The sequence below is a fragment of the Pseudomonas sp. yb_9 genome, from assembly GCF_043103635.1.
Lineage (GTDB): Bacteria > Pseudomonadota > Gammaproteobacteria > Pseudomonadales > Pseudomonadaceae > Aquipseudomonas > Aquipseudomonas monteilii.
The window spans coordinates 1-56,263 of sequence record NZ_JBICKA010000026.1 but is presented as its reverse complement, the minus strand read 5'-3'; the positions used below and the strand labels follow the sequence as shown (position 1 = coordinate 56,263).

Below are 56,263 nucleotides of genomic sequence, written 5' to 3'. Positions count from 1 at the left end.
ATCTGGGCGGCCATTGTGCGGGCAACAACAGGATAAATCCGACAGAACAGCCTCTATTTACGCCATTATGGCTGGCAACTGACGATTCAGCGCCAGCTTCTCCATCACGGCTTTCCCGGTTAGGGCGTAGCCCAGCAAGTTGCCGTCTGCGCCGTGGCAGAGCACCTTGAGGTCACTGCCCTGACCGTCCACCTGCCAAGTACCTTCGTGGCCCATGGGCGGCGGCGAAACCACCAGCGGGCAGGCCGGGGTTTTTACCGTGATCGGCATCGGCCCATAGGCGACCGCCGTCGGCTTGCCGGCAAGGGTTTGCGCCAGCGCCCGGGCACAGCTCATCAGTGGCATCACGTAGAGCAGGTTGATGCCATCGACCTCGGCACAGTCGCCGAGGGCGAAGATGTTGGCGTGGGATGTACGTAATTCGCGGTCTACGCTGACGCCACGGTTGGTCTGCAAGCCGGCTGCGGCAGCCAGGTCGGTGCGCGGGCGAAGGCCGATGGCCGAAACCACCAGGTCGCAGGCGATCACGCTGCCATCCGACAGGTGCGCCTCCAGGCCTTGGGCCACCTGCTGCAAGCGGGTCAGCACCGGGCCCAGGTGGAAGCGCACGCCCAAGCCTTCCAGCCCGGTTTGCACGGCCGCCGCTGCGGCCGGGTGCAACAGGGTTGGCATCACTTGCTCACATGGCGCCACGACCTCCACCTGGAAGCCACCCAGGCTCATGTCGTTGGCAAACTCGCAGCCGATCAGGCCGGCACCGAGAATCAGCACGCGCTGCTTGCCGACAGCGGCAGCACGGAAGCGCGCGTAGTCTTCGAGGTCGTTGATCGGGAACACCAGATGGCTGCCGTCGCCTTCGATCGGCACCTGCACGGTCTGCGCGCCCCAGGCCAGCACCAGATCGCGGTACTCCACGGCCTCTTCGCCGATCCACAGGCGCTTGTGGCCTGGGTCGATGCCGCTGATACGGGTATGGGTGCGGATCTCGGCATTCAGCTGTTCGGCCATTGCGCCTGGCTCGGCCATGACCAGGCCGTCGGCCTCTTTCTGCTTGGCAAAGCCCATGGAGAGCATGGGCTTGGAGTAGGAACGACCATCGTCGGCGGTGATCAGCAGCAACGGCGTCTGCGTATCGAGCTTGCGAAATTCACGCGCCAGGTTGTAACCCGCAAGGCCGGTACCGATGATTACCACAGGGGACGTCATGTCGTGCTTTCCTCGATTAGCCGATGGAGATCATTTCAAAGTCGCTTTTGCCAACCCCGCAGTCAGGGCACAGCCAGTCTTCAGGCACATCTTCCCAACGGGTGCCGGGGGCGATGCCGTCGTCGGGCCAGCCTTCGGCTTCGTCGTAGATCAGGCCACAGACAATACATTGCCACTTTTTCATCAGGTCTTTTCCTTGGTGGAACTCAGGCTTTATCGGGCCGGTCTTTGGCCCTGCTTCCATGCATTATGCAAGCAGTCAGGGCAATCATGCTAAGCTCGCCGCCTCTCTGGTTGTAACAAGCAGACCGACGTGTCGTACGAATCCCCGCAAGCAGCCGCTGTCGCGTGGCTGCCGTATTCACAGCTGGCGACCGGCATCGACCAGCCCACCCTTGACTGGCTGTTCGACGAGGGCTCACTGACTCGCCGCCTGACCCGCCTCTCCGACGATCACTTCTCCGTCACCCCGCTGTTCGAGGGCTGGCAGCCACTGCGCGATGACGAATGCCAGGCGCTGGGCATTGCCGCTGGTGCCGAAGGCTGGGTGCGCGAGGTGTACCTGCGTGGCCATGGCCAACCTTGGGTGTTCGCCCGCAGCGTCGCCAGCCGCAGCGCCCTGGAGCGCGGCGGGCTGGACCTGGAAACCCTGGGCAGCCGCTCGCTGGGCGAATTGCTGTTCTGCGACCAGGCGTTCATCCGCCACCCGATTGAAGTGTGCAGTTATCCACAGGCCTGGCTGCCGACCGAAGCCACCCGCGCAGCACTGTGGGGCCGCCGCTCGCGCTTCGAACGGGGCGGACTGGACCTGCTGGTGGCAGAAGTGTTCCTGCCAGCATTGTGGCAAGCGGCCAAGGAGGAAAACCGCTGATGTACCTGCAACTGCTCAAGTCGCTGAACCGCCTGCACCCGCGAGCCTGGGACTTCGTCCAGCTCAGCCGCATGGACCGGCCGATCGGTATCTACCTGCTGCTGTGGCCAACCCTGTCGGCGGTGTGGATTGCCGGCAACGGTTCACCTACCGTGGCCAATGTGCTGATCTTCGGCCTCGGCGTGGTGCTGATGCGCGCTGCGGGCTGCTGCATCAACGATTTCGCCGACCGTAAGGTGGATGGCCACGTCAAGCGCACTGCCGACCGGCCTCTGGCCAGTGGCCGAGTAAGGCCACGCGAAGCGCTGGCGCTGTTCGCCATCCTGGTCGGGGTCAGCTTCCTGCTGGTGCTGTGCACCAACAGCCGCACGGTATGGCTGTCGTTCGGCGCGGTGGCGCTGGCGTTCTGCTACCCGTTCATGAAGCGCTACACCTATTACCCGCAGGTGGTGCTGGGGGCGGCGTACTCCTGGGGCATCCCCATGGCGTTCACGGCAGCGGGGGGCGAACTGCCGGCCAGCGCGTGGCTGCTGTATATCGCCAACCTGCTGTGGACGGTGGGTTATGACACCTACTACGCCATGGTGGACCGCGATGACGACCTGAAAATTGGCGTGAAGTCGACTGCGATCCTGTTTGGCGACGCCGATCGCACCATCATCCTGACCTTGCAGCTGCTGTCGCTGGGCTGCCTGTTGCTGGCGGGTAGCCGCTTCGACCTGGGGGGCTGGTTCCACCTGGGGCTGCTGGGGGCTGCTGCGTGCTTTGCGTGGGAGTACTGGTCGACGCGCAAGCTGGACCGGGAGTCGTGCTTCAAGGCGTTTCTGCACAACCACTGGGCGGGGTTGCTGGTGTTCATTGGCGTAGTGCTGGATTACACGTTGCGTTAAAGCTGATGGCCCAATCGCAGGCAAGCCAGCTCCCACAGGTCATGTGCAAGCCTCAAGGGCAGCGCTGTACCTGTGGGAGCTGGCTTGCCTGCGATGGGCCGCGCAGCGGCCCCGGCAATCTCAAGGCTTGGCGACGTGCCAGACGTCCTTCACGCCATCACCGGTCATGTCACCAGCTTTCTTGTCCTTGATGAAGGTATACAGCGGCTTGCCGTCGTAGGCCCACTGCATCGAACCGTCGTCACGGGTTACATGGGTCCATTTGTCCTTGGGCGCTTCGTCTTCTTTCTTGACCATCAACGGCGGCCAGTTGGTGGCGCACTCACCATTGCACATCGACTTACCACCCGCATCCTTGTCAAAGGTGTACAGGGTCATGCCGGCATGATCGACCCACATGCCGTCCTTCTCCATGGCATGGTGGGCCGACGCCACCCCCGGGAGCGCCAGCGCAGCGAAAAGGGCCATCCAGCTCAGCGTTTGTCGTGTCATTGGATTCACCATTGTTTCGGGGGGAGGTAAGTTCGGGTAACCGCCACAGCGGCCCTTTGAAGCCTAGTCCAGTCACGGAATGTCGCCATAACGGCCAACACCCTGTCACACAGCTGCAATAATTCCGTTATCTAATGCGGGCCAAGACACCGAATCCAGGAGAGGTTTTGAGCATGGTTGGCAGGAACATTCTGATCGTCGACGACGAAGCGCCCATTCGCGAGATGATCGCCGTTGCCCTGGAAATGGCCGGCTATGACTGCCTGGAAGCGGAAAACTCCCAACAGGCCCACGCGATCATCGTCGACCGCAAACCGGACCTGATCCTGCTCGACTGGATGCTGCCGGGCACCTCCGGCATCGAGTTGGCCCGCCGCCTCAAGCGCGACGAGCTGACCGGCGACATCCCGATCATCATGCTTACCGCCAAGGGTGAAGAGGACAACAAGATCCAGGGCCTGGAAGTGGGTGCCGACGATTACATCACCAAGCCGTTCTCGCCGCGTGAGCTGGTGGCCCGCCTGAAAGCCGTGTTGCGCCGTACCGGCCCGAGCGACGGCGAGGCGCCGATCGAAGTTGGCGGCCTGCTGCTTGACCCGATCAGCCACCGCGTCACCATCGACGGCAAGCCGGCCGAGATGGGCCCGACCGAATACCGCCTGCTGCAGTTCTTCATGACCCACCAGGAGCGTGCCTACACCCGTGGCCAACTGCTGGACCAGGTATGGGGCGGCAACGTCTATGTCGAGGAACGCACGGTCGACGTGCACATCCGTCGCCTGCGCAAGGCGCTGGGTGAAGCCTATGAAAATCTGGTACAAACCGTCCGGGGCACTGGCTACCGCTTCTCGACCAAGAGCTGATCGGGTTCAAAAGCGCCACGCTGCACGTTGTTGTACAAGGACCGTCAATTGAACCAGAACTGGCACGCGACCCTGATTCGTCATCTGCTGTTGCTGATTACCGTCTGCCTGATCGGCGGGCTGGTCAGCGGCTACTATGGCTGGAGCCTGGCCATTGGCCTGGCACTCTACCTGGGCTGGACCCTCAAGCAACTGCTGCGCCTGCACGACTGGCTGCGCAACCACCAACCCGATGAGGCACCGCCCGATGGCTACGGCCTTTGGGGCGAGGTGTTCGACAGCATCTACCACCTGCAACGCCGCGACCAGCGTGTGCGTGGCCGCCTGCAGGCCGTGATCGACCGGGTGCAGGAGTCCACCGCCGCGCTACGTGACGCCGTGATCATGCTCGACAGCGACGGTAACCTGGAGTGGTGGAACCGCGCCGCCGAGACCCTGCTGGGCTTCAAAACCCCACAGGACGGCGGCCAGCAGGTCACCAACCTGGTGCGTCACCCGCGCTTCAAGGAATACTTCGAAGCGGAGAATTACCTCGAACCGCTGGAAATCCCCTCGCCCATCAACGACCGCATGCGCGTGCAACTGCACATCACCCGCTACGGCAACAACGAACACCTGATGCTGGTACGCGATGTCACCCGCATTCACCAGCTGGAACAGATGCGCAAGGACTTCGTCGCCAACGTGTCGCACGAGCTGCGCACGCCGCTGACGGTTATCACCGGCTACCTGGAAACCTTGCTGGACAACGTCGAGGACGTGAACCCGCGCTGGAGCCGCGCCCTGCAGCAGATGAGCCAGCAAGGCTCACGCATGCAATCGCTGCTCAACGACCTGCTGCTGCTGGCCAAGCTGGAAGCCACCGATTACCCGTCGGACAACCAGCCAGTGGCCGTCGATGCCCTGCTCGCCGCCATCAAGAATGATGCCCAGGCCCTGTCCGGGCCACGCAACCAGCGCATCAGCCTGGAAGCTGCGCCCGGCGTGAAGCTGAAGGGCAGCGAGTCGGAGCTGCGCAGCGCCTTTTCCAACCTGGTGTTCAACGCCGTCAAGTACACCCAGGACGAAGGCAACATCCGCATCCGCTGGTGGGTCGATGCCCAAGGTGCGCATTTGTCGGTGCAAGACTCGGGGGTGGGCATTGACGCGAAGCACTTGCCCCGCCTGACCGAACGCTTCTATCGGGTGGACTCCAGCCGCGCGTCGAATACCGGCGGCACCGGGCTGGGGCTGGCGATTGTGAAGCATGTGCTGATGCGCCATCGCGGCAAGCTGGAAATCAGCAGTTTGCCGGGGCATGGCAGCACCTTTACCTGTCACTTTGCACCGGCACAATTGGCCAACGGCAAGGTTTGAGATTGGGGCTGCGGTGCAGCCCTTCGCGGGCGCGCCCGCTCCTACAGCGACCGCAATACATCAGCCACCCTTTGCTTTTACGGCTCCAGCCGCTACATTGGATCCCCTGTGCCAGCAAAAGCTGGCACTTTTTTTCTCTCTATCTCTAAGACGGACCCCGTAAAAACTCCATCATGGACCCTTCCCCTGGTATCAGCCTCACCTCGTTATTCGCCGATTTCGGCATGATCATCTTTGCCTTCCTGCTGGTGCTGCTCAACGGCTTCTTCGTTGCCGCCGAGTTCGCCATGGTCAAGCTGCGCGCCACCCGCGTCGAGGCCATCGCCGAGCAGCATGGCTGGCGCGGCAGTATCCTGCGCAAGGTTCACAATCAGCTCGACGCCTACCTGTCGGCCTGCCAGTTGGGCATTACCCTCGCCTCGCTGGGCCTGGGCTGGGTCGGTGAACCGGCGTTTGCCCACCTGCTTGAGCCGCTGCTGGCGTACTTCGGGGTCGACTCGCCCGAGCTGATCAAAGGCGTCTCGTTCTTCGTCGCCTTCTTCGTCATCTCGTACCTGCACATCGTGGTCGGCGAGCTGGCGCCCAAGTCCTGGGCTATCCGCAAGCCGGAGCTGCTGTCGCTGTGGACCGCCGTGCCGCTGTACCTGTTCTACTGGGCGATGTACCCGGCCATCTACCTGCTCAATGCCAGCGCCAACACCATTTTGCGTATTGCCGGCCAAGGCGAGCCTGGCCCGCACCACGAGCACCACTACAGCCGTGAAGAGCTGAAGCTGATTTTGCACTCCAGCCGTGGTCAGGACCCAAGCGACCAGGGTATGCGCGTACTGGCGTCGGCCGTGGAAATGGGCGAGCTGGAGGTGGTCGACTGGGCCAACTCGCGTGAGGACATGGTCAGCATCGACGCCCATGCGCCGTTGAAGCAGATCCTGGCCCTGGTACGCCGCCACAAGTTCAGCCGCTATCCGGTGTACGACGCCGAGCGCGAAGAGTTCACCGGCCTGCTGCACATCAAGGACCTGCTGCTGGAGCTGGCCGAGCTGGAGCACTTGCCCGAAACCATCGACCTGGAAGACCTTGCCCGCCCCCTGGAGCGCGTATCGCGGCACATGCCGCTGGCCCAGTTGCTGGAGCAGTTCCGCAAGGGCGGCGCGCACTTCGTGTTGGTGGAGGAAGCCGACGGCAAGGTTATCGGCTACCTGACCATGGAAGACGTGCTGGAAGTGCTGGTAGGCGATATCCAGGACGAGCACCGCAAGACCGAGCGCGGCATCCTCGCTTACCAGCCAGGCAAACTGCTGGTGCGCGGCGACACGCCGCTGTTCAAGGTCGAGCGCCTGCTGGGGGTCGACCTCGACCACATCGAGGCAGAGACCCTGGCCGGGCTGGTCTACGAAACGCTCAAGCGCGTGCCTGAAGAAGAGGAAGTGCTTGAGGTCGAGGGGCTGCGCATCATCATCAAGAAGATGAAAGGGCCCAAGATCGTGCTGGCCAAGGTGCTGAAGCTGGACTGATGGCTATATCGGTCAGGGGTTGCCGGCAGTGAAGTCCGGTAACCCGCTGATCGGCCTGTCGAACCGGTAAGGTATCGACTCCAGCGCCAGCCCCACATTGCGCTGCACCACGAAATGCAGGTGCGGCCCGGTGCTGTTGCCAGTATTCCCTGACTTGGCCAGCATCTGCCCCTGCCGTACCCGCTGCCCCTCCGCCACCACCACCGAACCGCGCATCAGGTGCAAGTACACGCCCATGGTGCCGTCCGGGTGCAGGATCCTGACGAAATTCCCTGAAGGGTTGGTCCCCCGCCCGCTCTGGGTGTTTTCCGTCTTCACCACCACACCTTCGCGCGCCGCAATGATGGTGGTGCCTTCAGGCATGGCGATGTCCATGGCATAGCGCCCCTTTGGCCCAAAGTGGCTGACACGCCCGTTGGGTCCTTGAGTGACACGGAACGGCCCGCCAATCCAGGGGAATGCGTAACGGAAGCCCTGTGGCCGCATGCCCGGGTCACCCATGGCCTGCAGCAGGGTCGAGCGGTAGTTCAGCAGCAGCCCGGGACGCCCCCGGAGCACACTGAGCATTTGCGTGGTCTGCGGCGGCAGTAAGCGGCGCACGATGCGCGGAGCATCGCCACCTTGCGCGTTCACCAGATTGTCCAGTCGCAACTCGACCTCCACGGGTACATGCAGCTCGTTGCGCGCCGAAAAGCTCACGCCACCGTCGAAGGTCCTGGCGTTCAACAGCACCTGGCCCTCCAGCGTCTCGACCATGGGCTCGCGCAGCACCAAGGGCTTGGCGCCCGGGCCTGGCCGGTCGGAATAGGAGACCACACCGGAATCGTCAGTGATCTTGTAGAGGGTCACACCCAGGCTCGACGCCGAGACCATGAGCAATGCACAGAACAGCAGCAGGCGCGTGGGCATGATAGTGGCTTTTTGACAGTTTTGATGTCTCGAAGCCTAGCAGCGGGTTTTGCGGCAGGTATTGCAGTTGGTCGGATGGCGCAGGAGCAGCACTGTGCTGCCCCTGCTTAGGCGTCAAGCACCAGGGGTGAAATGCTTCTGCGCTGTGCCGCGGGCAATCAAGCGCGACAGGTAATCGAGCTTCTGGGCATCCTGATCGACGAACTTGAAGGTCAACTGCAGCCAGTCGCTGTCGGGCTTGGGCTCCAATGCCGCGACAGCATGCAGGTAGCCGTTCAAACGCGCGACTTCGGCGCTCTCACCCTGCTCCAGGTCCAGCACCGCACCTTCCAGCACCTGCGGCAGCGCTTCGCTGCGGCGTACCACCAGCAAGGCCTCCTTCAAGCTCAGTGCCTTGATCACACAGGGCTGCATGCCGCTGGCCAGTCGCAACTGGCCCTGGCCACGCCCGGTCGGTGCAGGGGCGGGTGGCGTGGGGGCTGCTGCCAATGGCTTGGTGGCCGCCGGGGCCGGTGCGGGGGCCGCCACCTTGGCGGCTTCTGGTTTGCCCCCTGTCAGGGCACTCAGCGAGTCATTGGCAAACGCCGAATTCACCCGCGCCGGGCCGCTGGCCATCAGGCTGTCGAGCTTGCCGATCTTGGTCAGGGCCTTTTTTACCTTGGTCAGCAGTTGCTCGTTGGTGAACGGCTTGCCGACAAAATCGGAAACACCCGCCTGGATCGCCTGAATGACGTTTTCCTTGTCGCCACGGCTGGTCACCATGATGAACTGCAGGTTTTTCAGCGCAGGCTGCTGGCGGCACCAGGTAAGCAGTTCCAGGCCAGACATTTCCGGCATTTCCCAGTCGCACAGGACCAGGTCGAACGCTTCCTTGTCCAGCATGGCCATGGCCTTGCGACCGTTTACCGCGTCATCGATGGCCATGCCCGGGAAGGCACTGCGCAGGCATTTGCGGACCAGGTCACGGATAAACGGCGCGTCATCCACGACCAGCACATTCACTTTACTCATCGATACTCCTTCTGAACCCCGACTAGCCTACTGCCAAATAATGGCCATTTGCTACAACCTGGTCACGCCGGGACTTCTTCACATCGTTCGCGGGTGCCTGCAGGCGCTCGACCGCAAACGAAAACGCCCGGCCAAGGCCGGGCGTCGATGCTCGGGAGCAACCTTACTTATCGTCAGATTCGCCCGAAACATTAGCCTTTTCGCCATCAGCGACAGCGGTACCCTGCACTTCTGCTGTCATGCGCTTGAGGCCCATGTGACGTACGTCGGTGCCGCGCACCAGGTAGATCACCAGCTCGGAGATGTTGCGCGCATGGTCGCCAATACGCTCCAGCGAGCGCAGGACCCAGATCACGCTCAGCACCCGCGAAATAGAGCGCGGGTCTTCCATCATGTAGGTCACCAGCTCGCGCAGCGCAGTCTTGTATTCACGGTCGATGGTTTTGTCGTACTGGGCCACCGACAACGCCAGGTCGGCGTCGAAGCGGGCAAAGGCGTCCAGCGCATCACGGACCATGTTGCGCACCTGGTCACCGATGTGACGAACCTCAACGTAGCCACGCGGCGATTCACCTTCTTCGCACAGCTGGATGGCGCGACGGGCGATCTTGGTCGACTCGTCACCAATGCGCTCCAGGTCGATCACCGACTTGGAGATGCTGATGATCAGGCGCAGGTCGGAGGCGGCCGGCTGGCGGCGGGCGAGGATACGCAGGCACTCCTCGTCGATGTTGCGCTCCATCTGGTTGATCTGCTCGTCAACCTCGCGCACTTGCTGGGCCAGGCCCGAGTCGGCTTCGATCAGCGCGGTGACCGCGTCGTTGACCTGCTTTTCCACCAGCCCGCCCATGGCCAGCAGGTGGCTGCGCACCTCTTCGAGCTCGGCGTTGAACTGCTGGGAAATGTGATGGGTAAGGCTTTCTTTGTTGATCATCGTTCGCTCCGCGAAGAAGCTGCAAGCTTCAAGTAGTTCGTGTCATTCCCTGTGGGAGCGGGCGTGCCCGCGAACACCGGCGAAGCCGGTGCCACACACCGCGGCGCCTGCTTCGCGGGCACGCCCGCTCCCACAGGGGCCGCGTGGCTGCTAGCCGTAGCGACCGGTGATGTAGTCTTCGGTCTGCTTCTTCGCCGGGTTGGTGAACAGGGTGTCGGTATCCCCGAATTCAACCAGTTTGCCCATGTACATGAACGCGGTGTAGTCCGAAACACGGGCCGCCTGCTGCATGTTGTGGGTCACGATGACGATGGTGTACTTGGATTTCAATTCGTAGATCAGCTCTTCGACCTTCAGGGTCGAAATCGGGTCCAGCGCCGAGCACGGTTCGTCGAGCAGCAGCACTTCCGGCTCCACGGCGATGGTGCGGGCGATGACCAGACGCTGTTGCTGGCCACCGGACAGGCCCAGGGCCGACTCATGCAGGCGGTCCTTGACCTCGTCCCACAGGGCTGCGCCCTTCAGCGCCCACTCGACGGCTTCGTCGAGCACACGCTTCTTGTTGATGCCCTGGATACGCAGGCCGTAGACGACGTTCTCGTAGATGGTCTTGGGGAACGGGTTGGGCTTCTGGAACACCATGCCCACACGGCGGCGCAGCTCGGCCACGTCTTCGCCCTTGCGGTAGATGTTGTTGCCGTACAGGTTGATGGCGCCTTCCACGCGGCAGCCGTCTACCAAGTCGTTCATGCGGTTGAAGGTGCGCAGCAGGGTCGACTTGCCGCAGCCGGACGGGCCGATGAAGGCGGTCACGCGTTGCTTGGGGATGTTCATGCTGACGTCGAACAACGCCTGCTTGTCGCCGTAGAACAGGCTCAGGCCCGGCACTTCGATGGCCACGGTTTCTTCGGCCAGGCGCAGGCTCTGCTTGTTGCGGCCCAGGGCAGACATGTCGATGCCGTGGGTATGGGAATCTTGCTGCATGGTCTCACTCCGTTTGTAGCTGCGAGCTGCAAGCTGCAAGCTGCAAGTTAGGACAAAGCGGCAATCTGCTTGTAGCTTGCCGCTTGTGACTTAAAGCTTAATTAGCTGTCCAGCGCCTTGTACTTCTCGCGCAGGTGGTTACGGATCCACACGGCCGAGAGGTTGAGGGTCGCGATCACCAGCACCAGCAACAGCGCAGTGGCATACACCAACGGCCGGGCGGCCTCGACGTTCGGGCTCTGGAAGCCGACGTCATAGATGTGGAAGCCCAGGTGCATGATCTTCTGGTCCAGGTGCAGGTACGGGTAATTACCGTCCACCGGCAGCGACGGCGCCAGTTTCACCACACCCACCAGCATCAGCGGCGCGACTTCACCAGCGGCGCGGGCCACGGCAAGGATCATGCCGGTCATCATGGCCGGGCTGGCCATGGGCAGGACGATCTTCCACAGCGTTTCGGCCTTGGTCGCGCCCAGGGCCAGCGAGCCTTCGCGCACGGTACGCGGAATCCGCGCCAGGCCCTCTTCGGTGGCCACGATCACCACCGGCACGGCCAGCAGTGCCAGGGTCAGCGATGCCCACAGCAGGCCCGGGGTACCCAGGGTCGGTGCCGGCAGCGCTTCAGGGAAGAACAGGCGGTCGATCGAGCCACCCAGCACGTAGACGAAGAAGCCCAGGCCAAACACGCCGTAGACGATCGCCGGTACGCCGGCCAGGTTGTTCACGGCAATGCGGATCAGGCGCGTCACGGGGCCCTGCCTGGCGTACTCACGCAGGTAGACCGCCGCCAGCACGCCGAACGGGGTGACGATCACGGCCATGATCAGGGTCATCATCACGGTGCCGAAAATGGCTGGGAAGATACCGCCTTCGGTGTTGGCTTCACGCGGGTCGTCGCTGAGGAACTCCCAGACCTTGGCGAAGTAGGTACCCAGCTTGGTGAAGCCGGACATGCCGTTCGGCTGGATGGCATGCACCACCTTGCTCAGGTTGATTTCCACTTCACGGCCGTTGCCATCGCGGGCCACCAGGCTGTCGCGGGCGAAGGCCTGGTGCAGGCCGGTCAGGCGGTCTTCGATGGCCTTGTAGCGGCTGTTCAGCTCGGCGCGGTCGGCATCCATGTCGGCCTGGGCAGCGGCGTCCAGCTTGCCGTCCAGCTCCAGCTTGCGGGCCTGCAGGCGCAGGCGCTCGAGGTCATGGTTGATGGCGCCGATGTCCTTTTTCTCCAGCTGCTGCAACTCGCCGTTGAGCTGGTTGGCGCGCTTGAGGCGGGCCTGCAGTTCGTGCCAGGCGGCAGGGCCTTCGGCCACCACGCGGCCTTCTTCCTTGACGCTAACCAGGTAGCCGTAGAAGTTGCCCCACTCGCGGCGTTCCAGGGCGATCAGGTCGGCCGGGCGTTTTTCGTCAACCAGCCAGTCGCCGACCACCCAGGTAAAGTCGCTGCCGTTGAGGTCGCGGTTACCAATCTTGATCAGTTCACGGGTCATGAACTCCGGGCCCTGGTCCGGTACCGGCAGGCCGGCACCCTTCAGTCGGGCGCGTGGCACTTCTTCATTTTGCACCACTTCGCCGATGACGACGTGGTCAGCCTGGCCCGGTACCTTGTAGGTGGCCTGGACAAGATCGGCCGGCCAGAAGTGGCCCAGGCCGCGCACGGCAATCACCGCCAGCAGGCCGACGGTCATGATCACCGCCATGGCCACCGCGCCGCCGCTCATCCAGACGCCGGGGGCGCCGCTCTTGAACCAGCCTTTGAGGGAATCCTTTTTCACGGATCGCTACCTTTCTATCAAAGCGACGAGTATTTCTTGCGCAGACGCTGGCGAATCAGCTCGGCCAAGGTGTTCATCACGAACGTGAACATCAGCAGCACCAGAGCGGCCAGGAACAGGACGCGATAGTGGCTGCCGCCGACTTCCGATTCCGGCATTTCCACGGCCACGTTGGCGGCCAGGGTGCGCATGCCCTCGAACAGGTTCATCTCCATCACCGGGGTGTTGCCGGTGGCCATCAGCACGATCATGGTCTCGCCCACCGCACGGCCCATGCCGATCATCAGCGCCGAGAAGATGCCCGGGCTGGCGGTGAGGATGACCACACGGGTCAGGGTCTGCCAGGGCGTCGCGCCCAGGGCCAGCGAGCCCAGGGTCAGGCTGCGCGGCACGCTGAACACGGCGTCTTCGGCAATGGAGTAGATGTTCGGGATAACCGCGAAGCCCATGGCGATACCCACGACCAGGGCGTTGCGCTGGTCATAGGTGATGCCCAGATCGTTGGTGATCCACAGGCGCATGTCGCCGCCGAAGAACCAGCTTTCCAGATGCGGGCTCATGGTCAGCGCAAACCAGCCGGTGAACAGGATGACCGGGATCAGGATCGCCGCTTCCCAGCCATCCGGCACACGCAGGCGGATCGACTCTGGCAGGCGGGTCCAGGCAAAGCCGGCCAGCAGGATGCCAACCGGCATCAGCAGGAACAGGCTGAACACGCCCGGCAGGTGGCCTTCCAGGTAAGGGGCCAGGAACAGGCCGGCGAAGAAGCCGAGGATTACCGTGGGCATCGCTTCCATCAGTTCGATCACCGGCTTGACCTTGCGGCGCATGCCCGGGGCCATGAAGTAGGCGGTGTAGATGGCGGCGGCAATGGCCAGCGGGGCGGCCAGGATCATCGCGTAGAACGCGGCCTTCAAGGTGCCGAAGGTGAGCGGCGACAGGCTCAGCTTGGGCTCGAAGTCAGTGTTCGAGGCGGTCGACTGCCAGACGTATTTCGGCTCGTCGTAGTTCTCGTACCACACCTTGCCCCACAGCGCGCTGAAGGAAATTTCCGGGTGCGGGTTGCGCAGGCTCAAGGGCAGCAGTTTGCCGCCTTCTTCGATGATGATGCGGTTGGCGCGTGGCGACAGGGCCAGGATACCCGGGCCTTCGGCAGCCGGCTCTACCAGCAGGGTGCGGTGCGCGGTGCTGTGGAACACACCCAGCTTGCCGTCTGCGTCCAGCGCGATGAAGCCTTTGCGGCGCTCTTCGGCGTCGATCTGCACGATAGGCGCTTTGCCCATCTGGAAGATACGAATCTGCTTGAAGCGTGACTCGCCGTCCGGGTCGCGTGCCATGAACCACTGGGCCAGGCCGCCTTTGGAGTCACCGATGATCAGCGAGATGCCGCCAACCAGCTGGGCCGTGGCGGTGATTTCGGTATCGCCGCTTTCAGACAGCTTGTAACGGCCGTTGAGGCTCTTGTCGCGCAGGCTGAACACGTCGGCAGTGGCGCGGCCGTTGATCACGTACAACCACTGCTGGCGCGGGTCGATGAAGATGTTCTTTACCGCTTCGGTCATTTGCGGCAGTTCGATGCGGTTCTGCTCGGTGGTGACCTCTTCGGTCATCATGTTTTCCGTGCGGGTCAGCTCCAGCACCTGCAGATGCGCGCCGGTGGAACCGGCCAGCAGCAAGGTATCGCCATTGACGTTGACGCTGACGTGCTCCAGCGCACGGCCCTGTTCGTCGAGCACGAACGGCTGCTCGCCGTACGGGTAGTCGATGCCTGGGGTGATGGATTTCTTGTTGTCCGGGTAGGTGATCTTGTAGGTGTGGTGGAACACCAGCGCCTGGCCATTGGACAAGCCCAGCACCACCAGCGGGCTACCCGGCTGGTCGGCACTGATCGACGTAACCTGGGTGCCTGCCGGCACGGGCAGGTCGGCACGCTTGAGTTCGTTACCGGTCTTGGTATCGAAGAACAATGCCTGGCCTTTGTCCGAAACACGCATCCCCACCAGGTTTTGCTCTTCTAGCGCGATCATCAGCGGCTTGCCGGCATCCTGCTGCAGCCAGGCCGGCGCGAGGGCTTGCTTGCTGCTCAGATGGGCGCCCTGGAACAGTGGCAGCACCACATAGGCCAGGTAGAAGAAGATGAGGGTGATGGCCGCCAGAACGGCAAGCCCGCCCACCAGCACATACCAGCGGGTCAGGCGGTCCTTGAGCGCACGCATGCGGCGCTTGCGTTGCAACTCGGGCGTATTGAAATCAATGCGCACGGGCTGGGAGTTTTGGGTCATGTTGGAATTGGCCAGATCATTCATGCGCACACCCTAGCGGTCCCGTGTGACAAAAACATTACAAAGTGGTGACGCGCGAAAGCCCGCCGCACAGGGAGCCTGGCTTCGGACTGGAATTTCGTGGAAGAGGCCGGATATCAGCACCGGCCTCTTCTTCAGTTAGTTACTTCTTTGCAACGTTACCCGCGTGCGACAGGCCCAGGTCAGCCAGGGTCTTGTCGACGACTTTGGCCGGCAGTGGGATGTAGCCATCCTTCACCACGACCTGCTGGCCAGCTTGCGACAGCACCAGCTTGACGAACTCGGCTTCCAGCGGGGCCAGAGGCTTGTTCGGGGCCTTGTTGACGTACACGTACAGGAAGCGCGACAGCGGGTAGGTGCCGTTCAGGGCGTTGGTTTCGTTGTCTTCAACGAACTCGCCGCCTTCTTTCTTGGCCAGGGCTACGGTCTTGACGCTGGCGGTCTTGTAACCGATACCCGAGTAGCCAATGCCGTTCAGCGAAGAGCTGATCGACTGCACCACCGAGGCCGAGCCAGGCTGTTCGTTGACGTTAGGCTTGAAGTCGCCTTTGCACAGGGCTTCTTCCTTGAAGTAGCCGTAGGTGCCCGATACCGAGTTGCGGCCGAACAGCTGGATTGGCTTGTTGGCCAGGTCGCCGGTCACACCCACGTCGCCCCAGGTCTTGATTTCGGCTTTGCCACCGCACAGGCGAGTGGAAGAGAAGATGGCGTCGACCTGAGCCATGGTCAGGCCTTTGATCGGGTTGTCCTTGTGCACGAACACAGCCAGGGCGTCGACGGCAACCGGGATGGCGGTCGGCTTGTAGCCGTACTTCTGCTCGAAGGCCTGCAGCTCGACGTCCTTCATCTTGCGGCTCATCGGGCCGAGGTTGGCGGTGCCTTCGGTCAGCGCGGGTGGCGCGGTGGAGGAGCCGGCCGCCTGGATCTGGATGTTTACGTTCGGATATTCCTTCTTGTAGGCCTCGGCCCACAGCGTCATCAGGTTCGCCAGGGTGTCGGAACCAACGCTGGAGAGGTTGCCCGAAACACCGGTGGTCTTGGTGTAGGTCGGGATCGCAGGATCGACAGCGGCTACCGCGTTGGCGGTTGCAACGCCAGCGGCGGCAAAGGTGAGGGCCGCCATCAAACGCTTCAGTTTCATGCCTTGCTCCTAGCAGGAATATTGGGGTGTTGGATGGAACGGGCCCAAGTATCGGCAGGCCGCATGAACACGATATGACTTCATTGTGACAATTGGATGAAAGGCCATCACTGAAAGCAGGTATGGCCTCGAAGCAGATCAGCGCTTGTTGGCGAGCAGGTACAGGCCCACGGCCAGGCCCACGGCGCACAGCCCTGCCACATAATAAGCAGGCGCCATCGGGCTGACCTTGAGCAGCGCAGTCACCACCATCGGCGTCAACCCGCCAAAGATCGCGTAGGCCACGTTGTACGAGAACGACAGCCCACTGAAACGCACCGCCGCCGGGAACGCCTTGACCATCACATAGGGCACCGCGCCAATCACGCCCACGCACAGACCAGTCACCGCATACAGCGGGAACAACAGCTCAGGCCGGGTCGGCAGGCTGTGGTAGAAAGCCCAGGAACTGGCCAGCAGCAACAGGCTGCCAATCACGAACACGCGGCCCGCACCAAAGCGGTCGGCCAGGCTGCCGGCGCCGATGCAGCCAAGGCTGAGCAGCACGATCGCCAGGCTGTTGGCCTTGAGCGAGTCGGTCGGGCTGATGTGGTAGAAGCTCTGCAGCAGTGCCGGGGTCATCAGGATGACCACCACGATGCCGGCCGACAGCATCCAGGTCAGCAGCATCGACAGGATGATCGGGCCACGGTGGTCACGCAGCACGGCGCGCAACGGCAGCTCTTCGGCCAGCGCCTTGCGCTGCTGCATCTCGGCGAACACCGGGGTTTCGTGCAGCCAGCGGCGCAGGTACACCGAGAACAGGCCGAACACACCACCGAGCAGGAACGGAATCCGCCAGGCGTAATCGGCCACTTCTTCAGGGCTGTACACGCTGTTGATCAGGGTCGCCACCAGCGACCCCAGCAGAATGCCCGCCGTCAAGCCCGCAGTCAGGGTGCCGCAGGCGTAGCCGGTGTTGCGCGCCGGCACGTGCTCGGACACGAACACCCAGGCACCCGGCACCTCACCGCCGATCGCCGCGCCCTGGATCACGCGCATCAGCAGCAGCAGGATCGGCGCCCACATGCCTATTTGTGCATAGGTGGGCAGCAGGCCCATGATCAGGGTCGGCAGGGCCATCATGAAGATGCTCAGGGTGAACATCTTTTTGCGCCCGAGCAGGTCGCCAAAGTGCGCCATGATGATGCCGCCCAGCGGCCGCGCCAGGTAGCCGGCGGCGAAAATGCCGAAGGTTTGCATCAGGCGCAGCCACTCGGGCATGTCGGCCGGGAAGAACAGCTTGCCGACCACTGTGGCGAAGAACACGAAGATGATGAAGTCGTAGAACTCCAGCGCACCGCCCAGGGCAGACAGTGAAAGGGTCTTGTAGTCACTGCGGGTCAGCGGCCGCGAGGGCTGCTCGATACTGCTGGGCACGGAAGTCATCGCTCGTTGTTCTCTTTGTAGGGCATGCAGGCCGCTTGGTACGCGGCTTCTGGATTAGGTGACACGCGAAGATAGCAAATAGCCGAGCTGCGCTGAAAGCGATACAAAATCCCTACACATATTCATGAATGCGCGGTCGTCGCTGGCCGTTATGCTCTATATACTGGCAGTTCGTAGGAAAAGGTTGCCCCTAACGTGGGATGTTGTGCGAAAACGCCGGTCAGTATTGTCAGACGGTTTCGCAGAGTTTCCCTACGGCCGCCCAGTGAAACGAAATCGGCGTAGTATGTTTCAAGCTGAATCGTTTACCCGGCCTTTGCGCCACACCAACGAAAAGCGTCACGGGTCAGAGGCCCCATCGCATGATTGAGCTCGAACAAGAAGATCCAATCCCACAAGGCGACCTGGCCTTGCAGATCACCGCATTGCCGCGCGAGACCAACGGCTTCGGCGACATCTTCGGCGGCTGGCTGGTTGCCCAGATGGACCTGGCCGGCACCGCCATGGCCAGCCGCGTCGCCGGTGGCCGCGTGGCCACCGTGGCCATCGACCGCATGGCCTTCCTGGTACCGGTCGCGGTCGGCGCGCAGCTGTCGTTCTATACCCAGACCCTGGAGATCGGCCGCAGCTCGATCCGGATGATGGTCGAAGTGTGGAGCGACGACCCGCTGTCCAGCGAATGGCGCAAGGTTACTGAAGCGGTATTCGTCTTCGTCGCCATCGACGGCAGTGGCCGTACCCGGTCTGTGCCTCGTCGCTAAGCCTCGCCGGCGGTAAACTCATTGCATGTGCCCGGGTCCAAGGCCCACTGGCAACCAATGAGATGAATGCAATGGCTACCTACCAGGTCGTAACCGAGCAACATGGCGAACTGAACTGCTGGCGTATCAGCAGCGACCGCGCCGAACTCCTGATCGCCCAGCAAGGCGCACAGATCCTCAGCTACCAGCGGGTCGGCGAGCCGCCGCTGCTGTGGCTGAGCGACCAGGCCATCTTCCGCCAGGGCAAGTCGGTTCGCGCCGGGGTGCCGGTGTGCTGGCCGTGGTTTGGCAACTTGCAGCGCAACCCCCAGGCCGTGCAGGCCATGTACCACGGCGAGCAGGCACCTGCTCACGGGCTGGCGCGCTCACGTGACTGGCGGTTGCTGGGCATCGAGGAAACAGGCGACGGCCTGCGTATCGAGTTCGAGCTGCCTGAGGCGCAGGGCGACCTGCCCGGTTGGCCCCATGACGTCGAGCTGAAGCTGGTGGTGGAGCTGGGTGACGAGCTGAAGCTGAGCCTGACCAGCCGCAACATGGGCAACACCCCGGTTACCATCAGCCAGGCGTTGCACAGTTACTTTGCAGTTAGCGATGTGCGTCAGGCGCGGGTCGAGGGCGTCGAGGGGCTGGGCTATATCGAGACCCTGGCTGGCTGGGAACAGCGCCAGCAGCAAGGGGCGCTGGCGTTTGCCGGGGAGACGGACCGGATCTACCTCGATACCCCGCAGGCGCTGAGCATTGTCGACCCGCATTGGAGCCGGCGGATTACCCTGACCAGCAGTGGGTCGCGGTCGGCGGTGATCTGGAACCCGTGGACCGAGCGGGCTCGGGAGTTACCGGATATGGCGGATGATGGCTGGCAGCGGATGCTGTGCATCGAGACGGCGAATGTTTGGGATGACGTGGTGCAGCTGAGGCCTGGCGCGAGTCATTCGCTGGGCGTGCAGATCGGTTGTGAAATGATCTGAGTTTTGCAGTGGTTTTACGGGCCTCTTCGCGGGCAAGCCCGCACAGGGTCTCCATGAGCCTTGAATACTGTGGAGGACCTGTGGGAGCGGGCTTGCCCGCGAAGAGGCCGGTGCAGACAGTTAGAGGTCAGAGTCCTCCACCACCCTCACCTTCCCGGCATCCAGCGCATAGGCCGCATCGGCCAGGTCATTGCTGACCTTTTCCACCTTTAACGTGCCGCTGACCCACAGCGGTGTGTAGATGTCATCGATCTTCAGTCCTTTCGGGTAGCGCACCAGCACCAGCTGGTTCGGCGGCGGCGGCGGCACGTGGATGCACGCACCCGGGTACGGCACCAGGAAGAACAGTGTGCTGTTGCCCTTGGCATCGCTTTCCAGCGGCACGGGGTAGCCGCCCAGGCGGATGTCCTTGCCGTTCATGGCTGCAACGGTCTTGGTCGAGTACATCACCGCCGGCAGGCCTTTGCTCTGTTTCAGGCCGCCCTTGTCGGTAAAGGTGCCCATGGCTTCCGGTGAGTTGTGGTCGATTTCGGGCATTTGCTCGAGCGCCTTCTGGTCCGACTTGGGCATCAGCTCCAGCCAGTCGGTTTCAGGCAGTTCGGCATGGGCCAGGGCGCTGGCCAACAGCAAGGGGACAAGGAAAAAGGCACGCATGGAAATGCTCGGCAACTCGGATGAATTGCCGGGCATTCTAACCAGTATTCAGCGTTTCTTGATGAATCCGTAGATCACCAGAAGGACCACGGCACCGACCAGCGCGCCAAAGAAGCCCGCTGCCTGCCCGGCCTGGTAGATGCCCAGCGCCTGGCCGCCATAGGTGGCCAGCAGGGAGCCGGCAATACCCAGCAGGATGGTCATGATCCAGCCCATGCTGTCGTCGCCCGGTTTGATGAAGCGGGCCAGCAGGCCGACGATGAGGCCGATGAAGATGGTTCCAATGATGCCCATGGCAATCCCTCTGCAGTTCGAAGATGGAACAAGCCAAAGCCTAGACAGCGCTTTGGCTTGTTGCCATTTTCAGAGGGCAAGCCGGTGGTAGAAGTTCGATCAGTTGTTGATCAGGGCTTCTACTTCGGCAATCTTGCGCTCGAGGGTAGCCATGTCGTGGCAGCGCAGGGTGGCGTGGCCAACCTTGCGGCCGACCTTGAAGGCCTTGCCGTAGTGGTGCAGGTGGCAGTCACCGATGGCGACCACTTTATCTACAGCCGGCACTTCGCCAATGAAGTTGAGCATCGCACTCTCACCCACCTTGGCAGTCGAGCCCAGCGGCAGGCCGGCAACGGCGCGCAGGTGGTTCTCGAACTGGCTGCATTCGGCGCCTTCGATGGTCCAATGCCCGGAGTTGTGCACGCGCGGGGCGATTTCGTTGGCCTTGAGGCCACCGTCGACTTCGAAGAACTCGAAGGCCATCACACCTACATAGTCCAGTTTTTGCAGCACGCGGCCCACATAGTCTTCGGCAAGAGCCTGCAGCGGGTGCGCCTGGCTGGCCACCGAAAGGCGCAGGATGCCGCTTTCGTGGGTGTTGTGCACCAGCGGGTAGAAGCGGGTTTCGCCATCGCGGGCACGCACGGCCACCAGCGACACTTCGCCGGTGAACGGCACGAAGCCTTCCAGCAGGCACGGCACGCTGCCCAGCTCGGCGAAGGTGCCTACCACGTCTTCAGGCGTGCGCAGTACCTTCTGGCCCTTGCCGTCGTAACCTAGGGTGCGGGTTTTCAGCACGGCCGGCAGGCCGATGCTGGCCACTGCGGCGTCCAGGTCTGCCTGCGAGAGGATGTCGGCGAAGGCCGGGGTCGGGATACCCAGGTCGCGGAACATGCTTTTTTCGAACAGGCGGTCGCGGGCGATGCGCAGCGCTTCGGCGCTGGGGTAAACCGGCACGAACTGCGAGAGGAAGGCCACGGTCTCGACCGGGACGCTTTCGAACTCGAAGGTGACCAGGTCGACCTCATCGGCCAGCTTGCGCAGGTGATCCTGGTCGCCATAGTCGGCACGCAGGTGCTCGCCCAGGGGCGCGGCGCAAGCGTCCGGCGCCGGGTCGAGGAAGGCGAAGTTCATGCCCAGCGGGGTGCCCGCCAGGGCCAGCATGCGGCCCAGCTGGCCGCCACCGATTACACCGATCTTCATGGGTTGAGCCTCAAGCCTGGCGCGGGTCTGGGTTGTCCAGCACGGTGTCGGTCTGTTCCGTGCGGAACTGCTTCAACGCCGCGTGGAACTGCGGGTACTTGGCGCCCAGGATGCTGGCCGACAGCAGTGCAGCGTTGACGGCACCGGCACGGCCGATGGCCAGGGTGGCAACCGGTACGCCGGCTGGCATCTGCACGATCGACAGCAGCGAATCGACGCCCGACAGCATCGACGACTGGACGGGTACGCCCAGCACTGGCAGGTGGGTCTTGGCGGCGCACATGCCTGGCAGGTGGGCTGCGCCACCGGCACCGGCGATGATCACCTCGATGCCACGGCCTTCGGCCTCCTCGGCATACTGGAACAGCAGATCCGGGGTGCGGTGGGCGGAAACCACCTTCACTTCATAGGGAATGCCGAGTTTTTCCAGCATATCGGCGGTGTGGCTAAGGGTGGACCAATCGGACTTGGAGCCCATGATCACGCCAACCAGTGCACTCATCGTCGAGCCTCTTCGCTTGTGCGCCCTTGGGCGCGTCAAAAAACAACAAGCCACGCGGGACGACCGGCGTGGCTTGTTTGCTGATCAGGACCGGACGCATCCGGTCGAAAGGCCGCGCAGTATACCGTAAGGTGGTGCGTTTAAGGCACCCCGGCGACCAACTGTCGCCCCTTATTTTTCGGGGCTTTGGCTGACTTTTGGGTCAACCGCCGCCGCGCCTTCCAGCTTGCGCCACAACAGCCGTACATTGGCCTTGCGTACCAGGGCGCAGCGGTACAGGCGGATCTCCAGCGGCACATGCCACTGGCTGCCGCCACAGATCGCCAGCTCGCCCCGTTCCAGCTCGCCGCGCATCGACAGGCGCGGCACCCAGGCGATGCCCATGCCTTCCAGCGCCATGCTCTTGAGACTATCGGCCATGGCGGTTTCATAGACGGTGGTATAGCGCAGGTTACGCTGGCGCAGCAGCAAATTGACCGAACGCCCCAGGAACGCGCCTGCGGTATAGGCCAGCAGCGGCACGCTGCCCTCGCCCTCCAGGTCGAACAACGGCTTGCCTTCGGCGTCCACGGCGCACACCGGCAACATTTCGGTGGTGCCCATGTGCAGCGACGGGAAAATCTCGGCATCCATCTGCAAGGCCGCGTCCGGGTCATAGAACGCCAGCATCAGGTCGCAGCCACCTTCGCGTAATGCATGCACGGCATCCCCGACGTTAGTCGCAACCAGGCGGGTGGCGATGTTCAAACCGTCGTTGCGCAACTGGGCTACCCAGCGGGGGAAAAAGCCCGATGCAAGGGAGTGCGCCGCCGCCACCTGGACGACCTCGCCCTGCCCACCTTCAAGGTGATGCAAATGGCGGAGAATTTCGCTCAACTGGTCGACAACCGTACGCGCCGTGACAAGAAAAAGCTGACCTGCCTCAGTCAGTTCGATCGGTGTGCGGGAACGATTCACCAACTGCAGGCCCAATGCTGCCTCCAGGCTGCGAATGCGCCGGCTGAAGGCCGGTTGGGTCACAAAACGCCGCTCTGCAGCTTGGGAAAAACTGCGGGTGGCAGCCAGCGCGCTGAAATCTTCCAGCCATTTGCTTTCAAGGTTCACGAAGCACATCTCCCGGCATGCACCAAAATGGAACACGCTCGAATGTCAATTGGCGTCACATGAAACACTATGCCGTTTGTGCATAGGTTAGCGTGCAACAGCATTGGCCGCAAAATCACCTTCAGGCCTAGGATTGGCGCCATTCCGGCATGTGCCGGGTCAAAATCGAGATGATATACATCATGTCCTCTGCTGCATCGTTCCGCGTCGAAAAAGATCTGTTGGGTACCCTTGAAGTTCCTGCTGATGCCTACTACGGCATCCAGACCCTGCGCGCTGCCAACAACTTCCACCTCTCCGGCGTTCCGCTGTCGCACTACCCGAAACTGGTAGTCGGCCTGGCGATGGTCAAGCAGGCAGCTGCTGACGCCAACCGTGAGTTGGGGCACCTGAGCGATGCCAAGCACGCCGCGATCAGCGCAGCCTGCGCACGACTGATCAAGGGCGACTACCACGAGCAGTTCGTGGTGGACATGATTCAAGGCGGTGCTGGTACTTCCACCAACATGAACGCCAACGAAGTCATCGCCAACATCGCGCTGGAGGCCATGGGCCACCAAAAGGGTGAGTACCAGTACCTGCACCCGAACAACGATGTGAACATGGCGCAGTCGACCAACGACGCCTACCCGACCGCTATCCGTCTGGGCCTGCTGCTGGGTCACGACGCGCTGCTGGCCAGCCTCGACAGCCTGATCCAGGCCTTCGCTGCCAAGGGTAAAGAATTCGACCACGTACTGAAGATGGGCCGTACCCAGCTGCAGGACGCCGTGCCGATGACCCTGGGCCAGGAATTCCGCGCCTTCGCCACCACCATGACCGAAGACCTGCAGCGCCTGCGCTCGCTGGCTCCGGAACTGCTGACCGAAATCAACCTGGGTGGTACTGCCATCGGTACCGGCATCAACGCCGACCCTGGCTACCAGGCCCTGGCCGTGCAGCGCCTGGCAATCATCAGCGGCCAGCCGCTGGTGCCGGCTGCCGACCTGATCGAAGCCACTTCCGACATGGGCGCCTTCGTGCTGTTCTCCGGCATGCTCAAGCGTACCGCCGTCAAGCTGTCGAAGATCTGCAACGACCTGCGCCTGCTGTCCAGCGGCCCGCGCACCGGCATCAACGAGATCAACCTGCCAGCGCGTCAGCCAGGCAGCTCGATCATGCCAGGCAAGGTCAACCCGGTTATCCCGGAAGCCGTCAACCAGGTGGCCTTCGCCATCATGGGCAACGACCTGGCCCTGACCGTCGCCGCCGAAGGTGGCCAGCTGCAGCTGAACGTGATGGAACCGCTGATCGCCTACAAGATCTTCGACTCGATCCGCCTGCTGCAACGCGCCATGGACATGCTGCGCGAACACTGCATCGTCGGCATCACCGCCAACGAACAACGCTGCCGTGAGCTGGTCGAGCACTCGATCGGCCTGGTCACCGCCCTGAACCCATACATCGGCTACGAAAACGCCACCCGTATCGCCCGCGTTGCCCTGGAAACAGGCCGTGGCGTACTGGAACTGGTGCGCGAAGAGAAGCTGCTGGACGAAGCGATGCTCAACGACATCCTGCGTCCGGAAAACATGATCGCTCCCCGTCTGGTTCCGCTGAAGGCGTAACCCGGCTGCTGCAAACAGTCTCACCAGGTTAAGGGACTAGACACCTCTCAACCTTTCAAGGCCCGAGCCTATGCTTCGGGCCTTTTTTTTGCCCGCAAAACAGGCGGCGCGCAGACCGCTTGCCGATATCGGCACACTACTTGCTCGATAATGCGTCCCAGCCCAACGGGATTACCCAGCATGCTGCACAGCCACCTCACCACCCTCAACGCGGTTTCGCTGATCCTCAACGTCTTCCAGGCAGACGGTTGCGAGGCATCAGCGCTGCTGGCCGGCAGCGGCATTGGCCCGTCAGACCTGGGGCATGCCGATGCGCGCATCACCACCCAGCAGGAACTGCAGGTGTGCGCCAACGCGGTGGCCCGGCGCGAGGACATCGGCCTTGAACTGGGCCGGCGCATGCATGTGTCGTGCTACGGCATGCTCGGTTACGCCTTGCTCTCCAGTGCCACTTTGGGTGACGCCTTGCGCCTGGCGCTGGCATATCCGGCACTGCTGGGAACAGTGTTCAAGCTACGTTTGATCGAGGACGGCCAGCGGGTCTGGCTAAGTGCCAGCGACTACCACGACAGCCCGGCGTTGAGCGCATTCAACGCGGAGTTCTGCCTGGTGTCGCTGAAAGTCATCTGCGACGACTTGCTTGGGCGCCCACTGCCTCTGCTAGGCGCCCGTTTCGAACACTCACGGCCCGGTTACCACGCGCTCTATGCCGGTGCATTCCAATCCCCGGTGGGTTTCGACGCTCAGGACAATGCCTTGGCTTTTGAACGGCGCTGGCTGGACATGCCGCTGCCGCTGGCCGACTCGATTACCCACAAGGCCATGAGCGAACGCTGCCGGCGCCTGAACCTGGAGTTCACGGGGCGGCAGGCCTGGCTGGGGCGGATTCGTCAGCTGCTGGCACAGCAGCTGGACGCCGCGCCTGGGCTGGAAGGGTTGGCGCGGCAGATGAATTGTTCGTCGCGCACCCTGCGCCGGCATTTACAGGCGTTGGGCAGCAGCTATCAACAGTTGCTGGATGAACTGAGGTTCGAGCGGGCCAAGCAGTTGCTGGCTGATGAACAGATGCCGATCTATCGCATTGCGGAAACCTTGGGGTTCAGCGAGACCGCCAGTTTTCGGCATGCGTTCCAGCGTTGGAGTGGTGTAGCGCCCAGCCTCTTCCGCGGTTGACCAGCGCCGGCCAAAGAGCTTGGCCACATCGATCCCCTTTTGGCCGTTTGCGTCGTTCTCCGCCACTGACCTGCCCATGACAATGGACCCACGCCAGTATCCAACGGAGAACAACAATGCTGACGATCTATTCCGATGATCACCGCCTGCACCACGGCCGCTGCGAGCTGATCGACGGCAAGCTGATGCCCTGCTTCGAAATGCCTTCGCGCGCTGACCATGTGCTCGACCAGGTAAAAAAACGCAACCTGGGCGACATTCACGGCCCTACCGACTTCGGCCGCGCGCCGTTGCTGCGCATCCACAGCGCCGACTATCTCGACTTCTTCGAAGGCGCCTGGGCGCGCTGGGCCGCACTGGGCCAGGAGGGCGACCTGCTGCCGTTCACCTGGCCTGCTCGCACCTTGCGCCAGGTAAAACCCACCGGCCTGCATGGCGAGTTGGGCTACTACAGCTTCGATGCCGGCGCACCGATCACCGCCGGTACCTGGCAGGCCGCCTACAGCGCCGCCCAGGTCGCCCTCACGGCCCAGGCGGCAATCCAGCAAGGCGCCCATTCGGCCTTTGCCCTGTGCCGCCCACCGGGGCACCACGCCGCCGGCGAAGTCATGGGTGGCTATTGCTACCTGAACAACGCCGCCATCGCCGCCCAGGCCTTCCTTGACCAAGGCAAACGCAAGGTCGCCATCCTCGACGTCGACTACCACCACGGCAACGGCACCCAGGACATCTTCTACAGCCGCGACGACGTGTACTTCGCTTCGATCCATGGCGACCCGCAGGACGAATTCCCGTTCTTCCTGGGCTATGCCGACGAAACCGGCGAAGGTGCCGGTGAGGGCTGCAACATCAACTACCCGCTTCCGGCCGGCAGCGACTGGGCGGCCTGGAGCGCAGCCCTGGAGGATGCCTGCCAGCGCATTGCCCGCTATGACGCCGACGTACTGGTGATCTCGCTGGGTGTGGACACCTTCAAGGACGACCCGATCTCGCAGTTCAAGCTGGACAGCCCGGACTACCTGGAAATGGGAAAACGTATCGGCCAGCTCGGCAAGCCGACCCTGTTCGTGATGGAGGGCGGCTACGCTGTGGAAGAAATCGGTATCAACGCGGTCAATGTGCTGGAAGGCTTCCAGCGCGCCCAGCCAGGAGCCCGGTAATGGTCCGACTCAAGCATCTGCTCGCCCCGTTCATCGCTGCCACCTTGTTCACCGGTGCCCTGCACGCTCAAGCCGAGCAGCGCACACTGCGTGTGTATAACTGGTTCGACTACATCACCCCGCAGACCTTGACCGATTTCAAGCAGGACAGCGGGGTCAAGCTGATCTACGACATCTTCGACACCAACGAGGCGCTGGAGGCCAAGCTGCTCACCGGCAACTCCGGCTATGACGTGGTGGTGCCGTCCAACGTGTTCCTCGCCAAGCAGATCGAAGCCGGGGTGTTTCAGCCGCTGGACCGCAGCAAACTGCCGAACTGGCAGCACCTGGACCCGGCGCTGATGAAGCTGATCGAGGCCAACGACCCGGGTAACAAGTACGCGGTGCCCTACATGTACGGCACCGTGCTGATCGGCTTCAACCCGGCCAAGGTCAAGGCAGCGCTCGGCGATGACGCCCCGGTGGACAGCTGGGACCTGATCTTCAAGGAAGAGAACATCGCCAAGCTCAAGCAGTGCGGCGTGGCGCTGCTCGATTCGCCTTCGGAGATTCTGCCGCTGGCCCTGCAGTACCTGGGCTTGCCGCCGAACAGCGACAAACCGGCCGACTACAAGAAGGCCGAAGCGTTGATGCTGAAGATCCGCCCGCACATCACCTACTTCCACTCTTCGAAGTACATGGCAGACATCGCCAATGGCGATATTTGCGTGGCGGTGGGTTACAGCGGCAGTTTCTCGCAGGCCGCGAACCGGGCGCGCGATGCCAAGAACGGCGTGGTGGTGGACATGCGCCTGCCCAAGGAAGGTGCGCCGATCTGGTTCGATATGCTGGCGATTCCAAAGAATGCGGCCAACCCGGAAGATGCCCACACGTTCATCAATTACTTGCTCCGGCCTGAGGTGATTGCGCCGATCAGCGACTTTGTCGGTTACCCAAACCCGAACAAGGATGCGACTGAAAAGGTGAGTCCGGCGATTCGCAACAACCCTAACCTGTATCCGACAGCGGAGGCGATGGCCAAGCTTTATACCCTCAAGCCCTTGGCGCGGGACGCAGAGCGGGCCAGAACCCGGGCCTGGACGCGGATCAAATCCGGAACCTGAGTCGCCTGCTTCGCGGGCATGCCCGCTCCCACATTGATCGCATTACAAGCGGACTCTGTGGGAGCGGGCGTGCCCGCGAAGGGCCGCACAGCGGGCCCAATTCACTTTCTCCAGGCCTTGCGCAGTTTCATCAAGGCTTCGGCAATCGCCCCCTCCGGCACCGCCGCAAACCCCAACACCAGCCCTGCCCGATTATCCACAGGCACGTCGCTGTCCGACAGCCAGAAATTGCTCAGCGGCGTCACCTCTACCCCCACTGCTTCTGCCTTTGCCACCAGTTCCTGCTCCCGCGCAAAGTTATCCACATCCACCTTCACATGCAGCCCGGCCGCCACTTCCGGCATCTCGCCCAACCCGGGAATATCCACAGGCCAGCCAGCCGTGAGTACGTTACGTCGACTCAAAGCGGCCTTGCGCATACGGCGGATATGCCGCTGGAAATGCCCGCGTGCCATGAATTCAGCCATCACGCACTGGCTGCTGACTTCCGAATGCCGCACGGCCAACGCCTTGCCCTGACTGAATCCCTGCACCAATTGCGGCGGCAGCACCAGGTAACCCAGGCGCAACGCGGGGAACGCAATCTTGCCGAAGGTGCCGACGTACAGCACCCGACCGTGCCGGTCGAGCGCCGCCAATGGGGCCAAGGGCGCACCGCTGTAGCGGTACTCGCCGTCATAGTCGTCCTCGATGATCCAGCCATCGTTGCGTTCGGCCCACGCCAGCAACGCCAGGCGCCGTGCCAGGCTCATGGTGACCCCGGTCGGGTATTGGTGGGCCGGCGTGACATATGCCAGCCGGCAGTTCGCCTGCTGACCCAGCAGGCGGCAGTCCATGCCCTCTTCGTCCACAGGCACGCCATACAATGAGGCGCCAGCCAGCGCAAAGGCATGCCCGGCCGCGCGGTAGCCGGGGTTTTCCACAGCCACACCATCACCCGGCTGCAACAACAGCTGTGCACAAAGGCTGATGGCTTGTTGTGCACCACTGGTGATCACAATTTGTTCAGCCATACAACTTAGCCCACGCGAACGGCGAAGGTAGGCCGCGATCAACTCGCGCAAAGCCGGCTCGCCTGCCGGGTCACCGTAACCCAGCTGCGCAGGGGATGGTTTACGCCAGAAACCGGCCTGCAGCTTGGCCCAGACGTCAAAAGGGAACAAGTCGAATGCCGGAATGCCGACCCGAAAAGCACGGGGCGCACCACTTCTTGGGGAAGGTAAGTGGTTACTTTTCAGGCGCTGTAAAGGTGCTGATAAATGCCGTTCGCTGGATAAATCCTCAGTATTTTCTGCAGAAAATGTGGATAACCCTGTTGATAAACCCCGGGATAACCCTGTGGATATTTGTGTGGATATTTTTGGCAGCTGACTTACGTAAGTACCATCTCCAACTCGGCTTTCGATGTAGCCCTCGGCATACAGTTGGTCATAGGCGCGCACCACACTGTTGCGTGAAAGTGCCAGCATGACGGCCAGGTCGCGAGTGGCGGGTAGCCGTGTACCACTGCTCAGCCGCCCATCCAGCACCCGCGCCCGCAATGCCTGGTACAGCTGCTGACTCAGCCCACGGCGTCGATCAAGGGCGATACCGGCGGGGTCGAATGGTAGTGTTAAGGGGCGCTCGCTCATGGCATTGGACCTATCAAATCAGGTGGTAATGGCTCTTACCCAGAACCAATAGCCTGCCTAGGATGGAGCCATTCGACAAGGACCACGCCCTATGTACAACAGCAAGCCGCATCAGGAAAACGACCTCGGCCGTCTGCACCAGCACATGCTCGACACCCGCCTGGCTGTCCTGGTCAGCCACGGCGATCAGGGCCTGCTGGCCACGCACCTGCCCGTGCTGGTCGATACCACCGAAGGCGAATTCGGAACTGTCTATGCGCACTTGGCCCGGGCCAACCGCCAATGGCAGGACCTGGCACAGGGTGTCGAAGCCTTACTGGTATTCCCCGGCGCCGATGCCTATGTCAGCCCTGGCTACTACCCGAGCAAGGCTGATAACCCCAAAGTCGTGCCTACCTGGAATTATCTGGCCGTCCACGCCTATGGCACAGCCGAGGTGATCCATGACGCGGAGCCGCTGCTGGCGATGGTCAGCCGCCTGACCGACCGCCATGAACAGGGCCGCAGTGAACCGTGGAAAGTCACTGACGCCCCTGCCGACTACCTCGATGGCATGCTCCGCGCCATCGTCGGCATCCGCCTGCCCGTCGCCCGTCTGCAAGGGGCACGCAAGCTCAGCCAGAACCGTTCCGATCAAGACATCGCTGGCGTGCGCGAAGGCCTGAGCGCCAGCGCCGATCAGCTGGACAACCAACTCGCGGCGCACATGCGCCAACTCTGAAGGAATAGCCCCATGCCTAGCGTTACCCTGCGCCCTGTCACTGCCCAAGATCACGCGGCCTGGCTCGCCCTGTGGCAGGCCTACCTGCACTTCTACGAAAGCGAACTGGCCGATGAAGTCAGCCTGAGCACCTGGCAACGCCTGCTCGATCCGAAGGAGCCCACTCATTCAACCCTGGCCTGGATCGATGGCAAGGCGGTAGGCATGGTCAACTTCATCTACCATCGTTCCAACTGGAGCATCGAGAATTCCTGCTACCTGCAGGACCTGTACGTGGACAGCACGCAGCGGGGCCTGGGCATCGGTCGCCAGTTGATCGAGCACGTCTACGCCACAGCCAAGGCCGACGGGTGCATCAAGGTGCACTGGTTGACCCACGAAACCAATGCCACCGCCATCAGCCTGTATCAGCAGGTTGCCGAGCGCTCGGGCTTCATCCAATTCCGCAAAGGTTTGTAGGCCGAACATGACAGACGCATTGAACTGGAAACCCGCCGCAACGCCCCAGGCCGAACCCATTGAAGGCCGCTTCATCCGCCTGGAAAAGCTCGACCCGGCGCGCCATGGCGACGATCTTTGGGACGTGCTGCAAGGCCCGGCATCCGACCCGGTGCTATGGGACTACCTGCCTTATGGGCCGTTCACCGAGCGTGCCGCCTTCGACCGCTGGCTGGAGGGCAACGCCGCAGGCCGCGATCCGCTGTTCTACACCGTCATCGACCGCCCCAGTGGCCAGGCCCAGGGCATTCTCAGCCTGATGTCCATCGTGCCCGACCACGGGCGTATCGAAATCGGGCATATCGCCTTCGGCGCCGCCATGCAGCGCACGCCCAAAGGAACCGAGGCGGTGTACCTGCTGGGCAAACTGGGCTTCGAACTGGGCAACCGCCGGCTGGAGTGGAAGTGCAACAACGCCAACGCCCGCTCCAAGCGGGCGGCGGAGCGGTTTGGCTTCACTTACGAAGGCGTGTTCCGCAAGCATCTGGTGGTCAAGGACCATAACCGCGATACAGCCTGGTATTCGATTACCGATGATGAGTGGCCGGCGGTGGCTGGCGGGTTCGAGCGGTGGCTGGGAGAGGAAAACCAGCAGCCGGGAGGCCAAGTAGAAACGCTTGAGGCATGCCGTAAAAACTGAAGAATGTGTTTGACCAGCTGGCCTTTTCGCGGGTTTACCCGCGAAGAGACCGGTAAATCCAGCACAAAAAAAGGGGAGCATCCGCTCCCCAGAGGTAAACCGCTTGTAGATGAGGGCTTAAATCAGCCCTCGATCTCGATCAGGATTTCACCCGGCGTCACACGGTCGCCCTTGGCCACATGAATGGCGACGACCTTGCCGGCGATGGCCGCCTGCACTTCGGTTTCCATCTTCATGGCTTCGGTGATCAGCACGGCCTGGCCGGCCTTGACCATATCGCCTTCCTTGACCAGCACATCGACGATGTTGCCTGGCATGGTGGTGCTGACGTGGCCTGGGTCGGTGGCTTGCTTGCGCTTGCTGCCGCCGCCGCCAACGAACTCGTTCAGTGGCTCGAATACCACTTCTTCCGGCATGCCGTCGATCGACAGGTAGAAGTGACGCTTGCCTTCGGCCTTAACGCCCACGCCGGTGATATCGACGCGGTAGGTTTCGCCGTGCACGTCGATGACGAACTCGGTCGGTACACCTTCACCGCCCGGCGCGGCCACGGCGCCGGCTTCCGGAATCGGCAGCAGGGCTTCTGGCGTCAGGGTGCCGGCTTCGCGTTCTTCGAGGAACTTGCGGCCAATGTCCGGGAACATGGCGAACGTTAGCACGTCTTCTTCACAACGAGCCAGGGCGCCGATGTCGGCACGCAGCTTGGCCATTTCCGGCTTGAGCAAGTCAGCCGGGCGTACGTCGATTACTTCTTCACTGCCGATTGCCTGGCGGCGCAGCTGCTCGTTGACCACGCCTGGGGCCTTGCCGTAACCGCCTTGCAGGTACAGCTTCACCTCGTTGGTGATGGTCTTGTAGCGCTCGCCAGCCAACACGTTGAAGAATGCCTGGGTGCCAACGATCTGCGAGGTCGGGGTTACCAGCGGCGGGAAGCCAAGGTCTTCACGTACACGCGGGATCTCGACCAGCACTTCGTTCATGCGGTTAAGCGCGCCCTGCTCTTTCAGCTGGTTGGCCAGGTTGGAGATCATGCCGCCCGGCACCTGGTTGACCTGCACGCGGGTGTCCACGGCGGTGAACTCGCTTTCGAACTGGTGGTACTTCTTGCGCACGGCGTAGAAGTACAGGCCGATTTCCTGCAGCAGCTCCAGGTCCAGGCCAGTGTCGAATTCGCTGCCTTTGAGTGCAGCAACCATCGACTCGGTACCCGGGTGGCTGGTGCCCCAGGCGAAGCTGGAGATGGCGGTGTCGATGTGGTCGGCGCCGTTTTCAACTGCCTTCAGCTGGCACATGGCGGCCAGGCCGGCGGTGTCGTGGGAGTGGATGAATACCGGCAGGGATTGCTCGGCCTTCAGCGCCCTGACCAGCTCGCCGGTAGCGAACGGCGTCAGCAGGCCGGCCATGTCCTTGATCGCGATCGAGTCGCAACCCATGGCTTCCATCTGTTTGGCCTGGGCTACAAAGGCCTCGATGGTGTGCACGGGGCTGACGGTGTAGGCGATGGTGCCCTGGGCGTGTTTGCCAGCGGCCTTGACCGCTTCAATGGCCACGCGCAGGTTACGCACGTCGTTCATGGCGTCGAAGATGCGGAACACGTCGATGCCGTTGACCGCTGCCTTGGCGACGAAGGCCTTGACCACGTCGTCGCTGTAATGGCGGTAGCCCAGCAGGTTCTGGCCGCGCAGCAGCATTTGCAGGCGGGTGTTGGGCAGCGCGGCACGCAGCTTGCGCAGGCGCTCCCACGGGTCTTCTTTCAGGAAGCGCACGCAGGCGTCGAAGGTGGCGCCACCCCAGACTTCCAACGACCAGTAGCCGACTTTGTCGAGCTTGTCGCAGATCGGCAGCATGTCTTCGGTGCGCATGCGGGTGGCCAGCAAGGACTGGTGGGCGTCGCGCAGGATCGTGTCGGTAACGTGGATTTTCTTGGACATTATGGGGTTCCTCACAGGCCTGCGTGGGCGGCGATGGCGGCGGCGATGGCCAGGGCCAGCTCTTCGGGTTTGCGCTTGATCGAGTAGTTGGTCAGTTCAGGGTGGCTTTCGACGAAGCTGGTATTGAACTGGCCGCTACGGAATTCCGGGTTGCGCAGGATTTCCTGGTAATACGCGGCAGTGGTCTTCACCCCTTGCACGCGCATGTCGTCCAGGGCCCGCAGGCCGCGGTCCATGGCTTCTTCCCAGGTCAACGCCCACACCACCAGCTTCAGGCACATGGAGTCGTAGAACGGCGGAATGGTGTAGCCGGTATAGATTGCCGTGTCGGTACGCACGCCCGGGCCGCCGGGGGCGTAGTAACGGGTGATCTTGCCGAAGCTGGGCAGGAAGTTGTTTTTCGGGTCTTCGGCGTTGATGCGGAACTGCAGCGCGTATCCGCGGTGCTGGATATCTTCCTGCTTGACCGACAGCGGCAGGCCCGAAGCAATGCGGATCTGCTCACGGACGATGTCGATACCGGTGATTTCCTCGGTGATGGTGTGTTCCACCTGCACCCGGGTGTTCATTTCCATGAAGTACACCTCGCCATCGGCGAGCAGAAACTCCACAGTACCGGCGTTCTCGTAGTTCACGGCCTTGGCCGCACGCACCGCCAGGTCGCCGATATAGGCGCGCTGCTCGGGGGTGAGCTGCGGGCTTGGGGCAATTTCGATGAGCTTCTGGTTGCGGCGCTGGATCGAGCAGTCGCGCTCGAACAGGTGCACCACGTTGCCAAAGCTGTCACCGAGGATCTGTGCCTCGATGTGCTTGGGGTTGACGATGCACTTTTCCAGGAACACTTCGGCCGAACCAAAGGCCTTGGTGGCCTCGGAAATGACCCGTGGGAAGTTCTGTTCCAGTTCTTCACGGCTGTTGCAGCGGCGGATACCACGGCCGCCACCACCGGAAGTGGCCTTGAGCATCACCGGGTAACCGATGCGGTCACCTTCGCTCAGGGCTTCATGAATATCGGCAACGTTGCCTTCGGTACCCGGGGTTACCGGCACACCGGCGGCGATCATGGTGCGGCGGGCTTCGGTCTTGTCGCCCATGCGGCGAATCACGTCGGCAGCCGGGCCGATGAACTTGATCCCGCGCTCTGCGCAGATCTCTGCCAGTTCGGCGTTTTCCGACAGGAAACCATAGCCTGGGTGCAGGGCATCGCAGCCGGTTTCCACAGCCAGGTTTACCAGCTTGCGCGGGTTCAGGTAGCCAGCCAGCGGCTCGGCACCAATGCTGTGTGCCTCATCGGCGCGCTTGACGTGCAAGGCGTGACGGTCGGCGTCGGAATAGATCGCTACCGAGCGAATGCCCATCTCGGCGCAGGCACGCACGATCCGAACTGCGATTTCACCTCGGTTGGCGATCAGGATTTTTTTTATCACTGGAGTCTTCCCAAAGCCGTAGGAACAGTCGAGCCGGTTCTACCGGTCGGCGCGTGACCAGACGTTGCTGGCCAGTCGCGTATTCACCCTAGCGCTGTAGGTCGATAAACAAAAATCAATATTTGTTAGAGGCTGTATTAGCAAAAGCTTATAGTGCGGTAACAAGGTGTTGCCGACGAGCCGATAAAAATGCGTAAGTCCTTGATGCGTATGACTTTGCGTCAATTGCAGATCTTCAACGAGGTGTGCGATTTGCGCTCGTACAGCCGTGCGGCAGAGGAGATGGCACTGACGCAACCCGCCGTTAGTCTACAGATCCGCCAGCTCGAAGAGCTGATCGGCCAGCCACTGTTCGAGTACGTCGGCAAGAAGCTGTACCTGACCGAGGCGGCCGAAGCCTTGCAACGCGCCAGCCGCGACATCTTCGGGCGGCTGGAGAGCCTGGACATGCAGCTGTCGGACATGCAGGGCTCACTGCAGGGGCAGTTGAAACTGGCGATCGAGTCCAGTGCCAAGTATTTCGTGCCACACCTGTTCGCCGCCTTCAAGCAGCGTCACCCGGAGGTCAACCTGACCCTGACGGTGGTCAACCGCGCCCAGGCCATTCGCCGCCTTTCGGATAACCGCGACGACCTGATCATCATGTCGATGGTGCCGCAGGACATGGGCCTGGAGTTTCTGCCATTCCTCAACAACCCGATCGTGGCGGTGGCACCGCCCGAGCACCCGTTGTGCAAGCTGGAGCAGTTGCGCCTGCAGGACCTGGAGCCTCATACCCTGCTGGTGCGCGAGCAAGGTTCGGGCACGCGCAAGGCATGCGAGGAGTACTTCAAGGACAAGCGCGTGCACTTCACCCAGACGCTGGAAGTGGCATCGGCCGATGCCCAACGCGAGTGCGTGATCGCCGGCCTGGGTATCGCCCTGCTGACCCGCCATGCAGTCAACCTGGAGCTGGCCACCGGTGTGCTGAAGGAGCTACCGGTGGAGGAACTGCCGCTGTACCGCAGCTGGTGCGTGGTGCAGTCCAAGGCCAAGCGGCAGTCGCCGGTGGCCTTGGCGTTTCTGGCGTTCATCCGCAGCGAACGTGCGTTGATCAGCGCGCTTGTTGAGCGTTTTTCGGGGAAGCTGCCGACGACGCCTGCCAGACCGTGAGCGCTTGCAGCTCGGGGTAGTCTGCCAGGTCGCGGAGCAATTGGCGTTGGTCGCAATAGACCTCGATCGCGCGGCGGTACTCCATGCGGCGCTGATCCTTTTCCTGCTGCTTGCGAGCCTTGGCGTTGGGTTGGTAAGTACCTTCGTGGTCACGTGCCATTGCCTGTCTCCCAGATAGGATGCGGGAGTTTTAGACTGGCCTGGAAGGTTTACAGTTTGGCTGTGGAATGGTGACAAAATCGTGAATTTTCGCTGCCAGTACCGGCCTCTTCGCGGGCAAGCCCGCTCCCACAGGATACTCACCAGCCTTAAGATCGGTGTATTACCCGCGAAAGGGCCGGGACAGGCTGAATTCAGTCGTCTGTAGCCTTGATCGACTTGGGCGACAAACGCAGGCTGCGCAAGCTGCGCTTCACACTTTTCAGGTGGTTGACCAGGCTCGGCCCGCGCGCCATCGCCACGCCCATGGCCAGCACGTCGATCACGACCAGGTGAGCGATACGCGAGGTCAGCGGCGTGTAGATTTCGGTGTCTTCATGCACGTCGATCGCCAGGTTGACCGTCGACAGCTCGGCAAGAGGTGTCTGGCTGGGGCACAGGGTAATCAGGTTGGCACCGCTCTCACGCACCAGGTTGGCGGTGATCAGCAAGTCCTTGGAGCGGCCCGACTGGGAAATGCACACCGCGACATCACCCGGCTTCAGGGTGACCGCCGACATCGCCTGCATGTGCGGGTCGGAATACGCGGCGGCGCTGAGCAACAGGCGGAAGAACTTATGCTGGGCATCGGCCGCCACCGCACCGGACGCGCCAAAGCCATAGAACTCCACACGTTGCGCCTGGGCCATGGCACTCACCGCCTGCTGCAGCGCCTGCGGGTCGAGGTGCTCACGCACCTCCATCAGGGTATGCAGTGTGGTGTCGAAGATCTTCAGGCTGTAGTCGGCAACCGAGTCGTCTTCATGGATAGCGAACTGCCCGAAACTGGCCCCCGCTGCCAGGCTCTGCGCCAGCTTCAGCTTCAAGTCCTGAAAGCCCGAGCAACCAATCGCCCGGCAGAACCGCACGATGGTCGGTTCGCTGATACCCACGCTGTGTGCCAGGTCGGCCATGGAACTGTGCATGACGGCAGCCGGGTCGAGCAGCACGTGGTCGGCCACTTTGAGTTCCGATTTGCGCAGCAGGTGGCGCGATTGGGCGATATGTTGCAACAGATTCACAGGCTGGACTCGGTTATGATCGGCTGGCCGGGTTGTAGCTTTCTTGTAGTTATACTACATGGACGCCAACCCGCCCAGTTAAACGAACGTGGAGAGTGGCGGTTTGACTATTCCTTGCGACATTCTGGTCTTCGGCGGCACCGGCGATCTGGCCCTGCACAAGTTGCTTCCGGCGCTCTACCACCTGTTTCGCGAGGCCCGTCTTGACCCTGCTGTGCGGATCATCGCGCTGGCGCGCCGCAACTTGCCACGTAACGATTATCTCAAGCTCGCCGAACGCCATTGCCGGGCACAGATCGCCCGCAACGACTTCGAAGAAGAGGTCTGGCAGCGGTTTTCCGCGCGGATCGACTATTTCGCCATGGATGCTTCGCAAAGCGCCGACTTCGGGCGCCTGGCGCGCTACCTGGGCGAACCTGGCGGCTTGACGCGCATCTTCTACCTGGCCACCGCCCCCAACCTCTTTGTGCCGATTGCCAAGCATCTGCATAACGCCGGCCTGGCCGACGCCGAGGCGCGCATCGTGCTGGAAAAGCCGATCGGCCACTCGCTGGAATCGGCTACCGCCATCAACGAAGCAATTGGCGCAGTGCTGGAGGAAACCCAGGTATTCCGCATCGACCACTACCTGGGCAAGGAAACCGTGCAGAACCTGATGGCCCTGCGCTTCGCCAATGCCCTGCTGGAGCCGGTGTGGCGCAACAATCAGGTCGACCACGTACAGATCAGCGTTTGCGAGACGCTGGGTGTAGAGAACCGCGGCGCCTACTACGACCGCGCCGGGGCCATCCGCGACATGCTGCAGAACCACCTGCTGCAGCTGCTGTGTCTGGTGGCCATGGAGCCCCCCGCCCAGTTCGAGGCCGAAGCGGTACGCGACGAAAAAGTGAAGATCCTGCGCGCCCTCAAGCCGATCACCGGCCAGGATGTGCAGGACAAGACCGTGCGCGGCCAGTATGGCGCCGGGCACATCGGCGGCCAGGAAGTGCCGGCCTACTACTTTGAAAAGGATGTCGACAACGACAGCGACACCGAAACCTTCATTGCCCTCGAAGCCCACATCGACAATTGGCGCTGGGCGGGCGTGCCTTTCTATCTGCGCACCGGCAAGCGCATGGCACGGCGCTCGTCGCAAATCGTCATTCAGTTCAAACCGGTACCCCACGAGCTGTTCAACGGCGGCCAAGTCAACCAGTTGCTGATCCAGCTGCAACCGGAGGAACGCATCAGCCTGCGCATGATGACCAAAAGCCCGGGCAAGGGCATGCGCCTGGAACCGGTCGACCTGGACCTGAACCTGGCTCAGGTATTCAGCCAGACCCGCCGCTGGGAAGCCTACGAACGCCTGCTGCTGGATGTACTGGAGGGCGACTCGACGCTGTTCATGCGCCGCGATGAAGTGGAAGCAGCCTGGGCCTGGACCGACCCGATCATCAAGGGTTGCGAAGAGCACTTTCAGGCGCCACGCCCTTACCCGGCGGGCAGTAACGGACCAGAGCAAGCCAACAGCCTGCTGGCGCGTCATGGCAGGCACTGGCATGGCTGACCCACTGTCATCAGGTCGATGAACGGCCATGCGCCAAGGTGAATATTTATACAGTGGAGGTTTGCCCCATTTCCTGCCGCGCCCTAGAATGGCCCGATGCACACAGACGACCTCTCCCTCCTGCTGAATTCCCTCAACGATGCCCAACGCCAGGCCGTAGCGGCCACGCTTGGGCGTCAACTGGTGCTTGCCGGCGCCGGTTCCGGTAAAACCCGCGTGCTGGTGCACCGCATCGCCTGGCTGATCCAGGTGGAGCAGGCATCGCCGCACTCGATCCTGTCGGTGACCTTCACCAACAAGGCTGCAGCCGAAATGCGCCAGCGGATCGAGCAACTGCTGGGGATCAACCCGGCGGGCATGTGGGTCGGCACCTTCCACGGCCTGGCCCATCGCTTGCTGCGGGCCCACTGGCAGGAAGCGCGGCTGGTGCAGAACTTCCAGATTCTCGACAGTGACGACCAGCAGCGCCTGGTCAAGCGGGTGATGCGCGAGCTGGGTCTGGACGAACAGAAATGGCCAGCACGCCAGGCACAGTGGTTCATCAACGGGCAGAAGGACGAAGGCCTGCGCCCGCAGCATATCCAGGCCGGTGGCGACCTGTTCCCGGCGACCATGCGTGAGGTCTATACCGCCTACGAGCAGGCGTGCGAGCGTGCCGGAGTCATCGACTTCTCCGAGCTGCTGCTACGCGCCCTGGACCTGTGGCGCGACCACCCGGGGCTGCTGGAGCACTACCAGCGGCGCTTCCAGCATGTGCTGGTCGACGAGTTCCAGGACACCAACGCCGTGCAGTACGCCTGGCTGCGCCTGTTGGCACGCGGGGGCGCCAGCCTGATGGCGGTGGGCGACGACGACCAGTCGATCTACGGCTGGCGCGGTGCCAAGATCGAAAACATTCACCAGTACACCGCCGACTTCCCAGACGCCGAAATGATCCGCCTGGAGCAGAACTACCGCTCCACCGGTGGCATCCTCAAGGCCGCCAACGCCCTGATCGCCAACAACAGCGGGCGCCTGGGCAAAGAGCTGTGGACCGACATGGGCGAAGGCGAACCGCTGACCCTGTACGCGGCCTACAATGAGCACGACGAAGCGCGCTACGTGGTTGAAACCATCGAGAGCCTGGTCAAGCAGGGCAATGCGCGCAACGAAATCGCCATCCTGTACCGCTCCAACGCCCAGTCGCGCGTGCTGGAAGAAGCCCTGCTGCGCGAGCGCATTCCCTACCGTATCTATGGCGGCCAGCGCTTCTTCGAACGCGCTGAAATCAAGAACGCCATGGCTTACCTACGGCTGATCGAAGGGCGCGGCAACGATGCTGCCCTGGAGCGGGTAATCAACGTGCCGCCACGCGGCATTGGCGAGAAAACCGTCGAAGCCATCCGCGAGCACGCCCGCCACAGCCAGGCATCGATGTGGGACGCCATGTGTCAGCTGCTCGCCGCCAAGGCCCTCAAAGGCCGCGCCGCCAGTGCGCTGGGGGCTTTCATCGAGCTGATCGAGGGGTTGGCCGCCAAGGTCGTGGACATGCCACTGCATACCATGACCCAGACCACCATCGAACAATCCGGGCTGATCATCTATCACCAGGAAGAAAAAGGTGAAAAGGGCCAGGCACGGGTAGAAAACCTTGAGGAACTGGTCAGCGCGGCGCGCAACTTCGAATCCACCGACGAAGACGCCGACCTTTCGCCCTTGTCGGCCTTCCTCGGCCATGCCTCGCTCGAAGCCGGCGATGCCCAGGCCGACGAGCACGAAGACAGCATCCAGCTGATGACCCTGCACAGCGCCAAGGGCCTTGAGTTCCATTACGTGTTCCTGGTGGGCATGGAAGAAGGCTTGTTCCCGCACAAGATGAGCCTGGAAGAACCCGGCCGCCTCGAAGAGGAACGCCGCCTGGCCTATGTGGGAATTACCCGCGCCATGCGCCAGTTGGTCATGACCTACGCTGAAACACGTCGTCTGTATGGCAGCGAGACCTACAACAAGGTGTCGCGTTTCGTACGTGAAATTCCGGCAGGCCTGATCCAGGAAGTGCGGCTGTCCAACAGCGTCAGCCGCCCGTTCGGTGGGGTCAAGACGGCCACCAACAGCAACCTGTTCGCCAATGCCAGCATTCCGCAGACCGCGTTCAACCTGGGCCAGCGTGTGCAACATGCGGTATTCGGGGAAGGCGTGATCCTCAACTTCGAGGGTTCCGGCGCGCAGGCGCGGGTACAGGTGAACTTTGCCGAAGGCAGCAAGTGGCTGATGCTGGGGTATGCCAAGCTCGAGGCCCTGTAGCAGCCTTGTAACATTCAGGCAAAAGCTCGAAACACTCTGTCGCTGGTCATGTGCACGGGAACCTGTGCACCATGACGCGCGTGCAATCCACAACAGGGGATATCCCACTTATGCAACGTTTTCTTAGCATCGCTCTGGCGCTCTGCGTCGGCCTGACGCTGAGCCTGGACGCCAACGCCAAGCGTTTCGGCGGCGGCAAGAGCTCGGGCTCCGCGCCTATCCACCAGACCCGTCAGGCTACGCCAACCACGCCTGCCGCCGCGCCGACCGCCGCACCTGGCCGTGCAGCCCCGGCCGCCAGCGGTGCTTCGCGCTGGTTGGGCCCACTGGCCGGCCTGGCCGCCGGCGGTCTGCTGGCGTCCATGTTCATGGGCGACGGTTTCGAAGGCTTCCAGATCATGGACTTCCTGATCGTGGCGCTTATCGCCTTCCTGGTGTTCCGTTTCATCGCCGCTCGCCGCCGCCAGCAGCAGCCGCAAATGGCCATGCCAGGCCATGCGCCAATGCAGCGTGAGGCTCACGCTCAGCCTGCCCAGCCTTCGATCTTCGGTGGTTCGGCCGCACCTGCTGCTGCTGCCCCGGTGATCAATGCCCCGGCCTGGTTCAACGAGCAAAGCTTCCTGTCTGCTGCCCGTAACCACTTCCAGTCGCTGCAGCAGCACTGGGATGCCAACGAGATGGACAAGATTGCCGAGTTCGTTACTCCGCAAATGCTCGAGTTCCTCAAGCGTGAACGTGCTGAACTGGGTGACGGCTTCCAGTCCACCTACATCGATAACCTCGAAGTGCAGCTCGACGGTGTAGACGATCGCAGCGATCGCACCGATGCCACCCTGACCTTCCGTGGCGTGTCGAAGAACTCGCGCTTCGACCAGGGCGAAGTGTTCAGCGAAAGCTGGCACATGGTTCGCGCCCAAGGTGAAAACCAGCCATGGCTGGTTGCCGGTATCCGTCAAAACGGCTAACCGCTGCGTGCTGCACAAAAAACCCCAGGCCCTGTCCTGGGGTTTTTGCTTTTGCCAGAGTGGCCTACTAGGGTATAACGCGCAGCGTTGTCATCTAGGTCAGAGGAAGTGAACCGTGGAAGAAGTGATCGAACAACTCCGTGAAGCCAATGAGCCGGTACCGGTGCCTCTGGAGCTTCCCGATGAAGACCAGTTGGTGGAGATCGAAGAGCAGCTGTTCATCAACATTCCATTCGTGTTCAAAGAATTTCTGCTGACCGTGAGTGATGTGGTTTATGGCTCCCTTGAGCCAGTCACTTGTACCGACCCGCAGTCGCACACGTACCTGCCAGAAGTTGCCGCCAACGCCTGGGACGCCGGCGTACCGCGTGAGCTGATCCCTCTGTGCCAGGACGGCGACAACTACTACTGCGTCGAAGAAGATGGCACCGTGGTGCTCTGGGATGCCGAAGAGGAACTTGTCGGCGAAGACAGCTGGGAATCCGTTTGGCACTGGGCGCGGGATGTCTGGCTGGAGAGCTGATTCCAGCCGTTGCTTGAATGCTACCTGCACAGGAAAAATAATGGCATAGCGCCATCGGTGCAGTTAAAATCGCCAGGCTTTCTGCGCCTGGCGACATCGCTACCGCTCCATCCCCTCGGACGACGGTGAAATCTTGCGCAGGGAGCATAGCCCTCTCAATGTGAATTCTCGCGGCTGTTCTCCAGTGTTTCCAGCAAGGCAATCTGCATGCGCGTGTGCACGCGGATGAACCAGCGCCACAGCAAGGCCACCACCACCGCAGCCACCACGGCAATCACCAGCAGCAACTCGCTGGTTGGCAGAATGCTTGCCGAAAGCGCCGACAGCAGCAGGAAAATCACCAACAGCGACAATAGCGGGATCACCTCGGCGATCACTCGCCGCACCCGCTGGGTATGCCGCCCGGCCATTTCCGGCTTAACGCCCATCTCTGCCAGCAGCATCGACAGTGCCTTGAGCTTGCGATAGGCGGCGATCAGGAAGGGCAGCGACAGCAACAGTGCCGCCCCCCAGATAAGCGCCTTCTGTTGGCTGGCATCGCTGACCCACTCACTGAGCCAGTTGCCAATACGCCCTGCGAAGTAACCACCGCTGAAGAAAATGGCGATCACCAGCGCCAGGTTCACCCCCACCTGCAACAGGATGCGCCGAATCATCGCCGCCAGCATGGCGCCCTCGCCCTGCGGCTGGATGTTGCGTAACCACTCGCCATACAAGGAAAGTACCCGCGCCAGACGGCCAGGCACCACATTGCCCAGCTTCTGCGACAAGGGGTCGGCCGCGCGAATCAGGTACGGGGTCAGCAGCGTGGTGATTGCCGATACCGCGACCGCTACCGGGTACAGGAAATCGCTGGTCACCTGCAGGGTCATGCCCAGCGCGGCGATGATGAACGAGAACTCGCCAATCTGCGAGAGCCCCATGCCCACCCGCAATGACGTGCGGCCGTCATTGCCGGCAATGAACGCCCCCATGCCACAAGACAGCATCTTGCCTAATACCACCGCCAAGGTAATGACTACGATTGGCCAGGCATAGTCGATCAACACCTGCGGGTCGATCATCAGGCCAATCGCTACGAAGAAGATGGCGCTGAACAGGTCGCGTACCGGCTCGATCAAGCGTTCGATCTTCAGCAACTGGCGCGATTCAGCCATGATCGCGCCAATCAGGAAGGCACCCAGCACCATGCTGTATTCCAGCTTTACCACCAGCAGGCAGAAGCCAAAGCACAGGCCCAGCACGGTAATCAGCAGCATCTCGTTGCTTTCGAACTTGGCCACATAGGCCAACAGCCGTGGCACCAGCAGGATGCCGATGACCAAGGCAACGATCATGAACAGCGACAGCTTGCCGACGGTGGAAAACACTTCACCGGAGCTGACCGTGCCGCTGACAGCGATGCCCGACAGCAGGGCGATGATGCCGATACCGAGGATGTCTTCCACAATCAGCACACCGAAGATCAGCTGTGCGAAACGCTCGTTTTTCATCTTCAGGTCGTTGAGCGCCTTCACGATGATAGTGGTTGAGGAAATGGCCAGGATGGCGCCAAGGAACAGCGAGTCCATGGTGCTCCAGCCGAACCAGCGGCCGATCTCGAAGCCGATCCAGATCATCAGCACGATTTCCAGAAACGCCGCAATAAACGCCGTGGCGCCGACCTTGAACAGCTTGCGCAGGCTGAACTCGAGGCCCAGGCAGAACATCAGAAAAATCACCCCCAGCTCGGCGAGGGTCTTGATGGTGTCTTCATCATGGATCAGGCCGAACGGCGGGGTGTGCGGGCCAATGATGAAGCCGGCGACAATGTAACCCAGCACCACCGGCTGCTTGAGACGATGAAAAAGAATGGTGACCACGCCAGCGACCAGCATGATGACTGCCAGGTCCTGGATGAAGCTGATGGCATGCATGGCGTGATACTCCTTTTCTCGTCTTTTTCTGGATGCCTGGGCAGACCGCTCCTCTGCCAAGGCAAACCCGAGCGAGCAGCAAGTACATACTGTATTGAATGCAGGAACGCCCATATTGCATGGGCGTACTCAGGTTAACATCGCACCCCGCCGCAAGAAGCCGGTGCAATATGCAGAAACAGATCGGCTGGAAAAGCGCCGCTGATGGCATGATCAGCGTGACGGCGCGGCGTCAGCCAACGTCCCGTATCAGCAAGGCAAATTCAAAAGAGGGGAACAGAAGTGTCAGCAGATAACGCCCCCCATTCGCCCGATTCAGCGCAACCTCACCGTGAGCACACTATGGAACCTGGAAACGCCCAGCTGAGCATGACCGTCCTGATGACCCCGGACATGGCCAACTTTTCTGGCAACGTACATGGCGGCACCCTGCTCAAGTACCTCGACGAAGTGGCCTATGCGTGCGCCAGCCGCTATGCCGGCAGCTATGTGGTGACGCTGTCGGTCGACCAGGTAATCTTCCGTGAACCCGTACACGTGGGTGAACTGGTTACCTTCCTGGCGTCGGTCAACTACACCGGCAACACGTCGATGGAGGTCGGCATCAAAGTCGTGACCGAGAACATCCGCGAGCGCTCGGTGCGCCATTCCAACAGTTGCTTCTTTACCATGGTCGCGGTCGACGACAACCGTCGCCCGGTAGCGGTGCCGCCGCGCCAGCCACAAAGCAGTGAAGAAAAACGCCGCTTCCTGCAGGGCCAACAGCGCCGTCAGATCCGTCAGGAGCTGGAAAAGCGCTACCAGGACCTGAAGACCGACGCTATTTAAAGCGCCAGCAATTGCGCCTCGAAGCGCACCCGCGGGTGGGCGATGCGGTCCTGGGCCCGCACCAGTTGCAGTTCGTAGCTGGCGCAGGCCTGGGTTTCCAGCAGCACTTCATGCACCGCCGCCGCGGTGAACTCGAATGCCTGTACCCAGCTGTCGCCGAGCAGCACGCGGGCCAGGAACAAGCCCGAGGTCAGGTCGCCCACCCCCACCGGCTGACGTGGAAACGCCAGCAGCGGGCGGCGCAGGAGCCAGCTGTGCTCGGCAGTCACCAGCAGCATCTCGAACTGGTCCTCGGCACGCCCGGAATAAGCCAGGTGCTTGACCACCACCACCTGCGGCCCCCGCTGCAGCAGGCTGCGCGCCATATTCACGCAGTCTTCCAGCGACTGCGCACGGCGCCCACAGAAGCTGTCCAGCTCCAGCTGGTTCGGGCACAGGATATCCGCGCGGGCGGCCGCCTCCTCGAGCAGGAATTCGCTGACTTCCGGCGGCACGATGCAGCCCTTCTCCGGGTGCCCCATGACCGGGTCGCACACGTACAACGCTTTGGGATTTACGGCCTTGATCCGCTCGACGCCGGCCAGTATCGCTCGCCCTTGTTCGGCACTGCCCAGGTAGCCGGAAAGCACCGCATCGCAGTGACCCAGTTCGCCGATGTTGGAAATGCCTTCCACCAGCGCAGGAATTTGCGCCGGAGCAAGCACTTCGCCGGCCCACTGGCCATACTGAGTGTGATTGGAGAACTGCACGGTATTGAGCGGCCAGACATTGACTCCGATACGCTGCATGGGAAATACCGCGGCACTGTTGCCGGCGTGGCCGAACACCACATGGGACTGAATGGCGAGCAGGTGCGGGGTACGTTTCATGCGGGAGGTTTCCAAAGCTGTTTCAAGGATTATGCGCAGCGCAGTATGAACTCGATTGCCACCTGTACGACAGGCCAGGGACGCAGTTAAGCTGGATCTACCTGTTTGGAGCATATGCAAATGTTGACCCTGGAGAACCTCTTCGTCCTGATGCTGGTAGCCACGGCAGGCGCCTGGTTGTGGCACAACCATGGGTTGCGCGAAAAAGCCCTGGAACGGGTGAAACAGCATTGCGCCAAGCTTGACCTCGAATTGCTCGACGATGCCGTCGCGCTCAAGCGTATCGCCTTTGTGCGCGATGCCAACGGCCGCAAGCGCCTGGCGCGCATCTACGCCTTCGAATTCACCGTTACCGGCGAGCAGCGCCATCCCGGCACGGTGACCCAGTTCGGCGCCCACAGTGTGCAGATCGAACTCGCACCCTATCCGTTCGAAATCAAGACAGCACCGCGCACCGACAACGTCATCGAAATGCAGCAGTGGCGCCAGGAGCACAACCGCTGGCGCAACTGATCAACTGACGCGGCAATCGCTCAACCCGACTTGCAGTGCGGGTTGCGATTGCGGCTGGTCGAAAATCAGCTCGATACGGGTATCCCTGCGCCAGTCGCTAGACTGCCAGGCGGGCATGTCTCCCCTCAGCCCATTGAATGATTGCCAGCCATCCACGCTGTGGATAACACCCTTGGCGCGACGCCAGGGCCACGCGCGCAAGAACGCCTGTAGCCGCTGTGGATAAAACTGTTGGCCCGGGTGCCAGCGCCAGCCAATACTCCAACCTCCCACCCCCTGCTGGGCAAGACAGATAGGCTGACTTGGGTCTGTCCACAATATTGCTGGGCCACCCTCAAGATTGTCGACAATCCGGTTTTCCTCAAATGGGCTGTCGACAATCTGCTCAGGGCTGCCAGGAAGGCTTGAGAATGGTACCTTCCCCTGCACGGTCCAGAGGATTGTCTTGTCTTTAAATTTATTAGTTATCAACAACTTACACATTTCATCCACAGCTTCTGATTTGTTGAAAACCACGCTTTCAGCCACATCGAAAGCCTGCTGTTGAGCCTCTGGAAGCGGCTCGTCACGTGCCATGGACTGCGCATCTACAACCATCACGAAGGGGTTGATTGTCAGCACTCCGGCCCAAGGAGCCTGCTGCAGTTGAGCAAGCAACTGTAATGGGTGACCCAGCCCGGAAGGCTCGATAAACAGCCGATCAGGCCGGGATTTGCGCAGTAACCGACCCAAGCCCACCTGGAACGGCATGCCATTGACGCAGCACAGGCAGCCGCCTGCGACTTCCCCGATGGCGATGCCATCTTCGTCACGGCTGAGCAAGGCCGCATCCAGGCCTACCAGGCCGAACTCATTGATTAAAACAGCCCAGCGCTCATGGGCTGGGCGCTGAGCCAGCAGATGACGGATCAGGGTGGTTTTGCCGGCACCCAGCGGGCCGGCTATCACGTGGGTGGGTATGTTCTGCAGCATGGCATGGCTTCAAGCGGTGGCGATGCCTCACTATGCGCTGTCAGGCAAGCCAGTCAAGGCTGAGCAACAGGCGCCCCTGCTGGCCCGAAGGTGAACGATGTACCAGCCCTGCGCCTTCGTTACCTTGCCACTTCTCACCTTTGAGTATGGCCACTTCGCCAGCGTGCAGATGCTGAATGTTATCCACAGCGACTTGAGCTGTGTGTAACTCCCCACGGGGGCTTTCCTGCTCTCGCAACCACTCGGTGCCTGGGCCTACGTAAGTGGTGAGCAACCGCAACGGCACGTTATCCACATGGAAACGCGGGCACATGGGGCCTGCCAGTACCCGCAGACGCAAACCAACCCGTCGAGCGCCAACCAGGCAGGTGTAAGCCGCCACGAGCCAGGTCACATCAGCAACAAACGCCTCATAGCCGTGTAAATCTGCCGCTTCACGCATCAGATCGGGCAATACCGGTGTTTGCTGCTCATCCACATCGATTACCCGCTGATCAGCCAAGGGGTGACCCAGACTTATCAACAGCTCAGCAAAGTCTTCCAGCTGTGCCGGCAAGCGTCGGCGCCAAACGGCCAAGTTCACACCATCCTGCAGTACTTCAGTCAGCACTTGGGGGGTTTCGCCGAACACCTGAAAGATATCCACAGGCCGGTATGCCAAGTTCATGCTGCCACCTCCTCGTGCCATGGGCCGAACGGGTCGGGCAAACGCAACCAGCCCATGTGGCCCAAGTCCATTTCCTGGTCCGTCAACAGGCAGGCATCAAGGGTTGTGGATAATTTTTCGAAGTCGATGTTCTGCCCGATGAACACCAATTCTTGGCGGCAATCACCGGTCTCAGCCGTCCAGTGTTTCAAGATCGCGGCAGTGTTATCCACATCCTGCGGCCACTGCTCGCGCGGCACGAAACGCCACCAGCGTCCAGCCAGACCGTGGCGCATCATTCCGCCCGCCTGCGACCAGCTACCGGCTTCCTGGTACTTGCTGGCCAGCCAGAAAAAACCTTTGGAACGCAAAAGCCGCCCATTACTCCATTGCGTGTGGATAAAGTCGAAAAAGCGCTGTGGATGAAGCGGACGTCGGGCCTGCCAGGTCATGGCCGCGATTCCATACTCTTCGGTTTCCGGCACATGCTCACCGCGCAGCTCCTGCAGCCAGCCCGGCGCCTGGGCTGCCTGGTCAAAGTCGAACAGGCCGGTGTCGAGGATACGTGCCAGCGGTACCTGACCCATGACCATGGGCACGATCTGCGCCCGTGCATTGAGGCTGCGCAGAATGGCGATGAGCTCTTCACGCTCATGCTGGCTGATCAAGTCGATCTTGCTCAGCAACAGCACATCGGCGAACTCGACCTGTTCGATCAGCAGGTCACTGATCGACCGCTCGTCTTCTTCACCCAACGTTTCGCCACGGCTGGCCAGGCTGTCTGCTGCCTGGTAGTCACTCAAGAAATTCAAGCCATCGACCACCGTAACCATGGTGTCTAGGCGCGCCATGTCGGACAGGCTACGGCCTTGCTCGTCACGAAAGGTGAATGTCTCTGCCACCGGCAGTGGCTCCGAGATGCCAGTGGACTCGATCAGCAAATAATCGAAACGCCCTTCTTCGGCCAGCCGCGCCACCTCCTCAAGCAAGTCTTCACGCAATGTGCAGCAGATGCAGCCGTTGCTCATTTCGACCAGTTTCTCTTCAGCGCGGTTGAGGCTCACATTGCGCTGCACCTCGCTGGCATCGATGTTGATTTCACTCATGTCGTTGACGATAACCGCGACCCGCAGGTTCTCGCGGTTACGCAATACATGGTTGAGCAAAGTGCTCTTGCCGGCGCCAAGAAAGCCGGACAGCACGGTGACGGGGAGACGATTGGGCATGGCGAACCTCTTCAGGCGGACGCATTCGAAACGATGCATTGCACAATGTTATAAAGTAACAATACAATTTCGCCAAGCCGTTCTCGACGGACGAATGCTTACCGGGGATAAAACATGTATCTGTCACGCGCCATGGCGTTGCTGTTGCTCGCTGTGCCCAACGTGCTGTTGGCCATGCCACAAGCCAGTACGCTGGCGCTTTGCACGCGAAGCGCCACACTGCTCGCCTGCCAGGACAGCAAAGGTAGTTACTACAGCGTGCGCACCGACGGCAGTACGTTCTACCTGCGCGGCTACGACCACGGCACCCGGCGACTATGGGCACAAACCAACAGCCGCTACGGCACGTTGACCTTTTTCACCGGCCTGGCCAGCGATGGTGAGGCCTGGGTGGGCTACAGCCGCCGCGTTGGCTGGACCACCTTGAACCGCGTATCCAGCTCCAGCGGGCAGCGCTTCAACCTGCATTGCAGCTTGATCGGCGGTTGCCGTTGATGCCTCTTTTTATCTGGAAAGCCAAATGACCCAGCTCAAGCTCCCCGACATCGCCGCACAAACCCAGAAGTACACCTTGCCATTGAGCTGGGTTGGCATGTGCGGAATTGCCCTGCCTGTGCAGTTCGAAGGGCGCACTGCAGCTGCCAAAGTCGATGCAGGGGTAAGCCTGGTGGATGGCAGTTCACGCGGCATCCATATGTCGCGGCTTTACCTTGCACTGGAGTCATTGGAACACCAACCACTCACACCGCTGGCAATGAGGCAGCTTCTGGCAGATTTTTTATCCAGCCATGACGCCTGTCTTCCGCTGCCTACTTGCAAATCAGCTTCGAGCATCTGCTGAAAAGACCCGCCTTGGTCAGCCCCTTGGCAGGCTGGAAAAGCTATGCCGTAACCGTCAATGCACGCATTGAAAATGAAATGTTCCACGTGGAACTATCGGTTTGCGTGCCTTACTCCTCGACCTGCCCATGCTCGGCAGCACTTGCAAGGCAGCTGATTCAACAGCAGTTTCAGGCGAATTTCAGCGAGCAGCAGGTTGATCAATCTGCCGTTCTGCAATGGCTTGGCAGCGCCGACGGAATTGTGGCTACACCCCATAGCCAGCGAAGCAATGCTCAGATTCAGGTGCGCCTGCACAGCAATCAGCAGGTGCTGCCGTTTACCGAACTGATCGATCGTATAGAGGCGAGCTTGGGTACAGCGGTGCAGACAGCAGTGAAGCGCGCAGACGAACAAGCCTTCGCCTTGGCCAACGGGCAAAACTTGATGTTCTGTGAGGATGCCGCCCGACGCCTGCACAAGGCACTACGGCAAGTTGAATGGAGTACCGCTTTCAAGCTGCGTGTGGAACATGCAGAAAGCCTGCATGCCCACGACGCGGTTGCCACCAGCCAGTGGCAATGGGATATCAGCTGCGCGGTTTAACCGCGCCGCAGTCATTGCCTAACCACACCGCACGGGTGTTCATGCTGCCTTGCTGCTGCACACCTGAAGCGTTGAACGTACCACTGACCTGGGTGGTGAATTCACGGTCACTGAGGAAAGTCGCCTGGCCACTGCCCTGAGCCTTCGGGCAGCTGAACTGGAACTTCCACACATTACCGGTACGGTCGGTGATCTTCTGAGTGCAGCCGGATTTCGGGTCTTGCAGCGGGATGTCATTGGTCGCCACCTGCTCTGGCGTCAGGCACGAACGCACGCCATTCCCTCCAACGGTCACCCCCTGTTTGGCCAACACCCCTTCCATCATGGCACGCTGCTCGGGCGGCAGGTTTTTCAGCTGGCCGAGCATGAACGCCATGTCAGGTAACGGCTTGCCATCGACCTGCATGTTGCTGGTGGTCAGCTCCCACAAACCGGGTTGCAGCATCTGGGCATGCACCAGCGGGCTGCTCATACCTAGGGCCAACGCCAACAGTGGCAGACGAATCTTCATCGATGAACGCTCCTGAGAAAAGCCGGCCAAGCGGGCCGGGCTGAGCCTTAGACGCCAAATCCACCTGCGGGTTGCAAGGCGGGCCGGGAACGTGTTCTGTTACCCCTAGTGTACTCGGCAAGCAGGATGCATATGGATTACCACAGCCCCTACTTTTTTGGTTACCTACTCGGCCTTATCCACCTGTTGGGTATCGTCGCCGCGCTCCACGCACTGTTCACTGTACGCACCGCCCAAGGCGCAATCGCCTGGGCCATGCCCCTGTTCTTCATCCCTTACCTCACCTTGATCCCCTACCTGATCTTCGGCGCCCGCTCGTTCTATGCCTACATCAAGGCCCGGCGCCAGGCCAACCAGGAAATGCACGTGGCCATGGCCAACCTCAACTGGCGGCCTTGGGTGGAAGAAGCCCTCACCGCCCGCGAGTCGGAAAGCTACACAGCCTTGCGCGCCATGCCCAAACTCGGGCGCATGCCTTGCCTTGCGAATAACCAAGTGAAGCTACTGGTCAATGGCAAAGCCACATTCGATGCCATCTTCGCGGCTATTGAAAAGGCACGCGATGTGGTGCTGGTGCAGTTCTTCATCATTCATGACGACACCCTCGGCAAGGCACTGCAGCAACTGCTGTTGCGCAAGGCCGCCGAGGGTGTGCAGGTGTTCGTACTGTATGACCGCGTCGGCAGCCATGCCTTGCCGGCCAGCTACAGCCAGCAACTGCGCGACGGCGGTGTGCAGATCCATGCCTTCGCCACCCGCCGCGGCTGGTTCAACCGCTTCCAGGTGAACTTCCGTAACCATCGCAAGATTGTGGTGGTGGATGGCCTGGTCGGTTTCATCGGCGGCCACAACGTGGGGGACGAATACCTCGGTGAGCATCCTCAGCTGTCGCCCTGGCGCGACACCCATGTGCAGATCAGCGGGCCGGTGCTGGCCTGCCTGCAGGAGTCGTTCGCCGAGGATTGGTATTGGGCCACGCGCCAACTACCGCCGCTGATTCTGCCGGATGCCTACCCGGATAACGGCGTGCTGTGCCAGGCGTTGGCCAGCGGCCCCGCCGACCCACAGGAAACCTGCTCGTTGTTCTTCCTCGAGGCGATCCATTCCGCCACCCGGCGGGTATGGATCACCAGCCCTTACTTCATCCCGGACGAAGCGGTCTTTGCTGCATTGCGCCTGGCGGTGTTACGGGGCGTCGATGTGCGGGTACTTATCCCGTCACGGCCAGACCACCGCATCGTCTATGCAGCCTCCAGCCTGTTCGCCTTCGAAGCGGTGCGCGCGGGTGTGCGCATGTTCCGCTACCAACCAGGCTTCCTGCATCAGAAGGTGGTGCTGGTAGATGATGAGGTCAGCGCGATCGGCAGTGCCAACCTGGACAACCGTTCGTTCCGGCTGAACTTCGAGATCACCCTGCTGACGGTCGACCGCAGCTTCGCCGACCAGGTCGAACACATGCTGATCAATGACTTTGAACAGGCGCGGGAGATTACTGCGGAGGACAGCCGCGATACCCATCGGCTACAGCAATTAGGGATGCGGATTGCGCGGCTGATTTCACCCATTCTGTGAGAAAGGCCGCCTCCCTTGCAGAGGCGGCCATGGGGTTCAGCGATACATGTCCTCACGCGTCCATGGCAAGTCGTGGTGGCCATCCGCATAAGGCTTCACTGCCAAAATCTGGTGCAGGTTGGTCCAGCCTTTCTCAAACGCATAGGCACAGCCTGCAAGGTAGAGGCGCCAGATACGCAGGGTTTTTTCCGGCACCAGCGCTGCGGCTTTGTGCAACTGGTTCTCCAGGTTTTCGCTCCAGTGGTGCAACGTCTTGGCGTAGTGCAGACGCAGGCTTTCCACGTCAACGACCTCCAGCCCCGCTTCACAGATACTGGCGCTGATCATCGACAAGTGAGGGAGCTCACCGTGAGGGAACACATAACGGTCGATGAACTCACCTGCACCACGCCCCACCGGACGGCCATCGACGTGTTTGGCGGTGATACCGTGGTTCATCACCAGCCCGCCTTCCCTGACAGCACCGAACAGCTTCTGGCAATACAGCGCCAGGTTGGCATGCCCGACATGCTCGAACATGCCCACGCTGACCACTTTGTCGAAGCGACCATCTTGGGGCAAATCGCGATAATCGAGAATCTGCAGCTCCACTCTGTCGGCCAAGCCCTCGGTTTTGACACGCTGCCGGCCGAGCTTGAGCTGCTCCTTGCTCAGGGTGATACCGAACACCTTGGCGTCATATTCGCGTGCTGCAAAACGCGCAAGCCCACCCCAACCACACCCGACGTCTAGCAGGTAGTCACCGGCATTCAGGCGCAGTTTGCGGCACAGGTGATCGAATTTATCCTGCTGCGCCTGGTCGAGGGTGTTGTCCGGTTCACGGAAGTAGGCACAGGAATAGGCCATATCCTGATCCAGCCACAACTGGTAGAAGGCGTTGGATACGTCGTAGTGGTAAGAGATGGCTTCGGCGTCAGTGTGCTTGTCATGAGACCGGCGTTGCGGCAGCTGTTCATCCTCATCCGTGAACAGCGCTTCGCTCAGCTCATCGCACACACGAATGGCTTCACCGATATCGCCTTCCAGTTCCAGCTTGCCCTCAACGAATGCTGTGCCCAGCTGTTCCATGCTTGGGTGGGTCAACTGGCCAATAAGCTGAGGCTCTTTGACCAGGATTGTGACCTGCGGGCTGGGCCCCAGATCGAACTGGTTTCCGTCCCACAGTTTCAGCCGCAGCGGCAGATGCAAGCTCTGCAGTGCCGGTGGAAGTTGCGCAAGCATGAACGACCCCCCTGTCCGTATATGGCCACGACGCCTGATATTTCGAACGCCGTCGGATCAGAGTAGTTCATTCGTAGGAGGTTTCCTCTATACGAGACCATGGTCTAGAAGCAACTGATCTTATCCACACAGAGGATTGTATACAATTCTAACGTCTCAGCTTAACCTTGTGCCCCTCTCGCGCTTCTTCATCCTGGAGTTGAACCCATGAAATCCTATGACGTGGTGATCATCGGCGGTGGCCCTGGTGGCTACAACGCAGCCATCCGCGCCGGCCAGCTGGGCCTGACCGTTGCCTGTGTGGAAGGCCGCTCGACCTTGGGCGGTACCTGCCTGAACGTGGGCTGCATGCCGTCCAAGGCGTTGCTGCACGCTTCCGAACTGTACGAGGCCGCCAGTGGCGACGAGTTCGCCCACCTCGGTATCGAAGTGAAACCCACCCTCAACCTCGCCCAGATGATGAAACAGAAGGACGAGAGCGTAACCGGACTGACCAAAGGCATTGAGTACCTGTTCCGCAAAAACAAAGTGGACTGGATCAAGGGCTGGGGCCGCCTGGATGGCGTTGGCAAGGTTGTGGTCAAGGCCGAAGACGGCAGCGAAACTGTGCTGCAGGCCAAGGACATTGTCATTGCCACCGGCTCCGAACCCACCCCGCTGCCGGGCGTGACCATCGACAACCAGCGCATCATCGACTCGACCGGTGCGCTGTCCCTGCCGCAAGTGCCCAAGCACCTGGTCGTGATCGGTGCCGGTGTGATCGGCCTTGAGCTGGGTTCGGTCTGGCGCCGCCTGGGAAGCCAGGTCACGGTCATCGAGTACCTCGACCGTATTTGCCCGGGCACCGACACGGAAACCGCCAAGACCTTGCAGAAAGCACTGGCCAAGCAAGGCATGGTGTTCAAGCTGGGCAGCAAAGTGACCCAGGCCACCGCCAGTGCCGACGGCGTGAGCCTGATGCTGGAGCCTGCCGCCGGTGGCACGGCAGAATCACTGCAGGCCGACTATGTGCTGGTGGCTATCGGCCGCCGCCCTTATACCAAAGGGCTGAACCTGGAAAGCGTAGGCCTGGAAACCGACAAGCGCGGCATGCTCGGCAACGAACACCACCGCACACCCGTGCCGGGTGTCTGGGTGATTGGCGACGTCACCTCCGGCCCGATGCTGGCACATAAAGCCGAAGACGAAGCTGTGGCCTGTATCGAGCGCATCGCCGGCAAGCCGCACGAGGTCAACTACAACCTCATCCCGGGCGTGATCTACACCCGCCCGGAGCTGGCCACCGTGGGCAAGACCGAAGAGCAGCTCAAGGCTGAAGGCCGTGCCTACAAGGTCGGCAAGTTCCCCTTCACCGCCAACAGCCGCGCCAAGATCAACCACGAGACCGAAGGCTTCGCCAAGGTTATCGCCGATGCCGAAACCGATGAGGTGCTGGGTGTGCATCTGGTAGGCCCAAGTGTCAGTGAAATGATCGGCGAAATCTGCGTGGCCATGGAGTTCTCGGCCTCGGCGGAAGATATCGCCCTCACCTGCCACCCGCACCCGACGCGCTCCGAGGCATTGCGCCAGGCGGCGATGAATGTGGACGGTATGGCAATGCAGATCTGACAGGAACAAAAAGCCCTCCGTGTGGAGGGCTCTTTGATCTTAAACAATTAAGTCAGTCTCGTCGGCTCGCGTAGCTTGGCGTCTGTACGCTGCCACGTTGAGTTTTAAAGTCAGTCTCGCGGAACCAACAACGTAGGTTTGCGCCTCGCAAAAACAATTAAGTCAGTCTCGCTTGAAGAAAAGGCGTCCGTGGGACCAGAGGCTGAACAGACCCTTCAAAATCAGCAATAATCGCCT

General features: G+C 61.6%; 52 protein-coding genes and 1 pseudogene. 25 read left to right on the top strand and 28 right to left on the bottom strand.

Annotated features, from left to right (window positions below):
• Nucleotides 1-57: 57 nt before the first annotated feature.
• Complete coding sequence (locus tag ACF8MI_RS06675; RefSeq protein WP_060499681.1) at nt 58-1,206, bottom strand: NAD(P)/FAD-dependent oxidoreductase; 1,149 nt, start codon at nt 1,204-1,206, stop codon at nt 58-60.
• A gap of 16 nt (nt 1,207-1,222) precedes the next feature.
• A complete protein-coding gene (locus ACF8MI_RS06670; RefSeq protein WP_003253349.1) occupies nt 1,223-1,390 on the bottom strand; it encodes a rubredoxin in 168 nt (55 codons plus the stop codon).
• A gap of 129 nt (nt 1,391-1,519) precedes the next feature.
• Here ACF8MI_RS06670 and ACF8MI_RS06665 point away from each other — a divergent pair, with 129 nt between their 5' ends.
• Together ACF8MI_RS06665 and ubiA are read left to right on the top strand one after the other, a co-directional pair.
• Nucleotides 1,520-2,077, top strand: coding sequence for a chorismate lyase (locus ACF8MI_RS06665; protein ID WP_200928907.1), 558 nt, complete (start codon nt 1,520-1,522; stop codon nt 2,075-2,077).
• On the top strand, nt 2,077-2,967 hold the full coding sequence (ubiA, locus tag ACF8MI_RS06660) for a 4-hydroxybenzoate octaprenyltransferase (RefSeq protein WP_060499683.1): 891 nt from the start codon (nt 2,077-2,079) through the stop codon (nt 2,965-2,967). The genes ACF8MI_RS06665 and ubiA overlap by 1 nt, the downstream gene beginning before the upstream one ends.
• Before the next feature lie 120 nt (nt 2,968-3,087).
• Here the strand turns inward: ubiA and ACF8MI_RS06655 are convergent, their stop codons facing one another.
• Nucleotides 3,088-3,459 carry a hypothetical protein gene (locus ACF8MI_RS06655; protein WP_060499684.1) on the bottom strand — a complete coding sequence of 124 codons (372 nt, stop codon included), beginning with the start codon at nt 3,457-3,459 and terminating at the stop codon, nt 3,088-3,090.
• A gap of 173 nt (nt 3,460-3,632) precedes the next feature.
• Here ACF8MI_RS06655 and phoB point away from each other — a divergent pair, with 173 nt between their 5' ends.
• The 3 genes from phoB to ACF8MI_RS06640 all read left to right on the top strand — a co-directional run bounded on the left by phoB (nt 3,633) and on the right by ACF8MI_RS06640 (nt 7,192).
• Nucleotides 3,633-4,322, top strand: coding sequence for a phosphate regulon transcriptional regulator PhoB (phoB, locus tag ACF8MI_RS06650; RefSeq protein ID WP_060499685.1), 690 nt, complete (start codon nt 3,633-3,635; stop codon nt 4,320-4,322).
• Between the two features lie 48 nt (nt 4,323-4,370).
• Nucleotides 4,371-5,678: a phosphate regulon sensor histidine kinase PhoR gene (gene phoR / locus ACF8MI_RS06645; RefSeq protein ID WP_060499686.1), complete on the top strand. Its 1,308-nt coding sequence runs from the start codon at nt 4,371-4,373 to the stop codon at nt 5,676-5,678.
• A gap of 173 nt (nt 5,679-5,851) precedes the next feature.
• Nucleotides 5,852-7,192, top strand: coding sequence for a hemolysin family protein (locus tag ACF8MI_RS06640; RefSeq protein WP_104833735.1), 1,341 nt, complete (start codon nt 5,852-5,854; stop codon nt 7,190-7,192).
• Between the two features lie 12 nt (nt 7,193-7,204).
• Here the strand turns inward: ACF8MI_RS06640 and ACF8MI_RS06635 are convergent, their stop codons facing one another.
• The 8 genes from ACF8MI_RS06635 to ACF8MI_RS06600 form a co-directional block, all read right to left on the bottom strand.
• Nucleotides 7,205-8,101, bottom strand: coding sequence for a peptidoglycan DD-metalloendopeptidase family protein (locus tag ACF8MI_RS06635; RefSeq protein ID WP_060499688.1), 897 nt, complete (start codon nt 8,099-8,101; stop codon nt 7,205-7,207).
• Between the two features lie 114 nt (nt 8,102-8,215).
• Entirely contained in the window at nt 8,216-9,112 is an 897-nt protein-coding gene (locus ACF8MI_RS06630) for a response regulator (RefSeq protein ID WP_060499689.1), read from the bottom strand.
• A gap of 163 nt (nt 9,113-9,275) precedes the next feature.
• Nucleotides 9,276-10,046 (bottom strand): phosphate signaling complex protein PhoU, encoded by a 771-nt coding sequence (gene phoU, locus ACF8MI_RS06625; protein WP_016712726.1) that lies wholly within the window; start codon nt 10,044-10,046, stop codon nt 9,276-9,278.
• 150 nt (nt 10,047-10,196) lie between these two features.
• On the bottom strand, nt 10,197-11,030 hold the full coding sequence (gene pstB, locus ACF8MI_RS06620; RefSeq protein WP_012274853.1) for a phosphate ABC transporter ATP-binding protein PstB: 834 nt from the start codon (nt 11,028-11,030) through the stop codon (nt 10,197-10,199).
• 101 nt (nt 11,031-11,131) lie between these two features.
• Nucleotides 11,132-12,748 (bottom strand): phosphate ABC transporter permease PstA, encoded by a 1,617-nt coding sequence (gene pstA, locus ACF8MI_RS06615; protein WP_200929493.1) that lies wholly within the window; start codon nt 12,746-12,748, stop codon nt 11,132-11,134.
• Between the two features lie 71 nt (nt 12,749-12,819).
• A complete protein-coding gene (locus ACF8MI_RS06610) occupies nt 12,820-15,108 on the bottom strand; it encodes an ABC transporter permease subunit (RefSeq protein WP_104833733.1) in 2,289 nt (762 codons plus the stop codon).
• 139 nt (nt 15,109-15,247) lie between these two features.
• Nucleotides 15,248-16,246 carry a phosphate ABC transporter substrate-binding protein PstS gene (locus ACF8MI_RS06605; RefSeq protein ID WP_060499691.1) on the bottom strand — a complete coding sequence of 333 codons (999 nt, stop codon included), beginning with the start codon at nt 16,244-16,246 and terminating at the stop codon, nt 15,248-15,250.
• 138 nt (nt 16,247-16,384) lie between these two features.
• Nucleotides 16,385-17,674: an MFS transporter gene (locus ACF8MI_RS06600; protein ID WP_060499692.1), complete on the bottom strand. Its 1,290-nt coding sequence runs from the start codon at nt 17,672-17,674 to the stop codon at nt 16,385-16,387.
• A gap of 362 nt (nt 17,675-18,036) precedes the next feature.
• Between ACF8MI_RS06600 and ACF8MI_RS06595 the strand changes: the two genes are divergently transcribed.
• Together ACF8MI_RS06595 and ACF8MI_RS06590 are read left to right on the top strand one after the other, a co-directional pair.
• A complete protein-coding gene (locus ACF8MI_RS06595) occupies nt 18,037-18,435 on the top strand; it encodes an acyl-CoA thioesterase (RefSeq protein ID WP_016712731.1) in 399 nt (132 codons plus the stop codon).
• 71 nt (nt 18,436-18,506) lie between these two features.
• Nucleotides 18,507-19,403 (top strand): D-hexose-6-phosphate mutarotase, encoded by an 897-nt coding sequence (locus ACF8MI_RS06590; protein ID WP_200928908.1) that lies wholly within the window; start codon nt 18,507-18,509, stop codon nt 19,401-19,403.
• A 120-nt stretch (nt 19,404-19,523) separates the two neighbouring features.
• On the opposite strand, the gene ACF8MI_RS06585 is transcribed toward ACF8MI_RS06590, so the two are convergent.
• From ACF8MI_RS06585 to ACF8MI_RS06565, 5 genes are all read right to left on the bottom strand, one after another.
• A complete protein-coding gene (locus tag ACF8MI_RS06585; RefSeq protein ID WP_164525207.1) occupies nt 19,524-20,057 on the bottom strand; it encodes a DUF3299 domain-containing protein in 534 nt (177 codons plus the stop codon).
• 48 nt (nt 20,058-20,105) lie between these two features.
• Nucleotides 20,106-20,351, bottom strand: a complete 246-nt coding sequence (locus ACF8MI_RS06580; RefSeq protein ID WP_010955824.1) for a GlsB/YeaQ/YmgE family stress response membrane protein — start codon at nt 20,349-20,351, stop codon at nt 20,106-20,108.
• 99 nt (nt 20,352-20,450) lie between these two features.
• Nucleotides 20,451-21,533 carry a 5-(carboxyamino)imidazole ribonucleotide synthase gene (locus ACF8MI_RS06575; RefSeq protein ID WP_200928909.1) on the bottom strand — a complete coding sequence of 361 codons (1,083 nt, stop codon included), beginning with the start codon at nt 21,531-21,533 and terminating at the stop codon, nt 20,451-20,453.
• A 10-nt stretch (nt 21,534-21,543) separates the two neighbouring features.
• The gene (gene purE / locus ACF8MI_RS06570; protein ID WP_009684500.1) at nt 21,544-22,035 is read right to left on the bottom strand and encodes a 5-(carboxyamino)imidazole ribonucleotide mutase; all 492 of its coding nucleotides are present in this window, start codon (nt 22,033-22,035) and stop codon (nt 21,544-21,546) included.
• 171 nt (nt 22,036-22,206) lie between these two features.
• A complete protein-coding gene (locus ACF8MI_RS06565; protein WP_161751324.1) occupies nt 22,207-23,139 on the bottom strand; it encodes a LysR substrate-binding domain-containing protein in 933 nt (310 codons plus the stop codon).
• Between the two features lie 182 nt (nt 23,140-23,321).
• On the opposite strand from ACF8MI_RS06565, the gene aspA reads away from it, so the two are divergent.
• From aspA to ACF8MI_RS06545, 4 genes are all read left to right on the top strand, one after another.
• Complete coding sequence (gene aspA, locus ACF8MI_RS06560) at nt 23,322-24,746, top strand: aspartate ammonia-lyase (RefSeq protein WP_060499732.1); 1,425 nt, start codon at nt 23,322-23,324, stop codon at nt 24,744-24,746.
• A 180-nt stretch (nt 24,747-24,926) separates the two neighbouring features.
• Entirely contained in the window at nt 24,927-25,919 is a 993-nt protein-coding gene (locus ACF8MI_RS06555) for an AraC family transcriptional regulator (protein WP_060499696.1), read from the top strand.
• Between the two features lie 116 nt (nt 25,920-26,035).
• Complete coding sequence (locus ACF8MI_RS06550; RefSeq protein WP_200928910.1) at nt 26,036-27,079, top strand: histone deacetylase family protein; 1,044 nt, start codon at nt 26,036-26,038, stop codon at nt 27,077-27,079.
• Nucleotides 27,079-28,182, top strand: a complete 1,104-nt coding sequence (locus ACF8MI_RS06545) for a polyamine ABC transporter substrate-binding protein (protein ID WP_060499697.1) — start codon at nt 27,079-27,081, stop codon at nt 28,180-28,182. The genes ACF8MI_RS06550 and ACF8MI_RS06545 overlap by 1 nt, the downstream gene beginning before the upstream one ends.
• Nucleotides 28,183-28,283: 101 nt before the next feature.
• On the opposite strand, the gene ACF8MI_RS06540 is transcribed toward ACF8MI_RS06545, so the two are convergent.
• On the bottom strand, nt 28,284-29,813 hold the full coding sequence (locus ACF8MI_RS06540; RefSeq protein ID WP_104833730.1) for a PLP-dependent aminotransferase family protein: 1,530 nt from the start codon (nt 29,811-29,813) through the stop codon (nt 28,284-28,286).
• A 91-nt stretch (nt 29,814-29,904) separates the two neighbouring features.
• On the opposite strand from ACF8MI_RS06540, the gene ACF8MI_RS06535 reads away from it, so the two are divergent.
• From ACF8MI_RS06535 to ACF8MI_RS06525, 3 genes are read left to right on the top strand one after another with little or no spacing between them, the layout of a single operon-like run.
• Nucleotides 29,905-30,534: an FMN-binding negative transcriptional regulator gene (locus ACF8MI_RS06535; RefSeq protein WP_060499699.1), complete on the top strand. Its 630-nt coding sequence runs from the start codon at nt 29,905-29,907 to the stop codon at nt 30,532-30,534.
• 12 nt (nt 30,535-30,546) lie between these two features.
• Complete coding sequence (locus ACF8MI_RS06530; RefSeq protein ID WP_104833729.1) at nt 30,547-30,993, top strand: GNAT family N-acetyltransferase; 447 nt, start codon at nt 30,547-30,549, stop codon at nt 30,991-30,993.
• Between the two features lie 7 nt (nt 30,994-31,000).
• Nucleotides 31,001-31,672, top strand: coding sequence for a GNAT family N-acetyltransferase (locus ACF8MI_RS06525; RefSeq protein ID WP_060499701.1), 672 nt, complete (start codon nt 31,001-31,003; stop codon nt 31,670-31,672).
• A 122-nt stretch (nt 31,673-31,794) separates the two neighbouring features.
• Here ACF8MI_RS06525 and oadA read toward each other — a convergent pair whose 3' ends face one another.
• On the bottom strand, nt 31,795-33,603 hold the full coding sequence (gene oadA, locus ACF8MI_RS06520; protein ID WP_392517438.1) for a sodium-extruding oxaloacetate decarboxylase subunit alpha: 1,809 nt from the start codon (nt 33,601-33,603) through the stop codon (nt 31,795-31,797).
• An 11-nt stretch (nt 33,604-33,614) separates the two neighbouring features.
• On the bottom strand, nt 33,615-35,030 hold the full coding sequence (locus tag ACF8MI_RS06515; protein WP_016712746.1) for an acetyl-CoA carboxylase biotin carboxylase subunit: 1,416 nt from the start codon (nt 35,028-35,030) through the stop codon (nt 33,615-33,617).
• 189 nt (nt 35,031-35,219) lie between these two features.
• On the opposite strand from ACF8MI_RS06515, the gene ACF8MI_RS06510 reads away from it, so the two are divergent.
• Complete coding sequence (locus ACF8MI_RS06510; RefSeq protein ID WP_060499703.1) at nt 35,220-36,182, top strand: LysR family transcriptional regulator; 963 nt, start codon at nt 35,220-35,222, stop codon at nt 36,180-36,182.
• Here the strand turns inward: ACF8MI_RS06510 and ACF8MI_RS06505 are convergent.
• Together ACF8MI_RS06505 and hexR are read right to left on the bottom strand one after the other, a co-directional pair.
• The gene (locus ACF8MI_RS06505) at nt 36,124-36,342 is read right to left on the bottom strand and encodes a PA3496 family putative envelope integrity protein (RefSeq protein WP_082426415.1); all 219 of its coding nucleotides are present in this window, start codon (nt 36,340-36,342) and stop codon (nt 36,124-36,126) included. The two genes, ACF8MI_RS06510 and ACF8MI_RS06505, sit on opposite strands and share 59 nt — an antisense overlap.
• Before the next feature lie 193 nt (nt 36,343-36,535).
• The gene (hexR, locus tag ACF8MI_RS06500; RefSeq protein WP_003253273.1) at nt 36,536-37,402 is read right to left on the bottom strand and encodes a transcriptional regulator HexR; all 867 of its coding nucleotides are present in this window, start codon (nt 37,400-37,402) and stop codon (nt 36,536-36,538) included.
• Between the two features lie 103 nt (nt 37,403-37,505).
• Here hexR and zwf point away from each other — a divergent pair, with 103 nt between their 5' ends.
• The 4 genes from zwf to ACF8MI_RS06480 all read left to right on the top strand — a co-directional run bounded on the left by zwf (nt 37,506) and on the right by ACF8MI_RS06480 (nt 42,719).
• Nucleotides 37,506-38,948 (top strand): glucose-6-phosphate dehydrogenase, encoded by a 1,443-nt coding sequence (gene zwf, locus ACF8MI_RS06495; protein ID WP_060499704.1) that lies wholly within the window; start codon nt 37,506-37,508, stop codon nt 38,946-38,948.
• Between the two features lie 96 nt (nt 38,949-39,044).
• Nucleotides 39,045-41,231 carry a DNA helicase II gene (gene uvrD / locus ACF8MI_RS06490; protein WP_200928911.1) on the top strand — a complete coding sequence of 729 codons (2,187 nt, stop codon included), beginning with the start codon at nt 39,045-39,047 and terminating at the stop codon, nt 41,229-41,231.
• 110 nt (nt 41,232-41,341) lie between these two features.
• Nucleotides 41,342-42,196 (top strand): Tim44 domain-containing protein, encoded by an 855-nt coding sequence (locus ACF8MI_RS06485; protein ID WP_104833728.1) that lies wholly within the window; start codon nt 41,342-41,344, stop codon nt 42,194-42,196.
• A 115-nt stretch (nt 42,197-42,311) separates the two neighbouring features.
• Nucleotides 42,312-42,719: an SMI1/KNR4 family protein gene (locus tag ACF8MI_RS06480; RefSeq protein ID WP_060499707.1), complete on the top strand. Its 408-nt coding sequence runs from the start codon at nt 42,312-42,314 to the stop codon at nt 42,717-42,719.
• A gap of 155 nt (nt 42,720-42,874) precedes the next feature.
• Here the strand turns inward: ACF8MI_RS06480 and ACF8MI_RS06475 are convergent, their stop codons facing one another.
• Complete coding sequence (locus ACF8MI_RS06475) at nt 42,875-44,635, bottom strand: cation:proton antiporter (protein WP_016712752.1); 1,761 nt, start codon at nt 44,633-44,635, stop codon at nt 42,875-42,877.
• Between the two features lie 342 nt (nt 44,636-44,977).
• On the opposite strand from ACF8MI_RS06475, the gene ACF8MI_RS06470 reads away from it, so the two are divergent.
• Nucleotides 44,978-45,463 carry an acyl-CoA thioesterase gene (locus ACF8MI_RS06470; protein ID WP_016712753.1) on the top strand — a complete coding sequence of 162 codons (486 nt, stop codon included), beginning with the start codon at nt 44,978-44,980 and terminating at the stop codon, nt 45,461-45,463.
• On the opposite strand, the gene pdxY is transcribed toward ACF8MI_RS06470, so the two are convergent.
• A complete protein-coding gene (gene pdxY, locus ACF8MI_RS06465) occupies nt 45,460-46,332 on the bottom strand; it encodes a pyridoxal kinase PdxY (RefSeq protein ID WP_060499709.1) in 873 nt (290 codons plus the stop codon). The genes ACF8MI_RS06470 and pdxY overlap by 4 nt on opposite strands.
• A 120-nt stretch (nt 46,333-46,452) precedes the next feature.
• On the opposite strand from pdxY, the gene ACF8MI_RS06460 reads away from it, so the two are divergent.
• Nucleotides 46,453-46,845, top strand: a complete 393-nt coding sequence (locus ACF8MI_RS06460) for a DUF3301 domain-containing protein (protein ID WP_104833727.1) — start codon at nt 46,453-46,455, stop codon at nt 46,843-46,845.
• Here the strand turns inward: ACF8MI_RS06460 and ACF8MI_RS06455 are convergent, their stop codons facing one another.
• The 3 genes from ACF8MI_RS06455 to zigA are packed head-to-tail and all read right to left on the bottom strand — an operon-like array spanning nt 46,846 to nt 49,689.
• On the bottom strand, nt 46,846-47,817 hold the full coding sequence (locus ACF8MI_RS06455; protein ID WP_200928912.1) for a GTP-binding protein: 972 nt from the start codon (nt 47,815-47,817) through the stop codon (nt 46,846-46,848).
• Between the two features lie 40 nt (nt 47,818-47,857).
• The gene (locus ACF8MI_RS06450) at nt 47,858-48,484 is read right to left on the bottom strand and encodes a DUF1826 domain-containing protein (RefSeq protein WP_156866882.1); all 627 of its coding nucleotides are present in this window, start codon (nt 48,482-48,484) and stop codon (nt 47,858-47,860) included.
• On the bottom strand, nt 48,481-49,689 hold the full coding sequence (gene zigA, locus ACF8MI_RS06445) for a zinc metallochaperone GTPase ZigA (RefSeq protein WP_104833724.1): 1,209 nt from the start codon (nt 49,687-49,689) through the stop codon (nt 48,481-48,483). Before zigA ends, ACF8MI_RS06450 begins: the two co-directional genes overlap by 4 nt.
• Nucleotides 49,690-49,803: 114 nt before the next feature.
• Here zigA and ACF8MI_RS06440 point away from each other — a divergent pair, with 114 nt between their 5' ends.
• Nucleotides 49,804-50,184: a hypothetical protein gene (locus tag ACF8MI_RS06440; RefSeq protein ID WP_060499713.1), complete on the top strand. Its 381-nt coding sequence runs from the start codon at nt 49,804-49,806 to the stop codon at nt 50,182-50,184.
• Between the two features lie 25 nt (nt 50,185-50,209).
• Nucleotides 50,210-51,114: pseudogene (gene folE2 / locus ACF8MI_RS06435) on the top strand (GTP cyclohydrolase FolE2).
• On the opposite strand, the gene ACF8MI_RS06430 reads toward folE2, so the two are convergent.
• A complete protein-coding gene (locus tag ACF8MI_RS06430) occupies nt 51,098-51,625 on the bottom strand; it encodes a DUF3617 domain-containing protein (protein ID WP_016712761.1) in 528 nt (175 codons plus the stop codon). The pseudogene folE2 and the gene ACF8MI_RS06430 sit on opposite strands and share 17 nt — an antisense overlap.
• 132 nt (nt 51,626-51,757) lie before the next feature.
• Between ACF8MI_RS06430 and cls the strand changes: the two genes are divergently transcribed.
• Entirely contained in the window at nt 51,758-53,197 is a 1,440-nt protein-coding gene (gene cls, locus ACF8MI_RS06425) for a cardiolipin synthase (RefSeq protein WP_060499714.1), read from the top strand.
• 36 nt (nt 53,198-53,233) lie between these two features.
• Here cls and cfaB read toward each other — a convergent pair whose 3' ends face one another.
• Complete coding sequence (gene cfaB, locus ACF8MI_RS06420; RefSeq protein WP_392517437.1) at nt 53,234-54,418, bottom strand: C17 cyclopropane fatty acid synthase CfaB; 1,185 nt, start codon at nt 54,416-54,418, stop codon at nt 53,234-53,236.
• Between the two features lie 207 nt (nt 54,419-54,625).
• On the opposite strand from cfaB, the gene lpdA reads away from it, so the two are divergent.
• Nucleotides 54,626-56,026, top strand: a complete 1,401-nt coding sequence (lpdA, locus tag ACF8MI_RS06415) for a dihydrolipoyl dehydrogenase (protein WP_060499716.1) — start codon at nt 54,626-54,628, stop codon at nt 56,024-56,026.
• Nucleotides 56,027-56,263: the final 237 nt, after the last annotated feature.

Bases quoted from the DNA above. Each gene is read 5' to 3' on its own strand.
- ACF8MI_RS06670 (WP_003253349.1), bottom strand. From the start codon at position 1,390: ATGAAAAAGTGGCAATGTATTGTCTGTGGCCTGATCTACGACGAAGCC.
- lpdA (WP_060499716.1), top strand. From the start codon at position 54,626: ATGAAATCCTATGACGTGGTGATCATCGGCGGTGGCCCTGGTGGCTAC.
- ACF8MI_RS06600 (WP_060499692.1), bottom strand. From the start codon at position 17,674: ATGACTTCCGTGCCCAGCAGTATCGAGCAGCCCTCGCGGCCGCTGACC.
- ACF8MI_RS06440 (WP_060499713.1), top strand. From the start codon at position 49,804: ATGTATCTGTCACGCGCCATGGCGTTGCTGTTGCTCGCTGTGCCCAAC.
- ACF8MI_RS06450 (WP_156866882.1), bottom strand. From the start codon at position 48,484: ATGAACTTGGCATACCGGCCTGTGGATATCTTTCAGGTGTTCGGCGAA.
- ubiA (WP_060499683.1), top strand. From the start codon at position 2,077: ATGTACCTGCAACTGCTCAAGTCGCTGAACCGCCTGCACCCGCGAGCC.
- phoB (WP_060499685.1), top strand. From the start codon at position 3,633: ATGGTTGGCAGGAACATTCTGATCGTCGACGACGAAGCGCCCATTCGC.
- cls (WP_060499714.1), top strand. From the start codon at position 51,758: ATGGATTACCACAGCCCCTACTTTTTTGGTTACCTACTCGGCCTTATC.
- ACF8MI_RS06555 (WP_060499696.1), top strand. From the start codon at position 24,927: ATGCTGCACAGCCACCTCACCACCCTCAACGCGGTTTCGCTGATCCTC.
- ACF8MI_RS06585 (WP_164525207.1), bottom strand. From the start codon at position 20,057: ATGCGTGCCTTTTTCCTTGTCCCCTTGCTGTTGGCCAGCGCCCTGGCC.
- pdxY (WP_060499709.1), bottom strand. From the start codon at position 46,332: ATGAAACGTACCCCGCACCTGCTCGCCATTCAGTCCCATGTGGTGTTC.
- pstB (WP_012274853.1), bottom strand. From the start codon at position 11,030: ATGCAGCAAGATTCCCATACCCACGGCATCGACATGTCTGCCCTGGGC.
- ACF8MI_RS06630 (WP_060499689.1), bottom strand. From the start codon at position 9,112: ATGAGTAAAGTGAATGTGCTGGTCGTGGATGACGCGCCGTTTATCCGT.
- ACF8MI_RS06655 (WP_060499684.1), bottom strand. From the start codon at position 3,459: ATGACACGACAAACGCTGAGCTGGATGGCCCTTTTCGCTGCGCTGGCG.
- ACF8MI_RS06675 (WP_060499681.1), bottom strand. From the start codon at position 1,206: ATGACGTCCCCTGTGGTAATCATCGGTACCGGCCTTGCGGGTTACAAC.
- ACF8MI_RS06470 (WP_016712753.1), top strand. From the start codon at position 44,978: ATGGAACCTGGAAACGCCCAGCTGAGCATGACCGTCCTGATGACCCCG.
- ACF8MI_RS06530 (WP_104833729.1), top strand. From the start codon at position 30,547: ATGCCTAGCGTTACCCTGCGCCCTGTCACTGCCCAAGATCACGCGGCC.
- ACF8MI_RS06605 (WP_060499691.1), bottom strand. From the start codon at position 16,246: ATGAAACTGAAGCGTTTGATGGCGGCCCTCACCTTTGCCGCCGCTGGC.
- ACF8MI_RS06525 (WP_060499701.1), top strand. From the start codon at position 31,001: ATGACAGACGCATTGAACTGGAAACCCGCCGCAACGCCCCAGGCCGAA.
- ACF8MI_RS06635 (WP_060499688.1), bottom strand. From the start codon at position 8,101: ATGCCCACGCGCCTGCTGCTGTTCTGTGCATTGCTCATGGTCTCGGCG.
- uvrD (WP_200928911.1), top strand. From the start codon at position 39,045: ATGCACACAGACGACCTCTCCCTCCTGCTGAATTCCCTCAACGATGCC.
- cfaB (WP_392517437.1), bottom strand. From the start codon at position 54,418: ATGCTTGCGCAACTTCCACCGGCACTGCAGAGCTTGCATCTGCCGCTG.
- ACF8MI_RS06575 (WP_200928909.1), bottom strand. From the start codon at position 21,533: ATGAAGATCGGTGTAATCGGTGGCGGCCAGCTGGGCCGCATGCTGGCC.
- pstA (WP_200929493.1), bottom strand. From the start codon at position 12,748: ATGAGCGGCGGCGCGGTGGCCATGGCGGTGATCATGACCGTCGGCCTG.
- ACF8MI_RS06455 (WP_200928912.1), bottom strand. From the start codon at position 47,817: ATGCTGCAGAACATACCCACCCACGTGATAGCCGGCCCGCTGGGTGCC.
- ACF8MI_RS06540 (WP_104833730.1), bottom strand. From the start codon at position 29,813: ATGAGCGAGCGCCCCTTAACACTACCATTCGACCCCGCCGGTATCGCC.
- ACF8MI_RS06550 (WP_200928910.1), top strand. From the start codon at position 26,036: ATGCTGACGATCTATTCCGATGATCACCGCCTGCACCACGGCCGCTGC.
- ACF8MI_RS06485 (WP_104833728.1), top strand. From the start codon at position 41,342: ATGCAACGTTTTCTTAGCATCGCTCTGGCGCTCTGCGTCGGCCTGACG.
- ACF8MI_RS06595 (WP_016712731.1), top strand. From the start codon at position 18,037: ATGATTGAGCTCGAACAAGAAGATCCAATCCCACAAGGCGACCTGGCC.
- zigA (WP_104833724.1), bottom strand. From the start codon at position 49,689: ATGCCCAATCGTCTCCCCGTCACCGTGCTGTCCGGCTTTCTTGGCGCC.
- ACF8MI_RS06460 (WP_104833727.1), top strand. From the start codon at position 46,453: ATGTTGACCCTGGAGAACCTCTTCGTCCTGATGCTGGTAGCCACGGCA.
- ACF8MI_RS06505 (WP_082426415.1), bottom strand. From the start codon at position 36,342: ATGGCACGTGACCACGAAGGTACTTACCAACCCAACGCCAAGGCTCGC.
- purE (WP_009684500.1), bottom strand. From the start codon at position 22,035: ATGAGTGCACTGGTTGGCGTGATCATGGGCTCCAAGTCCGATTGGTCC.
- ACF8MI_RS06475 (WP_016712752.1), bottom strand. From the start codon at position 44,635: ATGCATGCCATCAGCTTCATCCAGGACCTGGCAGTCATCATGCTGGTC.
- ACF8MI_RS06590 (WP_200928908.1), top strand. From the start codon at position 18,507: ATGGCTACCTACCAGGTCGTAACCGAGCAACATGGCGAACTGAACTGC.
- ACF8MI_RS06640 (WP_104833735.1), top strand. From the start codon at position 5,852: ATGGACCCTTCCCCTGGTATCAGCCTCACCTCGTTATTCGCCGATTTC.
- ACF8MI_RS06545 (WP_060499697.1), top strand. From the start codon at position 27,079: ATGGTCCGACTCAAGCATCTGCTCGCCCCGTTCATCGCTGCCACCTTG.
- aspA (WP_060499732.1), top strand. From the start codon at position 23,322: ATGTCCTCTGCTGCATCGTTCCGCGTCGAAAAAGATCTGTTGGGTACC.
- ACF8MI_RS06430 (WP_016712761.1), bottom strand. From the start codon at position 51,625: ATGAAGATTCGTCTGCCACTGTTGGCGTTGGCCCTAGGTATGAGCAGC.
- ACF8MI_RS06535 (WP_060499699.1), top strand. From the start codon at position 29,905: ATGTACAACAGCAAGCCGCATCAGGAAAACGACCTCGGCCGTCTGCAC.
- ACF8MI_RS06580 (WP_010955824.1), bottom strand. From the start codon at position 20,351: ATGGGCATCATTGGAACCATCTTCATCGGCCTCATCGTCGGCCTGCTG.
- phoU (WP_016712726.1), bottom strand. From the start codon at position 10,046: ATGATCAACAAAGAAAGCCTTACCCATCACATTTCCCAGCAGTTCAAC.
- ACF8MI_RS06510 (WP_060499703.1), top strand. From the start codon at position 35,220: ATGCGTAAGTCCTTGATGCGTATGACTTTGCGTCAATTGCAGATCTTC.
- oadA (WP_392517438.1), bottom strand. From the start codon at position 33,603: ATGTCCAAGAAAATCCACGTTACCGACACGATCCTGCGCGACGCCCAC.
- ACF8MI_RS06610 (WP_104833733.1), bottom strand. From the start codon at position 15,108: ATGAATGATCTGGCCAATTCCAACATGACCCAAAACTCCCAGCCCGTG.